This is a genomic window from Salinicoccus sediminis (assembly GCF_000986795.1).
In the GTDB taxonomy this organism is placed as follows: domain Bacteria; phylum Bacillota; class Bacilli; order Staphylococcales; family Salinicoccaceae; genus Salinicoccus; species Salinicoccus sediminis.
In genome coordinates, this window is sequence record NZ_LAYZ01000002.1 from 344,271 (window position 1) to 401,941 (window position 57,671).

The following is a 57,671-nucleotide window of genomic DNA, read 5'->3' on the forward strand; positions in this document are numbered from 1 at the left end:
ATGATATGATTCTCATATGGTTTGAAATGCTATTATATTAGTTTAAGGAATGGTTGAATGGCAAAGGAAAGGCTTTGGACAAAAGATTTCATCATCATATTCATATTTAATTTCTTCATCATGCTGGCGATGTTCCTGCTGATGGTGACGATCAGCGGTTATGCCGTGGATGAATTCGGCATATCCACGAGCACCGCCGGTCTGGTGGCCGGAATCTTCATCGTGGGATCATTGATCGGCAGGATACTGACCGGCCATCAGCTCAGTCTGATCGGAGCGAGAAAGATCATGTACATCGGAACGGTCATGTTCGTCATTACATACGGCCTCTATTTTATCGCCGACAACCTGACGCTCCTGCTCATAGTGAGATTCTTCAACGGACTATCAAACGGTGTGGCGACGACGGCTGTCGGGACACTTGCGGCACTCGCCCTGCCTCAGAGCAGAAGAGGGGAGGGCATCAGCTATTTCAGTCTGAGCTTCGTCATTGCCACAGCGCTCGGGCCGTTCATGGCCTTCTACCTGCTGCAGTTCATCGAATATCAGATGCTGTTTCTGATCGTTTTCGTCCTTGTACTGACCGCCAGTGTATTTACACTCTTCGTGCGTACGGATAATACGACAGTCAATCTTGAAAAAGAACCGAAGCCGAAGTTCGAATGGATTGATAAAAAGGCGATGCCGGTTGGGATTGTCGTGCTGCTCATCTGCATGGCCTATTCAACGGTCCTGTCATTCATTGCATTGTTTGCAGAAGAACAGAGTCTTGTCGCCGCTTCCTCCTACTTCTTCCTGGTATACGCAATCGTCATCCTGATCACACGCCCGATCACCGGAAGGATCATGGACCAGAGAGGTGCCAATGTAGTGATGTATCCATCGCTGATTGTACTCGCCATCGGCTACCTCGTACTCGGACAGACAGGATCCGGCTTCATGCTGCTTTTGGCAGGTGTACTGATCGGTTTCGGCTACGGAAACTTCCAGTCAATTTCCCAGGCACTCTGCATAAAAATTGCAGATGCCAAAAACGTGGGGCTCGCCACATCCACTTATTTCATCGCCCTCGACTTCGGTCTCGGTGTCGGTTCCTATATACTCGGCGTACTCGTACCGACACTCGGCTACAGCGGCCTCTACAGTTCAATGGTCGTGCTTGTCGCACTCGGGATTCTGGTCTACTACATTGTCTACGGCAGGTACGAATCCAGAAAACAGAGAATATGAAAAAGCTCCCAGAAACTGGGAGCTTTTTTGTTACCAGCCGATTTCCTCAAGTGGGAGGAAGGCCGGGATGAGGGAGCCATCGTGCTCTTCTTCTATGAATTGTTTCGTATCCTCTTCCTGGAAGAGTTCAGCCACTCTCTGCAGTGTCTCATCATCAGTATCCTCACTTCTTGAAGCTATGATATTGACGTAATCAGTGGCCGTTTCATCTTCATGGTAGATGGAGTCTTCAACCGGATTGTATCCTGCGTCCCTTGCGATACCGTTGTTTATCACTCCGGCGTCCACATCACCGAGTGCCCTCGGAATCTGTGCTGGCGCTGTCTCGACGAGTTCAATGTTTCTAGGATTTTCAACAACAGAGTCGGAAATTGACCCCAGTCCGTCATAGTTGTCAACAAGAGTGATGAGCCCTGCATCCTCAAGCAGCATCAGGGCACGACCCTGGTTGGATACATCATTCGGCAGTGCAATCTTTCCGCCGTCGGGAATTTCTTCAGGAGCTGCAAGCGAATCCGAGTAGAGTCCCATCGGTGCAAGGTATGTAGTCGCAATCGGCGCGAGGTCCAGGTCGCGCTCTTCGATGAATTCATCGAAGTAGGCGACGGTCTGGAAGGAGTTGATATCAAGCTCCCCGTCAGCGAGTGCAGTATTCGGCTGAACGTAATCGTTGAATGAAATGATTTCGATGTTGATGCCTTCCTCCGCCGCTTTTTCAGCAACAAAATCCCATGTCGAAGTGTCCGTTCCGCTGATTCCGACTTTGACCGTCTCCTCGTTGCCGCCTCCACAGGCGGCAAGAACAGCTGACAATACAATAATGAATGTGAGTAGAATTGATTTTTTCATGATATATCTTCTCCTTTTTTATCTTCTTCCGACAGTGCGTGACAGGAAGTTTCCGAGGGACTGCAGTCCCTGCACCATGACGATGAGGATGATGACCGTGATTGCCATGGTGACCGTGTCAAAGCGCTGGTAGCCGTATGTGATGGCGAGGTCACCGACACCACCGCCTCCGACCGTTCCCGCCATGGCAGAGGCGCCGATCAGCCCGATTGTTGCAATGGTGAAATTGACGACAAGGGAGCTTAAAGCTTCCGGCAATAAAAATCTCAGGATTGTCTGGAAAGGGGTTGCACCCATCGCATCGGCGGCTTCAAGGACACCGTCATCGACTTCTAGCAGAGAGCTTTCGACAAGCCTTGCTATGTAGGGGCCTGCATAGACGATCATCGGTACGATTGCTGCTGCTGTACCGATCGAAGTGCCGACGACGAGTCTTGTGAACGGAATGATTGCAACGAGCAGGATGATGAACGGGATGGACCTGAAAACGTTGATGACGATGTTGAGGACACTGAACACCGCCCTGTTTTCAAGAATCTGCCCCGCCCGCGTCACAAAAAGTGCGATACCGAGCGGCAGACCGAGCAGTATGGAAAAAATGAATGACACTGTGACCATCTGTACGGTTTCAATGACTGCGGTTAAAATCTGATCCTGGTTAACCAGCATATGCATTCACCTCACTGTAGACGATTTTGTTATCTCCGAGGTAGGACAGGGCACCTGAAATCTCCTGTCCGGCCCCCTGGAATGTCACAATCAGATTGCCGAAAGGCACACCCTGGAGTTCAGTGATGTTGCCGAACAGGACGTTGACCTCCACATCGAATTTCTTTGAAATCTGCGACAGGAAAGGGCGTGCCGCAGTATGATCGACGAAATTGATACGGTAGACATTGTCATCAGCGGCAATCATATCGGTTACATATTTCGGGATTTCAGTGTGCATTACCGTATTGACGAAATTCCGTCCCGTTTCAGTCTGCGGAGTGGAGAAAATTTCAAAGACAGTGCCTTCCTCGATCACATTGCCATCCTCCATTACGGCAACCCTGTTGCATATCTCCCGGACGACTGACATTTCATGGGTGATCAGCAGGATGGTAATATTGTACTCCTCGTTGATTTTTTGGAGCAGTTTTAAAATTGAGTCGGTCGTCTGTGGATCGAGAGCAGAAGTCGCCTCATCACACAGCAGTATGGAAGGGCGGGTCGCCAGCGCACGGGCGATGCCGATTCTCTGTTTCTGCCCGCCCGAAAGCTGGTCAGGATACATTTTTTCCTTGTCGGCCAGACCGACAAAATCGAGAAGCTCCGTCACCCTTTCCCGGATTTTCGCTTTTGGGGCATTTTCCAGTATCAGAGGCATCGCAACATTGGCATATACAGTCTTTGAATTCAGCAGATTGAAGTGCTGGAAAACCATGCCGATCTTCTTTTTGATATTCCTGATTTCTTTTGTGGAAATCCGGGTGAGATCCGAGCCGTCGACAATCACGTTGCCGTCCGTGGGCTGTTCCAGATAGTTGACACATCGGATCAGGGTACTTTTGCCTGCACCGCTGAAGCCGACCACCCCGTAGATTTCACCCTTATCCACCTTCAGGTTTATATCCTTCAAAGCATGGACTGTGCCATGCTTCCCTTCGAAAGTCTTTTCCAGTCCCTTGAATTCGATCATATAAAACGCTCCTTAAACCATTCCGTTTTTCAGCCGCATAAAAAAAGTCCCTCTCTTTATAAGAAGAGAAGGACTTATATTTATATATTTATAAAAAGTTTCTTCTCATCTTCCAGGCACAATGCCTGCTGGATTTGGCACATCACTCACGCGAGTTGTTGCCGAAGCATCACAGGGCCAGTCCCTCCGCTTCTCTTGATAAGAAATAATATGCAGTTGTCTGTTTAATGATTTAGAGAAAGTTTAACATGGAACCAATTATAAAGCAATAAGATTTTTCAAAAAAATGATAAATTAGAATATTTTCTACAAATAAAAACCCGCCCCTGAAAGGGAGCAGGTCATGAATAAGCTATTCTATTACGCTTCCTGAAGACTATTATCAGGTTCGCACCATTCTTCAGCCCATTTCTGGAGTTCTTTCATGAACGGTTCGATGGCTTTCCCTTTTTCAGTCAGTTTGTACTCTATTCTCACCGGTGTTTCCGGATAAACTTCGCGCTCTACAATACCTTCCGCTTCCAGCGACTTCAGACGCTCGGACAGGACGCGGCCACTCACACCCATGGAGGATTCGAGGTTGCAGAAACGTTTAGGCCCGTCAATCAATTGAAAGATAATCAGACCCGTCCATCTCTGACCGATGACACCCATGGCATTTTCAAATTTTGGACAGATTGAAGTATCCATTTAATCACTCCTTGCAGAACATTATAACCCTACATATAGTATTTTTACAAATGAATATGGTTCGGAAAGAAAAAACTTTCGCTCTTAAATATATTGAAATTTCTGTTTTTATGTTGTAATGTGGTCTTGTTGTCATACAAGTGAAAGCGCATTCATATAGTGGGAGGGAAGAGTAATGAGGAAAAATATCATCATGTTCCTGTCGTTGATGCTGGTGTCTTTGTCATTGGCCGGATGTAACTTCGAGAAAAAGGAGATATACAATATTGCAACGGCATCAACAGGCGGCACCTATTATCCTATCGGTGTAGGGATGGGGCAGCTATGGACCGAGCACTACAGAGATCAGAATATCAAGTTCAATGGCCAGTCTTCAGCAGGTTCTGTTGAGAATATCAATCTGATGAAAAATGGAGAGGCCGATATGGCCATACTACAGAATCTTATTTCCACACAGGCCTCTGAAGGAAGCGGAATCTATGAAGGGGAAGGTTACGGAGAACTGAGAGCGATTGGAATGATCTGGCCAAATGTTGAACATTTTGTAATGATGGATTCGGAAATAGAATCAGGAGACATTTCCGATATTGAAGGGAATTCATTTTCAGTCGGGCCGCAGGCGAGTGGGACAGAGCAATCTACCCTCACGATGATGGAAGGCATGGGGATGGATAAGAGTAATATCAGTCCTGAATACCTCGGTTATGATGATACAATTTCATCGATGAGGGACGGGCGTCTGGATGGCGGTTCACTGCCGGCAGGCACACCTGTTTCAGCCATAACAGATATGTATGCAAGCGGGCTTTCGGCAGATATCCTTGAAGTTACTGATGAACAGCTGGAAGAAATTAATGGAGTTGTCGATGCCTGGTACAGGTATACGATTGAAGCCGGAACATACCCGAAACAGGAGGAAGATATCGAAACCATCGCCCAGCCGAACGTCCTTGTAGCAACGACGGAGATGGATGAAGAGATGGTGTACAACCTGACAAAAATATTATTTGAGAACAGGGACTTCATGATCGGTGTACATAATTCCGCGAGGGAGATGCAGGTCGAAACTGCACTTGATGGGTTGAACACCCCACTTCATGCAGGCGCATATCGATATTTCAAGGAACAGGGGATAGAAATCGACGAACGGCTGGTTCCTGAAGAAGTGCAGGAAGGGGATGGAGAAAATGAGTGAAAACAACCAACAGTATGCCGCTGCTGAAGAGGCTGAGATGGATATGACTCAAAGAAGGCTTGAAGGATGGCCGGCCAAAGCGGCGGCTGTAATAGGAATCATTTTATCCATTTTTGTATTATTGACATCCAGTTATCTGAACATGCAGGGTTTCTACCGTAATACCATTTTCATAGGGCTGATAATGGTACTTGGATTTTTCATCTATCCGTTCAATAAAAAGAAACCGGGGCAGAAATTTTCATATTTGGATATCGGGATGGTTGTCCTGTCAGTCATCTCAGTCGGTTATATTACATTGAATTATACCAACCTGCACGTTGACCGTATGTCGCAGGCAAACACTATCGATTATATTTTCGCAGTGCTATGCATACTTGTGTTATTCGAAATAACAAGACGGGCGATTGGATGGTTCATACCGATACTGAGTGTTCTTGCTATGGTCTATGCGATTTATGGTGCATATTTCCCGATTGATTTTGCGCACTCTGGGTTCAGTCTGGAACGCTTGCTGTACAGGGTGTACATGACTTCGAACGGGATTTTTGGGAGCACACTCTCCATTGCATCCACTTACATTGTGCTCTTCATACTTTTTGGTGCTTTCCTGAGCGCAAGTGGAGCAAGCAGGCTCTTCAATGATCTCGCACTTGCAATTGCGGGACAAAGGCGCGGCGGCCCTGCACAGGTTGCAGTAATCACGAGTGCTCTGACAGGTACGCTGAACGGGAGTGCAGTGGCAAACGTGGCAACCACTGGCGCATTCACCATTCCTTTGATGAAAAGCATCGGCCTTAAAAGAAGATTTGCAGCAGGTGTGGAAGCGGCGGCATCAACCGGGGGAATGATCATGCCGCCGATAATGGGGGCTGCAGCCTTCATCATGGCGGGCTTCCTGGGTGTGCCTTATACGACCATTGTGATCGCAGGTATTGTACCGGCTCTCCTATACTATATTGCGCTCATTTTTGCAGTGGATACAGAAGCAAAAAAACAGGGGCTTAAAGGTCTGAGCAGGGACAACATACCTGAAGTTAAGAAAGTGCTTATGGAAAGAGGCGCTTTGCTGCTGCCTATATTAGTGGTGTTTGCAGTGCTTCTTGCAGGGAAAACGGCAATATTTGCAGGTTTTGCCGGTATCATTACTTCCATCATTACCTCCTATCTTACCAAGGACAGGAGTAACCGCATCACCATATCAAGATTCTTCGGGGCATTATCAGACGGGGCGAGGGGTTCCATACAGGTGGCTATTGCCTGTGCTGTAGTCGGCATCATCATTGCAGTCGTCTCCATGAGCGGTGTCGGTTCCATGCTCGCCTATAATGTCATCGATATTGCAGGCGGCAACATCTTCCTGGTACTTGTCATGGTTATGGCGACCTGTATCATCCTGAGCTTTGGCCTTCCATCTACGGCCCTGTATATTGTAGTTGCTGTCACAGCAGCACCGGCACTCGTGGAAGCGGGAATCTCGCCGCTTGCGGCGCATTTCTTTGTATTCTACTTCGGTGCCATGTCCAACGTAACACCACCGGTCGCCCTTGCTGCTTATACCGGAGCGGGGATAGCAAACTCCAATCCGATGCAGACTTCATGGACGGCCTTGAGGCTCGCGCTGCCGGGGTTCATCATCCCGTTCATTATCGCCTACGATCCCATCCTGCTGTTGGATACAACTGAGGGGCCGGTCAATTACTGGAGATTCGCAATAGTAGTCGCTACAGCACTCGTCGGTGTATATGCCCTTGCTGTAGGCATGGGCAACTTTGTAAGGACGAGGATGAATATGGTTGAAAGAATACTGTTTGTTGCAGTGGCGTTCCTGTTGATTACGACAGATCCGATGCTTGACCTGGTGGGCATCGTATTGTTCATTGGTGTGATGACCGTTCATTATGTAAAAAGTAAGAGAGTAGTGGAGGCGCAAAATTAAATGAAGCCGATAAGAAAAGAGAAATTATCCGAACTCATCTATGAAAATATAGTCGAGTTGATCAAGGGCGGTGAATACGAAATAGACAGCAAACTGCCTTCAGAAAATGAATTGGCAGCATATTACAAAGTCAGCCGGGCTCCTGTAAGAGAGGCAATCAGCAAACTCATTTCCATGGGATACGTGGAATCCAGCCAGGGTAGAGGGACGTATGTCAAAAATATATCGATAGCCGATGAGATGAAGGAATATACCTATGGTGACTTTGATAAAAAGGAGTTATTCGATCTTTTGGAAATGCGTACCACATTGGAGGTGCAGTCAGCAAGACTGGCAGCAAAAAGGCGCACCGAAGGAGATTTGAGGAAAATAGAAGCCGCTCTGGATGAATTTAAAAAAATCACTCAGAACCAGCGGATCATAGGAATGAAAGCAGATTATGATTTTCATGAGGCAATCGTCATATCAACCAAAAATGATTTTATGATCCAGACATTCAGCAATCTGCAGAGTGTTCACCGTGATGCATTGGAATTCTCATTAAAACTGAACATAGGTAAACCGAGAAAGCGGGAAATGGTCTACGGTGAGCATGCCGGGGTGTTTGAAGCGATCAAGGATGGTGATGCTGAAATGGCATCTCGAAGGATGGAGGAACACCTTTTCAATATGAGAAGGAAACTTGGTGATGACAGAATATAGCGGGAGGCAATTATGGAACATGTTGTTTTGAAGGAATTTGAAAATATGATTGGAAGTCGTCTTTTGACTGAAATTGACGACAGGACGTCCTATGGATACGACGGTTCTTTCGGCCAGTACATCCCTGACTGTGTGGCCCAGGTCATGTCCACTGAGGAAGTGCAGAGAATAATGGAAATTGCGGACCAACATGAAATTCCTGTCTGTGCCCGGGGGGCAAGTACGAGTCTGTCGGGCGGACCGTTGCCGGTCCACGGCGGTATTGTACTCGATTTCTCACAATGGGATACGAAACTTGAAATATACCCGGATGATCTGATCATGAAAGTCAGTCCGGGTGTCAGGACGGGGGACATACACGAACTGGCCGAAGCACATAACCTGATGTATCCGCCCGATCCCTCATCCTCTTCGATCTGCACCATAGGCGGGAATCTTGCAGAAAACGCCGGCGGTCCACGGGGCGTCAAATATGGGGTCACCAAAGATTTTGTGATCGGCCTGGAAATTGTTACGGCGGATGGGAAAGTTCTGAGGACCGGCGGCAGCACGGTCAAGAATGTGACAGGTTATGACCTGACGAAGCTGATTGTCGGATCTGAAGGTACACTGGCTGTCATTACGGAAGCAACTTTACGTCTGATACCGAAACCGTCCGACACCAGGACGGCAATGATCATTTTTGAAGATCTGTATACAGCCGGGAAATCCATATCAAAAATACTGACTTCGGGTGTCAGGCCATCTAAAATGGAAATACTGGACCATAACGCGATCAATAAGGTGGAAGACTACGCCGGGCTCGATCTGCCAAGGGAAGCAGCTGCCATCATACTCGTTGAAGTGGATGGTGATCCGGACGTACTTGTGAAAGAGCTTCGTATCGTCGAGAAGGCATTGAGCGAAATCGGGGTGGAAAATGTGCAGGTGGCCTCGGATAAAGAGGAGGAAGCCAGGCTCTGGCAGGTGCGTAAACTGGTGTCCCCTGCAGTCGTTTCCAGCGGCTATACGAAAATCTCAGAGGATGCGACCGTACCGCTCAGCAGAATTCCGGATATGTTCAGGAAAATCGATGAGATTAAAAAGAAGTATGATCTGAATATCGTCGTTTTCGGCCATGCAGGGGACGGTAACCTGCATCCGACAATCAATACGAATATGCGCGACCCGGAAGAAGTGGAGCGGGTGGAACAGGCTGTTGAAGAGATATTCAACTATGCAATTGAACTCGGTGGAACACTTTCGGGCGAACACGGCATAGGAACGATGAAAAAAGCCTTTCTTGTCAGGGAGATGGGTGAAGAGGGAGTGGAATTCCAAAAGGCGATAAAGCGTGCCCTGGATCCAAAAAACATTTTGAATCCGGGAAAAATATTTCCTGAAAAAGGAGAAAAAAGGTTAGTGTTGCGCAATGACTGAATCATTGGTTGAAAAGCTGGATTATGAAGCGACTTTTGACTGCGTACAATGCGGCTATTGTCTGCCGGTCTGTCCGACATATATTGCTTTTAAAAAAGAGAAACATTCTCCGAGAGGAAGAATCAATCTCGTCAAACTTGCAGCGGAAGAGAAGATATCGATTGAGGACATGCAGGAAGGCATCGATCTGTGTCTGGGATGCCGGGCTTGTGAGACGGTCTGTCCTACAAATGTAAGGTACGGTGACATCCTCATGTCAGCGGTGGAAGTATTGAAAGAGAACAAACAGATGGGCGTCGTGGAAAAGGCGGCCAGGACATCGTCATTCAAGTTTGCGCTGAAGAATAAGAGAGTCCTCGGGCTGGTCAACAGAGGCATCTATGCCTATCAGTTATCCGGCATGAAAAAGGCTGTGAAAAGGACAGGTATCTTGGGGAAATCGAAAAAGATGGATCAGATGAACAGAGCGATGCCTGACATCATCTTGAGCAGACGCATTACCAGAAACATCAATCCTTTCAGAAGAAAAAGTCTGTCGGTCGGTTTTTTCGAAGGATGCATCATGGACACATTCTTCGCTCAGGTGAACAGGCTGGCTGTGAATATAATGCAGAAAAATAATATCCAGGTTACGAATATACCGAACCAGACATGCTGCGGCGCCCTGCAGCACCATTCAGGGGAATCGGAAGAGACACTGAAGCTTGCGATGGAAAACATAGAGGCATATGAAAAATATGATTTCGATTATATTGTCAACACGATCGGCGGCTGCGGAGCGACACTGAAAGAATACGACAAATTATTCGATCCGAGCACAGATTGGCATGAGCGGGCGAAGAGATTCACCGGAAAAGTGAGGGATATTTCCCAGATCATGGCGATGATCGATTTTGATTTCAAGCATGATATTAAAAGGAATGCTGTATACCAGCCTTCCTGCCACCTTGAAAATGTCCAGCAGGTGTTTGAAGAGCCACTGGATGTGATTCGTCAGGTGCCGGGATTGAATTATATGGAAATGAATGAGAAATCACTGTGCTGCGGATCGGCGGGTATCTATAATATTCTCCATTTCGATGAATCCATGCAGATCCTTGATCTCAAGATGGAGAATGTAAAAAAATCAAAGCCGGATCTTATCATTACATCGAACCCGGGGTGCCACATACAGATGAAACTGGGTGTGGAGCGTGAAGGTCTGACTGATGAAATTGAAGTGAAACATATTGTGGAAGTAATAGCAGAAGCTTGCGGGGTGGGTGGAAATTGAAAACGGATATACTAATAATAGGTGCAGGGATCATTGGTCTCAGCACAGCATATCACCTTTCAGAAAAATTCAAGGACAGAAAAATCATTGTTCTGGATAAGGAAGGTGAGGCGGCGAAGCATCAGACTGGACACAACAGTGGTGTAATCCACTCAGGAATCTACTATAAACCAGGTTCATACAAGGCAAGGTTCGCACGCAATGGTTCCAAATCCATGATGGCATTCTGTGACAAACATAATATTGATTATGCACAATGCGGAAAGGTCATAGTCGCAACAGATGAAGAAGAGATACCGAGGATGAAGAAACTGTATGAGCGCGGGCTGGAGAACCACCTGGATGTCAAACTGCTGAACGGTTATGAAGTCCGGGAGATTGAGCCATTCGTGAATACAGTGGGTGGGATTCTTGTGAAAAATACCGGCATTGTGGATTTCAAAGCTGTGACGGAAAAATTCGGTGGATTATTCGAGCAAAACGACGGAGAGATACATTACAACACATCGGTTCAAAATATCACTGAAGAGAACGGAAAAATCACTGTATGTACGGATGCCGTTCAGTATGAAACAGACTATCTGATAAATTGCGCCGGGCTGTACAGTGATAAACTGGCAAAAATGAGCGGTGTGGATACAGATGTGAAAATCATACCTTTCAGAGGAGAGTATTTCAAACTGAATGAGAGTATTGAACACTATGTAAAAACATTGATCTATCCGGTCCCCAATCCGGAACTTCCATTTCTGGGAGTGCATTTCACCAATATGATAGGCGGGGGCGTCGATGTCGGGCCTAATGCGGTGCTCGGTTTCAGGAAAGAGGCATATAGAAAACTGGGGTTCCATTTTGAAGAAACTAAAGAAATACTCACTTTCCCCGGCCTTTATAAAATGGGTTTGAAGAATATAAAAGAGGCTGTGGGAGAATATTATCGTTCGTTCAACAGGAAAGCCTTCGTCAAAGAAGCGAAGAAACTGATTCCGTTACTGAAGGAAGAAGATATCGAACCAATGGAAGCGGGTGTGCGGGCGCAGGCGATGAAACCAGATGGCAGCATGCTGGATGACTTCCATTTTGAAGAAAATGCATGGAGTCTCCATGTACTGAATGCGCCCTCCCCTGCCGCAACATGTTCAATAGAGATAGGCAGGGAAATAGTGGAACGATTTGCAAAGAAAATACGGTGAATTGCCCCGGAAGATGATGGTTTCATCTTCCGTTTTTTACTTACTTCATCATAATATTGTCTTTTGTCATAAAATGTTCGAAATTTCACTTAAAATAGTTTGATATTTAACCATTTTTCGGGGTATAATGTAAGCGTATACAAAATGATGGTTTGCATTCAGTTAGGAGATATCCTCACTGGATAAAATTTTTTATCTTTTAATGTAAACGCATTCATCATGAAGGGGAGGAGTGTATGAGACAAACTATTTCTGTGGGGTTATTTGAAGATCCTGTTTCAGAGCCGACGTTTTCCGAGATCAATGAACTGGTGATCAGGATTATGGAAGCGGGGAATGTACGGGTGACCAGCATGGAATTCCCTGCGGAATTGAATGCGGAGAGGGACATGACGGGGGAATTTGATCTGACTCTGGAACTGGCCATGGAAAATATCAGGGTCTTTGAGGAGCATGACTTTGATTATATTGTGAATACAATCGGCGGCCCCGGCACCTCTCTGAAGGAATATGATAAATTATTTGTTCCGGGGACTGCCTGGTATGAACGTGCAAAACGGTTTACTGAGCGGGTCCGGGATATATCGGATATCATGAAGATGGCGAAGCTTGAATTCAAGCATGAAGTGGGGAGAAGAGCTGTATATCAGTCTCCTGACCATCTTTCTGATATGGTGAAGGTGTTTGATGAACCCGTCAAGATCCTCAAGCAGATACCGGGTCTGGATTATATTGAAAAGAAGTATGAGGAAGACCGGGCAAAGCCGGATCTGGTGATTACCTCTCACCCTGTGTGGTGTGCCCAGATGCAGACGGACGTGAACCTGGATGGAATGAATGAACCGATTGAAGTGAAGCATATAGTGGAAGTGGTCGCTGAATCCTGCGGCATCGCTTCGAACCAGTAATGTATGCCGGTGGACTGTAAAGAGTCCGCCGGTTTTCTTATGGTCAATGGAACGGAAGGGCTGAAAAAGTTTAACATGGTCATTAACGGATATGAGTATTATATGCATATTTAATATAATTCAAAAAGGTGGTCTGATTATGACTGTCAAAGATGACGTGGTGGATAATCACATTGAGCATATTATAAATTTCAGAAGGAGACTGCACCGGGAGCCCGAACTGAGTTTCGAGGAATTCCAGACGACTAATCTTATAGAAAACGGGCTTGAGGATACAAAAATAGAGTTCCACGAACTCAGTGAAAAAACGGGTCTCATAGGTGTGATGGAAAAGGACCCTTCCTTTGATTACATCGGTGTGAGGGCGGATATGGATGCTCTTCCCGTGACGGAAATGACGGATCTTGACTTCAAATCGGAAAAGGACGGGGTGATGCATGCATGCGGCCATGACATACACACAAGCATCGTCTACGGTTTTGCTAAAGTGATAAATGAAATGTACGACGATCTGAAGTACAATCTCGTTTTCATCTTCCAGCCGGCTGAAGAGATACTCGGCGGGGCGAAGTATATCAAGGATGAGCTTAAAAGGTTTGAAATTCCCGTCGATAAAATCGTCATGTTCCATACATGGCCGACCCTCGAGGAAGGTCTGATCGGGTACAGGGAGGAGGACATGATGGCCGGTTCGAACAGCTTTGATCTGAAACTGACGGCCAAAGGGGGCCATGCGGCCCATCCTGATACCACGGCTGATCCGATCTACCTGGCTTCGAATATCATCCAGTTCATCCAGGGGATTGCGTCGAGATTCAACGATCCGGCAACACCGGTGGTCATTACAGTGGGGCGGATCAAGGCCGGAGAAAAGAATAATGTCATTCCCGATGAATGTTCATTCGGCGGATCGATACGCAGCTTTTCAGAAAAATCGATAAACCTTGCCAAGGAAATGATCGAGGAATATACGAAAGAGCTGACTGAGATGTCGGGTGCCGATTATGAAATCGAGTACAGCAGCTACTGCCCGCCGGTGATCAATAATCAGGAGCTCGTGGAGGATTTCATAAGCTGCGGGGATACTTCAGTGTTCCATGAGCTCGCAGAGCCTTCCATGGGTTCAGAGGACTTTGCTTTCTACATGCAGGATTATGTGGGCGCGGCCTTCCGTGTCGGTACAAAGATGAAGAATGTGGAGGCAAGCGGATATTCGCTGCACAGCCCTGAAGTCGTCTTCTCGGAAACAAGCATAAAGACCGCCATCAATGCACTCGTCAATTTTGTGACAGAGGAACCGAAAGCCTGAAGCCGGAGAAATCCGGCTTTTTCCATCCTGTGTTCTTGTAAGTTGGCAGCACCTCCTATATATTGAAACTAGCAGAAAATGAAAGTGGGATATATGGTGGTCACTGTAGAAAAGGCTTTAAACAACAATGTTGTCATAGGCACAGATGAATTTGAGGAAGTCGTCCTTATCGGCCGCGGCATCGGCTTCAATAAGAAAGCCGGGGACACCCTTGAGATAGATCAGGCTGAAAAAGTGTATAAACTCGAAGGACAGCAGGATACGAGCAGATATCAGACACTCCTTACAATGGCGGATGAAACGCTGTTCCAGTCGACACTCGAAGCTATCGAGCTCATCGACGATATGACGAGCGAGAAGATAAACAACCGCATCCTCCTTTCACTGACGGATCACCTGCTGTTTGCGATGAAGCGGATGGAGGAAGGGATGGAAATCTCCAATCCGTTCGTCAATGAAACGAAGGCGCTCTATCCGAAGGAATACAAAATAGCTGAAGCGGTCGTGGATATGTTCAACCGGAAATACGGCATCCATCTGCCCGAGGCTGAAGTTGGCTTCATCGCACTGCATGTGCATTCGTCCATCTACAACCGTTCCGTCAGGGACATGAATATGCTGTCGGAAGTCGTGCACCAGGCCATTACCATGATCGAGTACGGACTTGATACGAAGGTGGACCAGAGCTCCATCCAGTATGACCGTTTCGTCCGCCACATCAGCTTTTGTGTGCAGCGTGTAATGAATGGTGAGAGTGTGCCTACACAGGAACATTTTGATTCCCTGTTGAAAGCGCAATATCCGGTGTGCTATAATATAGCAGTGAAAATAGTAAAGATGATACAGAACAAACTTCAGAGGAAAGTCTATGAATCTGAAGTTGTTTATTTGACAATGCATATACAACATTTCGAGCATTATTCTAAATAGACGTGTTACCGCAAGGGCATGAGTTTATAGGAATGGTTTATTTAACTGTACCTGTATACTCATGCCTTTTTCTGTTGATTCTTTATAAATTGAAATTTTAGGGGGAAATATTATGTTCAAGAAGCTTTTTGGCCAGCTTCAGCGCATCGGTAAGGCGCTCATGCTGCCGGTCGCGATATTGCCTGCTGCCGGTCTGATGCTCGGTATCGGTGCGGCAATGCAGACAGAAGCGATGATAGACTGGCTGCCTTTCCTTGAAGCGGGATGGCTTGTTGCCCTGTCCGATATGCTTCAGGCAGCGGGCGGCGTCGTCTTCGACAACCTGGCCCTGCTGTTTGCACTTGGTGTGGCCGTTGGCCTTGCCAAAGGTGACGGTGTTGCAGCGATTGCGGCATTCGTCGGTTATATGATCATGAACGTGACGATGGGTCAGATCGCAGGTGTAACACCTGAAATGGCTGCAGATGACCCGGCATTCGCCACAGTACTCGGCGTGCCGACAATCCAGACGGGGGTGTTCGGCGGTATCATCATCGGTGTCATATCCGCCTGGGCGTATAACAAATACTACAACATCAATCTGCCGGCATTTTTGGGATTCTTTGCCGGGAAGCGTTTCGTGCCGATCGTTACGGCAGTATTCTCATTCCTGATCGGTCTCGGCATGTACATTGTTTGGCCGCCGATCCAGACTGGCCTTAACGAAGTTTCATTGTGGCTGATGGAAGAAAACACGGCTATCGGCGTATTCGCATTCGGTATGATCAAACGGCTGCTCATTCCGTTCGGCCTGCACCACATATTCCATGCACCGTTCTGGTTCGAGTTCGGTACATATACCGACGCTGCCGGCAATATAGTCCGCGGTGATTTGAACATCTTCTTTGCGCAGATACGTGACGGTGTAGAACTGACGGCAGGTAACTTCATGCAGGGTGAATTCCCGGTAATGATGTTCGGTCTGCCTGCAGCAGCTCTTGCGATGTACCATGCAGCCAAACCGCAGCATAAGAAATATGTTGCAGGTATCATGGCTTCCGGTGCACTGACAAGTTTCCTGACAGGTATTACAGAACCACTCGAGTTCTCATTCCTGTTCGTAGCACCGGTACTTTATGTCGTGCACGCATTGCTCGACGGACTCAGCTTCCTGATTCTGTACCTTCTGGACCTTAACCTTGGCTATACATTCTCAGGCGGCTTCATCGACTTCTTCCTCTTCGGTATTCTGCAGAACAGAACCGAATGGTGGTGGGTCATCATAGTCGGTGCGGTCTATGCGGTTGTCTACTATGTACTCTTCCGCGTACTGATCAAAGTGATGAATCTGAAAACACCTGGACGCGAAGATGAGGAAAGAACAGCAGCTTCATCCAATGTACAGGAGCTTCCTTTCAATGTCCTTACAGCGATGGGCGGTAAGGAAAATATTAAACATCTTGACGCATGTATCACACGCCTCCGTGTTGAAGTGGCGGATACGGGTTCTGTAAACGAAGCGGAACTGAAAGCACTCGGAGCCTCCGGTGTGATGAAAGTCGGCAACAACATGCAGGCGATCTTCGGTCCTAAATCCGACCAGATCAAGCATGATATGCAGCAGATCATGGACGGCGTGATCACTTCGCCTGAAGAAACGACGGTAACAGAAGATGATGAGAGTGTAAGTGAAGCGACATCACAGATCATGACGGATGAAAATAAAGACATCTTTTCTCCAATCGAAGGAGAAGCTGTCGATCTTGCAGAAGTACCGGATCAGGTCTTCAGTGAGAAAATGATGGGGGACGGCATCGCAATCAAACCGATTGACGGTACGGTAAGAGCTCCGTTCGACGGTGAAGTGGTTACTGACTTCCCGACCAAGCACGCCCTCGGGCTTGTCAATGAAGGCGGATTGGAACTCCTCATCCACTTCGGACTCGATACAGTGAACCTTAAGGGCGAAGGTTTCGATCTGAAGGTTGCAGCAGGAGACAAGATTAAAAAAGGTGACGTTCTGATGGAAGTGGACCTTGAATATATCAGGGAAAATGCCAAGAGCGACATCACACCAATCATCATCACGGGACCGGCAGGCACGGAAATCGCAGCAAGAGAAAACGGCGCCGTTTCAAATGATGATGTAGTAATCAATATTAAATAAGTTTCATGGAAGCACATCCGGATCAATATTGTATCCGGGTGTGTTTTGTTATTTGTTGTAACTCTGTGAGCGCTCAACTAAAATTGAAGGTGTAAATATTCTTTTTTATGAAAAGGGGATGCAGCGATGATCGAATTTCCGAAACCGGCCGTTGAGCAATACTTTACGTCATATAACATCAGCAATTTCAGCGTAAGTCCGTATGGTGAGAAGATTTTTTTCAGTACAAACATGAATGGCAAAGTAAATATATGGGCGATGGATACAGTGGGCAGATACCCTTATTTATTTGCTGAAAAGAATGAAGATACAAATTTTGTAAAGTATGATCCCGAAGGCAGGTTTGTCCTTGCGGGATATGACAATGATGGAGACGAGAATTATCAGATCTATGCGATTGCTCCGGATGGCGGGGTTCCGCAGCCGCTGATAACGGGTGAAGAGGGGGAGAAGTATTATTTCGCGAAACTCTCCGGAGACGGCAACAGAATATACTACAACACTTCAAAAGGGAATGAGAGTTATCTGAATTCCAAAGTTTACGACCTGGAAACAAAAAGTCATACCCTGCTTTTTGAGGGGGATGATGCGGCGACGTATATCGAGGATATTTCGCCGGATGACAGGCACATTGTCTATTTGAAGATGTACGCAAACACATATATGCTCGGCATGATCCAGTCGGGGGAAGAGTATGAATATATCACTCCTGACAGGAATGCAGTCCATACGGTGTGGGATATCAGCTTCATCAATGATGATGAAGTCTGGTTCGCAACGAATTATGACAGTGAGTATTCCTATCTGGCAAAGTATAGTCTGACGGAAAAGCAATTCCGCAAAGTGATGGATTTTGGTGATGAATCTGTCACTTCTGTGACGTTCAGCAAAGAGCAGAACAGGCTGTATCTCGTCACTGAAAAAGGGGTGACGGACAAGCTTTATTATTATGATCTGAATGCACAGACGAGCGAGGCGATTTCAATACCGTTTGAATCCATCGATCAGCTTGAGACAGCACAGACGGGGGATGTTTTCGTACTGGCCAGAAGTGCCGTTTCCCCGTTCAACATTTGGAAATACGACGGGGATTCATGGGAACAGCTGACGGAGAATAAAGTTCTGGGTGTCACAGAAGAGGATATGGTGGACCCTGAAATCGTGAATTATGAATCATATGACGGTCTCGCGATTGAGGCGCTGCTGTTCAGGGCGAAGGAGGAGAACAGCAACGGCTGTACGATCTTCTGGCCGCATGGCGGGCCTCAGGCCGCAGAGCGGAAGTTCTACCGCGCAATGTTCCAGATGCTGCTCAACAGAGGATACAATATCTTCTGTCCGAACTTCAGGGGCAGCACCGGCTACGGGGCAAGTTTCGTGAAGATGGTGGAACAGGACTGGGGCGAAGGTCCGAGGCTGGACAACGTCGAAGGCATAAAATGGCTTTTTGATGAGGGGATTTCCTCGCCGGAAAAACTGTTTCTTGTCGGCGGCAGCTATGGCGGCTATATGGCATTGCTGCTGCACGGCAGGCATCCTGAATATTTCAAAGCCGTAGTGGACATATTCGGTGTGTCGGATCTGTTCACTTTCTATAATTCAGTGCCTGAGCACTGGAAACCGATCATGGAGAGATGGGTCGGTGATCCCGAGCGCGATATAAAGAAATTCACGGAAGATTCGCCGGTGACCTACCTTGACTCCATGACAAAACCCATGCTCGTCATCCAGGGCGCGAAGGATCCGAGGGTGGTCAAAGAAGAATCGGATCAGATTGTCAAAAAGCTGCAGAACGCCGGCAGGGAAGTGGAATACCTGGTGCTTGACGATGAAGGGCACGGATTCTCCAAAAAAGAGAATGAGATAAAGGTCTATGAGACCATGCTCGAATTTCTTGATAAACATCAATGAAATGAAACTAATTCAAGAAAATCAGGGTATAGAGGACTGAGATAGAATATTCTTACAGGAGGCGATGCCATGCAACGGGATTCTGAATGGAATATTACGCGGCGCGAACTGGACAGGGAAGCGGAAAAATCGCCGGAGGAGCAGGAGGCATGGAAGAAAGATGCCTGGTACTCGGTCATGTTTGAAGCATTCCTGGGGACGGTCGGTCTGGTATTCAGGGCTATACGCAGCATATTCAGTGCAATATGATCATCCGGCATCGCCGGGTTCATTTGTGGAAAAAGCAAATGTAAGAAATGATTTAAAAAGACATCTTCTGTAAAAGGGAGGTGTCTTTTTCATGTTTGCAAACATACATCATAAAAAATTTTCTGATTCCGGGAAAGCCCGCCAAATCAAGTTACAAGGAAATAATATTTATTTTCTGTAGACGGATTTTTCAGAAAATCTTTGACTTTCAAAAATGACTTACGTAACATACGCTACGAGATTGATAATCATTCTCAATTAAAGATTAGGAGTGGATAAAATGAAATCAGTTCTGACACCAGATTTGAATAATAGAGCACTGTTGGAATCTCAGGAAAAATGGGAATCGAATGCCCGTTCCTATCCGAGAAGACTTCCGCTGGCCATGGATAAAGCCGGGGGTATATATGTTTCGGATATGGACGGAAAAGATTATATAGATTGTCTCGCGGGTGCGGGGACACTTGCCCTTGGCCATAATCATGAAGTGATAAAGGATGCGGTGCAGAATGTGCTTGATTCGGGGCTTCCGCTGCATACGCTCGATTTTACAACCCCGGTGAAAGAGAAGTTCGTGGATGAACTGTTTGATGCGCTGCCGGATTCCTTTGCGGAAAAAGCGAAAATACAGTTTTGTGGTCCGACAGGCGGAGACGGCATAGAAGCGGCGCTGAAATTGGTTAAGACGGCAACGGGCAACCGTTCGATACTATCTTTCCAGGGCGGTTATCATGGTTCGACGCACGGGACATTGAGCGTGAGTGGAACTCTCGGTCCGAAAGAGGATATTCACGCGCTGGTGCCGGATACTCACTTCCTCCCGTACCCATATGAATACCGCTGTCCTTTTGGCATCGGAGAAGAGGGTCATAAGGTGTGCAGCACATACATCGAAAACCTGCTCGACAATCCGGAAAGCGGCATAGTCAGTCCGGCCGGAATCATTGTCGAGGTGGTGCAGGGCGAAGGCGGATCGGTGCCTGCACCGATCGAGTGGCTGAAAGAATTAAGGCGCATCACCCGGGAACGGGACCTCCCGCTCATCATTGATGAAGTGCAGACGGGGCTTGGCCGTACGGGCAGGATGTTTGCGTTTGAACACGCCGGTATCGAGCCGGATATCCTTGTTCTGTCCAAAGCCATCGGAGGCAGCCTGCCGCTGTCGGTCATGCTATACGACGGGCGTCTGGACCAGTGGGAAGCCGGTGCTCATATCGGTACATTCCGAGGAAACCAGATGGGGATGGCAGCAGGACAGGCCAGCCTGAAATACATCAGGGAAAATGCGCTTCCGGACCAGGCGGCCACAAACGGTGCATACTTCATGAAAAAACTGAATGAGATTCAGACTGATATGTCATCAATGGGAGATGTCCGGGGCCGCGGGCTGATGATGGGCATTGAGATCATCAACCCGAAAGCCCGTCCGGACCAGATCGGCAGCTATCCTGCAGCGCCTGAACTGGCTTCAAAAATCCAGCAGGAATGCTTTAAGAGAGGGCTGATACTTGAAGTCGGCGGCCGCAACGGATCGGTCATCCGTCTCCTCCCCCCTCTTATCATTACGAAAGAACAGATTGATGAAGTACTGATGCGTTTCCATGAATCGATAAAAACTGCAGAAGCCCATTTCGGACTGCAATAGAGGTGTGTGGATATGAAGGCCGAATATGAAAAATGGTTTCTGAACACAGGTGAAAAAAGCGCGAAAGCATTTTCTGAACTGATGGATAGTACGATCAATCTGATTTCGGAGGAATTGATGGCATCCGGGCAGCCATTTTCCGGTTGTTCACGGCATGAAATCCGGAACCTGGTGAGTGAGGTGAGCAAAATACCGGCTGAGGGAGAGGATATGGATGATGTGATGGAGGATATCGGCGACAGCATCATCCGGAACTCAATGAATGTATCGAATCCTTCCGCCATGGCCCACCTGCATTGTCCGCCGCTCATCCCGTCGGTCGCAGCAGAGACACTTATCGGTGCCATAAACCAATCGATGGACTCCTGGGACCAGAGTCCGGCGGCGACATATGTGGAGGAGGAGATGATCCGGTTCTTCAGAGAAAGAATCGGTTATGGAGAGGCCGCTGACGGCGTATTCACAGGCGGAGGAACCCAGTCCAATTATATGGGGATGCTGCTTGCAAGGAACAGGGCCTGCAGTACGCACTTCAATGTGGATGTCCACAGGGAAGGGCTGCCGCCTGATGCGCGTAAATTAAGGATACTTTGTTCCGAGCATGCCCATTTCACAGTGCAGAAATCATCGGCCCGGCTCGGACTGGGAACAGACGCGGTTGTAACAGTGAAGGCGGACAGCCGGGGACGGCTTTCTATGGAGGATGCAGAAGAAAGATTGAAAGAGATGTATCTGGAAGGATTGATTCCTTTCATGGTTGTAGCCACTGCGGGCACAACCGATTTTGGAAGTATAGATGACATGGAAAGCATTTCAGTTCTTGCGGATGCCCACCGGTTATGGATGCATGTCGATGCGGCGTATGGAGGGGCGTTGCTGTTTTCCCATGACTACGCCAATTATCTCGAGCACATATGCAATGCGGATTCAGTTGCTGTAGATTTCCATAAACTTTTCTATCAGACCATCAGCTGCGGGGCATTCTTTGTAAAGGACAGGGATTCTTTCACGCTGATTGAGCACCATGCGGATTATTTGAATCCTGAGGAGGATGATACCGGGGGGATTCCCAACCTTGTAGGAAAGAGTGTGCAGACCAGCAGGCGTTTCGACGCTTTGAAAATACTCATGACTTTTAAAATGATGGGGACGGATGCATTCGGGGACATAATCGATCACACCATCCACCTGGCGGAAAAGACAGCGGAACGTCTTTACGACTTTGGGTTTGAAGTGCCGCGCAGGCCGGTCATCAACGCTGTTTTGTTCCGCTATATCCCTGAAAACGACATGAGTCCGGTTCAGATTGATGAAATCAACTTGGAGATGCAGAATCATTTCTACCGGAGCGGTGAACTCATAATGGCAAAGACGAAACACGATGGCTCGGTCTTTTTGAAATTCACGATGCTTAACCCGCTGAATTCGGCAGACCGGATGGAAGGCCACATCAGGGAGATGAAGCGGGTTGCCGCGCATATTGAGCAAAGGGAAAAGGAGGAAGCATATGGATACTCACTTCATAGCTGAACATCTGACGATGCAGAACCTGTTGAATTGTTATATCAAAGAAACCGGCAGAGGAGAATGGCAGGAACAAACCATGCCGGGACTCCCAGATGAACATGAATCAATACTCACAGTCCCTTTCGACAGACAGAGTATCATCTTATATATACCCGTACGCTACAGATCGGAGACAGGAAGGCATATATTTTCGGAAGATATGTATTACCGGTTGTTGGAAGGTGAACTGCAGCGCCTTGATTTTCTCACACTCATCCATGTCATGCAGAAAGATCTGGGTGAAATGACCACGGAGAATGTACATACGGAGGAAATGGTGCTGAGGACAATCCTGAGCTATCAGACGATGGAAGGCAACCTTTCCTGCCGCAGCCGGGATTACGATGAATGTTATCAGACAGATAAGACATTCCTGCAGTCGGAACAGTCTCTTCTTGCCGGCCATCAGCTGCATCCGACACCGAAAAGCCTGCAGGGAATCGATGAAGAGGAACTGGGGATCTACCTGCCGGAGAGGAAAGGGGCTTTCCAGCTTCATTATTTCCTGGCAGAAGAAGAACTGGTTGAAGAAGATTCGGCAGCCAGGCACCGGGCCTCCACCATCATCAAGGAGGAGTTGAAGCGAGATCCACTGGCCACTGATGACTTCAAAAGAAGGTACTGCCGGGAGGATGCGGCACCGCTGATTCCGGTGCATCCTCTCCAGGCACGGAAACTTTTAGGAAGGGACGATGTAAAGCATCATATCGAAGCGGGAAGACTCATCTACCTGGGGCCAAAGGGCAGGAAATATCACCCCACATCATCTGTGCGTACAGTCTATAACCGGAATGCGGATTATATGTATAAATTTTCGATTCCGGTGAAAATCACGAATTCATTGAGAATGAATAAACGCAAGGAGCTTGACCGCGGAGTTGAAGTGAGTCATCTGCTAAGGGAAGTTATGAAGAGTGATATGGGGGCGCTGCACCCAAAATTCCAGATCATTGAAGATCCGGCCTATATCACATTGGATCTTGGAGGCAATGAATCGGGTTTTGAAGTCGTCATCCGTGACAATCCGTTTCAAAATGACAGAGAAGAGAGGACGACACTCCTTGCAGGGCTCTGCCAGGACCATATCGCCGGCGGGAAATCACACCTTGCGAATATCATTGAAAAAATTGCAGGGAATGAACAGATTTCCACTGGCCGGGCAAGTGAAAACTGGTTTCGGCGCTATTTGGAAATCAGTCTGAGGCCGCTTTACCGGATGTATACGACATACGGCATCGCCCTTGAACCGCATCAGCAGAACGCAGTCGTGAAAATGAATGTATCCGGCTATCCCGAAAGGTTTTATTCGAGGGATAATCAGGGGTATTATTTCATGGAATCCAAGGCGCAGAATCTCAGAGAGATAGTGCCGGGGCTTAACGAAAAAAGTGACACCATATGTGCAGACGGAATTGCCGAGGAGCGTTTCCGCTATTATTTCTTCTTCAATAATCTGTTCGGTCTGATCAATGCATTCGGTGTCAACCGGCTGGCCGATGAGCAGCAGCTGCTGAGTATTTTAAGGGACGAACTGTTGGAGCTTTTCAGGAAATACGGGGATTCAACAGACCTGATAAATTCACTGCTGAATGAAGAAACGCTCCCGTGCAAGGCGAATCTGCTGACAAGATTTTACGGTATGGACGAACTTGAGGGAACGCTTGAGACACAATCGGTCTATGCTCCTGCGGGCAACCCGCTTTATGAAACGGCAGGTGGACTTTATGAAGTTTGAACAGGATATTGAACAGCCGGTGCTGTTTTGGCAATATGATCCGGTGCGGGAATTTAAAACGGCATTCCGGGTATCATTCCGCGGTGTGACAATGGCGGATGCATCGATGCTCCATGGGTGGATGAACGAAGCACATGTCATTCCATACTGGCGACTGGATATCCCTTTTCTGGAGTATAAGCTGCACTTGGAAAAATCCCTTTCTGATGATCATCAGAAGCTTCTGATCGGCAAAATAAACGGCCGTCCCGTCAGCTATTGGGAAATATACCGGGTCAGGGAAGATATCATCGGCGGCTATTATGATTTCGATGATTACGACCAGGGTGTGCATCTGCTGATAGGTGACAGGGCGCATCTTGGCAAAGGATTCATCTATCCTCTGCTGATGAGGACACTCCACCTCCAGTTCCAAAAAACAGAGACGAAAAAGGTGGTGGCCGAACCTGACGTAAGAAACGAAAAGATGATCCATGTATTCAAAAAGTGCGGTTTCATTCCAAAAAAAGAAGTGGTGCTTCCTGATAAGACGGCGCTGTTGATGATGTGCACCCGGGAAGCTTTTGAAAGGAGATGGATGGATTGGCAGGGAAACAGATTTTAGATGTGATTGGGATCGGTATCGGCCCGTTCAACCTGAGTATTGCGGCATTGCTTGAAAAAACAGGGCTCAATTCCATGTTTTTCGATAAAAAGTCCGGTTTCCAGTGGCATCCCGGAATGCTTATGGAAGGGACGAGTCTTCAAGTGCCGTTCATGGCGGATGCGGTGACGATGGTGGATCCGACGAGCAGTTTCAGTTTTCTGAACTATCTGCACGAAAACAACCGGTTATATCAGTTCTACTTTTATGAAAATTTCCATATTCCGAGGATTGAATATAACGATTATTGCCAGTGGGTGGCCGGGGAGCTGCCCAGTCTTCAGTTCGGCGCCGAAGTTGTGGATGTCAGTGTGACGGAGGAAGACAATTACCGTGTGACGGTAGCAGATGAGAGTGGGAAATTTGAAACGTATGAAACGAAACATATAGTAATGGGAATCGGAACAGAACCATATGTTCCGGAAAAATTCTGTATAGAAGACAGGGATGGTGTATTCCATTCATCAGCGTATATGGAAAGGAGACAGGAGGCACTTGAAACGAAATCGGTGGCGGTCATCGGGTCCGGCCAGAGTGCGGCGGAGATTTTCTATGACCTGTTGTCCAGACAGCCTGAACATGCTTACCGGCTATCGTGGTATACGCGGTCTCCGGGATTCTATCCGATGGAATATTCAAAGCTCGGGCTGGAGCACTTTACTCCGGATTATACGAAATATTTCTATCAGCTGCCGAAATGGAAGAAATCGGATGTCCTGGAAAAACAGTCATTGCTGTATAAGGGCATCAGCTTTGAAACAATATCCGATATATACGATTTGCTGTATGAGCGTTCAATTGGAGGCTGTCCCGACGTGCATCTTCAGCCCCTTACGGAACTGGACTCAGTCGAAGAGTGGAGTGATGGGTACAGACTTTTGCTCCATCAGCATGAACAGGAAAAAAAGATGGAGCAGACAGTGGATATTGTCATATTAGCCACCGGCTACCGGCAGTATGTCCCGGATTTCCTGAAAGGCGTCGAGCATCTGCTGGAATGGGACGGGGCAGGACGATTGGTTATACAGGAGAACTATGAAGCGAAGGCAAAGACCGGCCGCAGTCGCCTGTTCATCCAGAACGGGGAACTGCATACTCACGGGGTGGGGGCACCCGATCTCGGACTCGGAGCATTCAGGAGCGCGTGCATTATCAACCAGATTGCGGACGAAGAGATCTATCAGATTCATGAACAGAATGCATTCCAGAAGTTCGGAGCGAGTAAAAATACTGTGACAGTGGAATCATGAAAAGGAGTTGTAAATGTGGGGATATCAGAAACACCTTTATCAATGCTGAACGAAGAGAACTGGCGGAAGGCCGACCGGAATCTATTATCCAAAATGCTTCAGGAATTCATTTATGAAGAGATATTCATTCCGGAAATGATAAGTGAAGAAAATGGTGTGCTTACTTATGAGTGGATGGACAGAAAAGGTTCAGTCTACCGATTCAGGGCGCGTAAACGCATGTTTGACAGTGTTTCCGTCCTGTCTGAAACCGTTGAAGTGCTGAGTGATGAGAACAGGTCCATGCCGTCATCAATGAGATTCCTGTTCAGTATCAGGGAAGAGGCAGATATGACAGGGTCCACTGCCGGACATCTGGTACGGGAATACCTGCATACGCTGCTTGCAGATACGGTCATCTCAGACAAGTCGAAAACGGCAGAGGAGCTTGTTGAACTGGATTATGCTGAGCTTGAAGGAGAGATGACCGGTCATCCCTGGATCACGTACAATAAAGGGCGCATCGGTTTCGGGTATGAGGATTATCTCAGGTTTGCACCGGAAAAGCAGGAAAAGGTTCAAATCTCATGGATTGCCGTCCACCGTAATATCGGAACATTCCATTCTGTTGAAGATGTCTGTTATGACGAGGTCATCGGACAGGAACTCGGTGGGCCGGCGGTTGACGATTTCATCAAGACGCTTGAGAACAAAAGCCTCAAGCCGGAAGAGTATTATTTCATGCCGGTCCACATATGGCAATGGAACCATTCCATCGTGCCGATGTTTGCAGGAGAGATTGCGGAAAATAGTATTGTTCCGCTTGGCGAAGGCGCTGATGTATATCTCCCCCAGCAGTCGATCCGCACATTCGTCAATATGAGTGACAAAGAAAAATTCCATGTGAAATTGCCCATGAGCATACTGAATACACTGGTCTACAGAGGGTTGCCCGGAGAACGCACGGTCATCGCCCCGGAAGTTACAGCCTTCATGAAAGATATACTTGAGGGTGATGCGTACCTGAAAGATGAATGCAGGGTAGGGCTGTTGGGGGAAGTGGCGACGATGAATGTAGACCATCCGGTCTTCAGTGAAGTTGACGGTGTGCCTTACCAGTATCAGGAACTGCTCGGTGTCGTGTGGCGGGAGAGCATATACAAGGCGCTCGAAACATGTGAACATGCGATTACGCTGGCAGCATTGCTGCACGTGGATCATGAAGATACACCGTTTGTTTCAAAATTGATTGAGAAATCAGGGCTGACGGCAGAAGAGTGGGTGAAAAGACTGATGCATGCCCTGTTGCCGCCACTGGTGCACTTCATGTATCAGTATGGTACCGTGTTCTCGCCACACGGACAGAATACGGTGCTCGTACTGAAAGATTTCATTCCGGAACGTATAATCATGAAAGATTTTGTGGACGACGTCAACATTAGTGACCGGCCGCTGCCGGAACTGGGCACACTCTCGGACAATCTGAAAGCAGTCCTGCGTACAGAAGAACCGGAAGGGCTGACCCAGTTCATACTTACAGGGCTTTTCATCTGTCATTTCCGTTACCTGGCGGATATACTCGAAGATTACGAAGGGCTTCCAGAGAGTGGCTTCTGGCAGATGGCAAGGGAGGAAATACTTACCTATCAGGGGAGATTTCCACACTTGAACGACAGATTCGAACTGTTCGACCTGCTGAGGCCGACATTCACAAAACTGGCACTGAACCGCAATCGCATGCTTGACTACGGATATGAAGACGGTGATGACCGACCCCATGCAAGCGAGCATGGAGAGGTGACCAATGCGCTCCACAGACAGGAAGCGGCAAAAATGAATTGATGGATGAAATCGGAGACAGTATCCATTGGATGCTGTCTTCGCTGATATTCGGATGAGTGTCTTCAAATACTGTAATATTCTTTGACGAACTGCATCAGACTGCTGACTATTCTCAGATCCAATGTCTCTTCTTTATACAGGAACCAGGAGTTGCGGACGATGTTTCTGCCGTCTGTTTTCATATCCAGAGTATAAAGATCATCTTCATCATGGATACTGATGTTCGGCATCAAAGAGTACCCGAGGCCCCTTTTTACCATCTCTTTGCATGTTTCTATACGGTCCACCTCCATCGATGTATGAGCGGGCCCGTCGAAGTTTTTCAGCCACCATTCATCGAATGTGTTTTTCAGAAGCGGGTCGGTCCGGTATTTTATATAGTTCAGGCGGGGCAGTTCTTCAAGCGTTATCTCCTCTTTTGAAACGACGCTCATGTGTTCCCTTGCGATCAGGATCTTTTTGCCTTTCCATCTGATATCACCGCGGAGGAACGCTGCGTGGATGGATTCATCCTGCAGATGACTGATGATATCTGAACTCCAACCGGTTTTGAGCTGAAGATCGACGTCCGGATATCGGCTGATGAAACCTTCAAGTATGTCTGGCAGCTCATAATGTGCGAAGTTGCTGGAAGAACCGAGCCTCAGCGTTCCGCTCACTTCCCTGTTCATGTTTGAAAGTGCATCTTCAGTGTTCTTCAGTTCCCTGAGCATTTTCTCAGCGTACCTTACCAGATATTCTCCTTCACTGGTGAAGGTTATCCCTCTGTTTCCGCGGTGCATCAGAGAAATGCCGAATTCTTTTTCAAGCTGTTTGAGCCTGTAGGTGAGCGAAGGCTGGGAGATGTAGAGTTTCTTTGCGGTTTTTGTGATATTTCTTTCCTCGTATAGGATTGTGAGCAGCTGCCAGTCCTTTTCATTCATGATCATCATCCTGACATTGAATTATTCTATCTATAACCATTGAAAATATATATTTTACTTATGTCAAGCATTCTTCTAATCTTAAATTAAGAATATTTATAAAAGAGGGATGAAGGATGACAGATACAGCAAAGCAGTTTGATACGGTTGTAGTCGGCACGGGGAACGCGGCATTGAGTGCTGCAGTCGCAGCAAGTGAAAATGGGGCAAGCGTCCTGATGGTAGAGAAGGGACCTGAGCATAAACGCGGCGGCAACTCGTTCTTCACCGACGGCGCAATCCGTTTTGCATACAGGGATCTCGATGGTATAAAACGGATCGTTGACGGTCTGTCTGAAGACGATGATATTGAAATGCCTGAATATGGAACAGATGATTTCCATGCCGATCTGATGAAAGTGACGCAGGGGAAAAGCAAACCGGAACTTGCGGATCACCTTGTTTCCAAATCATATGAGACGATAGAGTGGATGAAAGATCAAGGCGTCAAGTTCATCATGAATGAAAACCAGTTTTTTGAAAAAGACGGCAAAAAGACTTTCTGGGGCGGCCTGCCTGTAAAGACAGACAACAAAGGTATCGGTCTCGTTGAAGCGATGTTCAAAAAAGCGCAGGAAAACGGTGTGGAAATCTGGTATGAATCCCCGGCGGTAAAACTTGAGAAGACAGACGGGAAAATTTCCACCATACATGTCGACCGTAAACATGAAGGGGAGACTGTTGTAAAGACAGATTCCGTCATCCTTGCCTGCGGAGGATTTGAAGCAAGTAAGAAAAAACGCATGGAGCACCTCGGTGATGAGTGGAAGGATGCTGTCGTCAGAGGCAGTGAATACAATACGGGCGACGGCATTGAAATGGCGCTTGAAGCCGGAGCAGTGCGGGCCGGACAGTACGACGGGTGTCATGCACATACGACGGATTATAATGCCCCAAGATTCGGCGATTACGGTAAGCCGGGGGATATTTACAAGAAATCATCCTATCCGCTTGGCCTGATCGTGAATACGGAAGGTAAGCGTTTTGTGGATGAAGGTGCCGATTTCCGTAACTATACCTATGCCAAATATGGTAAAGAGACGCTGAAGCAGCCGGGTCATAAGGCGTTCCAGCTGTATGACAGCCAGGTGCGTCCGATGCTCAGAGTCGAGTATGATCTTGAGGAAGCGACAGTATTCAAAGCGGATACGCCCGAAGAACTTGCAGTGAAGATGGGGGTGGATAAAGAATCATTCCTACAAACTGTCACGGAATATAATAGGGCAGTGCAGGAGGGAGATTACAACCCGAGCGTCAAGGACGGCAAGTCGACCCGGGGCCTGTCACCGGAGAAGACGAACTGGGCATTGACTTTCGATCAGGCACCTTACTATGCTTATCCGGTAACATGCGGAATCACATTCACTTTCGGAGCGGTAAAGGTGAATAGTAAAGCGGAAGTCTTGGATGACAAAGAAGAGCCGGTCAAAGGGCTGTATGCCGCCGGGGAAATGGTGGGCGAACTGTTCTACCACAACTATCCGGGCGGTTCAGGGCTGATGTCAGGCTCGGTCTTCGGAAGGACTGCGGGAATGTCTGCTGCGGAACTGATCAAGGGTAAGACTCTTAACAAATAGCAGTCAGGATTTATCGGGGCTGGTGACATCCATGCAAATTACCAGGATACGTTTCACGAAAACATTCAACATCTTAATACTGGCGGCTGTTGCAGCCCTCGCAATCATAGCTCCATCGACCTTTCTTTCGGACTTCAGTCCGGAACAGCAAAGGACGGTGGGGCTGCTTGTGCTTGCGATATATCTCTGGACAATTTCGCCGCTGCCATCCGGTGCTGCAAGCATATTGCTTCTGGCCATGATGATGATACTCGGCCTGGTGGATTCGGTGGAGGGGGCGATGACAGGTTTCCTGTCCCAAGCCCTGTATTTCATCCTCATTCTGACGATACTCGCGAGAGTACTCGTAAAGGCCGGGGTGGACAAGGTCGTCGCTTCACAATTGCTCCGGCTGAATAGAAAAGGTCCCAAAGTTATAGCTGTCGCATTACCGCTCATGATTGCGATACTGCCTGTGCTCATGCCGTCTGCGTTTGCCAGGTTGAAAATGCTGCTTCCGTTCATTGACCGGCTGAACGATACGTTCGGGTTTTCACATCGGAGCATCTTCAGGAAGTATGCAATGTACGTGGTCGGTCTGATGAACCAGAATGGCACGATCATCGTCTATACAGGCGGCGGTTTCCCGGTTCTCGCAGCCCAGCTGCTGAAAGATTACAATGTTGCGGATCTGGGATGGCTGGAATGGTTTCTGATCGTTGCTCCTCCGCTCTGGACAGCATTGTTGCTGGTGAATGTATTTGCATGGAAATATTTGAAACGCACCTATCCGTCGGAAATTCCTGCAGATGGCAAGTATCAACAATCCCGGCCGGAATCGGAATTCGGAACAACTTCTGAAAAGAAGAAGTTCTGGTTCGTAATCATCACCTTCGCCCTGATGATACTCACATGGGCTGTCATAAATAATGATGCTGTACCGACATTGCTGCCACCCATGATTCTACTGGTCATCTATTCACTTCCTAAAGTGGGATTGCTCGGCAATGAGGACATCCGGGCCTTCGACTGGGAGAATTTCCTGCTTCTGGGTGCATCATTTTCAATAGGGATACTGCTGGATCAGAATGGGACGGCCTCCGTAATAGCGGAACAGATGCTGCAGTTCGTGCCTGATGGTTCCGGAATGATTTTCAAAATCATGATCCTCGCACTCATCACTTTCCTGTTCAGAATGATATTCATCGTTCCGTCCTCTGCAATCATCGTGATTTTCCCTGTCATCATCTCCTATGCGGATATGACGGACATACCTGTCATGAGCATCGCATTTCTCGTAATCATGGTTGTTGGCGGGACCAACATATTTCCAATCCACTCACCGACGTCATATTTCGCATTCCAGACAGGTGTACTCAGTAAAAAGGACCATTACATCATCGCTTCGTTCTCCACCTGCATATTCATCATGGCCGCGATTATTGCTGCGGCATCATATTGGATGCTGTGGCAGTAGTGCAGGCGGGATAATTGTTTGAATATTGCTTCAAAATGGACGGGGCATCTTCAATGAACCATGTATTACTGGTATAATGGTTCTTAATTCATCCGGGGAAGTATGATTATTATGAAAAGATTGTTAGATGTAAGTCTTGAAACGAAGATAAACGGCATACTGATCGGGGTGATGAGTCTGATCATCATTTCGCTGTCAGTGTTCTACCTTTACCACTCCGGAAGTGAATACTATGACAATGCCAGAAGGCTTACGCTCCAATCTGCAAAAACCATCTCTTTCATGCCCTCACTGGTCGACGGGGATGATCTGAGCGACAATGAAAAGATCCAGACGCTCACCAACCAGTATATTTTTGAAAATGACATAGATTTTGTCATCGTCAAAAATAAGGAAGGCATCATCATGTCACACCCTGATCCTGAAATGATCGGAACTCATGAACCATTCAGCAATGATGCCCGGGCAAACATATTCGGGGCATATTACACCGAAGAGACGGACAAATATATAGAACCTGCCATTCTGGCTATCGCCCCCATCTACGCTGGTGATGAGGCGAGACAATTGAGCGGTGTAGTGAAAGTCGGCTATTTTGAGAGTAAGATCATCGAAAAAATAATGGCAAAGCTTTCCCAGCTGTCCTTCATTGTCGTGGTATTCATCATTCTCAGTTTCTTCATAAGCAGATGGTTCGGGAAATACATAAAGTCGGAGACCCTCGGCTATGAGCCCAAAGAGATCACAATGATCCTGAAGAACAGGGAGAATATATTCTCTGCTCTGGACGAAGGTATCGTCGGGGCCGATCTATCCGGCAGGATCATCTATCTGAACGGAGCTGCCCGTAAATATCTTGATATCCCGGAATCAGCCGATTGGCATGCACGTAATATACGCAGCTATTTCGGACATGACATGGATTCGGTGCTTCAGGATAGCGCTCCTGGAATCCGCTATTTTGAGACACAGTTGAGCGACAAGGAAATCATAGTCATCATCAATGACCTGTATATAAAAGGGGAGCTTTCAGGCCATGTGATCATATTGAGGGATATGACGGAAATGTCGGAGCTCTCCAATAAGCTCACCATCGTAGAGTCCCTCTTTGACGACCTCCGGGCACAGAGCCATGAGTATAAGAACCGGCTGCATCTGATTTCCGGGTTGCTGGAGATGGAAAAGTATACAGGCATAAGAGAGGTGCTCAACGATGAGATCAACAACCTGGATTCCTACCAGAACAATCTCCATGGCATACAGGAAGACCGGGTCAAAGCGCTTCTGATCGCCAAAATGAATACGGCCGCCGAGAAGCGGGTGAAGTTCAGGGTGGATGAGGAAAGCCGGATGGAGGATATATCCGACAAGGTCACCATCAATGCACTGATTACGATCATCAGCAACCTCATCGATAATGCCTTTGACGCAGTGGCGGGCAGGAAATCATCTGAAATAGAATTTTACACCGGCTGGTTCGACGGCTGGCTGGAAATCGCAGTAAAGGATAACGGCAGTGGGATAAGCGATACGGACAAAGTGTTCAGGAAGGGATATTCGACCAAGAATGGCGGCCCCGGCCGGGGGTACGGTCTCTACAATGTGCGTAATAATGTCGAACTGCTGGGAGGATATATAGATATCAATTCCCGGGAAGGGAAAACCATATTTACTGCCGAAATACCTATGACACAGGAAAGGGGAGAGGATGATGAAGATCCTTATAGTTGAAGATGACTTCAGGATAGGGGAGATGTACAGGGAGTATCTGCTGAAAAATACATGTGCGGAAGAAATATACACTGCTCTTAATGCAACAGAAAGCCTCGGTCTGCTGGAAGAGAAGGACATCGATCTTATGCTGGTCGATGTCTATCTGCCGGATATGCACGGGGACAGATTGATAGAGGAGGTTCTGAAATCACACCCTTATGTGAATTTCATAGCCATCACTGCCAGCCAGGAAAGTGAAAAAGTGAAGAACATGATGCAGCTCGGTGTCCTTTATTATTTAGTGAAGCCTGTGAAGCTGGACAAACTGGGCGAGACGGTAAACGAGTATGCCGCGAGGAACAGGGGGCTGTCAGAATCCGCTGAGATGGATCAGGAGAAGATAGACCGTTATTTTGGCAGAGGGAAGCACATCGAAGAAGATGAACTGCCAAAAGGTATCGACCCGGTGACACTGAAAAAGATAGAAAATGTTTTCTCAGAAGAAGAGGAATGGACCTCCTCGCATCTCGGAGACTATCTTGGAACATCGCGGACGACTGTCAGACGGTATCTTGAGTATTTGAGGAAGTCTGGAAAACTGACTGTCTCACAGGATTTTGGGGATAAGGGCCGGCCTGAAAAAAAGTATAAGAGAATCATGCTGTGAACTTTATGTTCTTTAATGACATAAAGTTCTTTATATTTTTAATTTTGGTAGCGTTTACATAAGCGCTGGCCCTGTTTAATATGGACTCAGGCAATAAAAAGAATATTAGGAATATTTTTAGGGGGATGTAACTATGAAAAGTCGTATGAAGTTTCTTTCCGTAATCATGCTTGCTGTGGTGCTCGTGCTCAGCGCCTGCGGCAATGGTTCTGCTGAATCTGACTATCCGAGTAAAAACGTTGAAATTGTGGCGCCTGCTACACCTGGCGGCGGCTGGGATGCCACAGCTCGTGCTCTGCAGAATGTTCTGGATAAGGAAGGGCTTGTCGAGCAGAACATGAACGTTGTAAACAAACCGGGCGGCGGCGGTGAAGTCGGCTGGCAGTACCTTAAAGGAAAGGACAGCCACTCACTTTCAATCAACTCAAGCCTTGTGATTGCAAATAATCTTCTGGGTCAGAGCGACCTTACATATGAAGATTTCACACCGCTTGCTGTACTCGCTACCGAATGGATTTCGGTTGCAGTACCGTCCGATTCTGACATTGAAGACGGCGTGGATATGCTTGAGAGACTAAAGGAAGATCCGAAGTCACTGAAAATCGCAGTCGGGCCGGCACTCGGCAACAATGATCATCTGTCATTCGTCCGTGTTGCTGATGAATATGGTGTGGATGTATCCCAGCTTGAATTCATGATCTATGAAAGTGGCGGCGATGTATTGACGGCACTTCTCGGCGGTCATGTCGACGTAGCGACACTTTCCATTTCAGAATCACTGGAACAGCATCTGAGCGGCAACCTTGACATTATTGCAACCACTGCTGATGAACCGATTCCGGAAGATGAAAGCATTGAGTCATGGCAGGATCAGGGAATTGACTTCACTTTCCCACATTGGAGAGGCATCATGGGACCGCCTGATATGACCGAGGAAGAAATTGCATACTGGGATGAAACTTTCAGCGAAATGGTTGAAAGCGAGGAGTGGCAGAAAGTCCTCGATAACAACGGCTGGCAGGACTACTACATGAACAGCGAGGAGACGAAAGCGTTCCTGGATGAGCAGAACGAAATGTATGAAGACCTTATGAAAACTGCAGGTCTGACTGAATAACATATCAAAATACGGAAAAAGTGGGTGGAGATCATCAGATTCATAGTACCTTCAATCATACTGTTAATTTCCGTAATCTATCTGATACTCACATTCAATCTGCCTGAATCGAAAGTAGGAAACCCTACAGCAGCGATGAATTATCCGCTGCTGATAGGATTTTCCCTTTTAGGATTGTCCATTCTCTACATCCTGTCAGAGATCAAGGACAGGAAGAAAATCTTTGATGCATATAAGATTTTTTCGGACAGGGAACTGACAATCAAGGTAATCATTGTGCTGGTATTATGTTTAGGTTACACATTCATATTTGAACGCATCGGCTTTTTAATTTCTACAATATTATTTTTAGGCGCATTACTATTCTTGATAAACGGAAGACGCAAATGGTTGATGAATATTATCGTGACAATCCTGTTTTCATTCATTTCATGGTATACATTCGCGGAACTGTTAAGCGTCAGTCTGCCATAGGGAGGTATATCGATGGGAGTAGATTGGAATAGTTTCTTAGAAGGATTCACCACAGCCATGAGCTTTCAGAACCTGATATTCATCATCATCGGGGGTCTTCTCGGGACAGTTGTCGGCATGCTTCCGGGATTGGGCCCGGCCACAGCCGTCGCTGTCCTCATTCCGATAACCTTCGGCATGGACTCGACGAGTGCTCTTATTCTGCTGGGAGCCATCTATTACGGTGCGATGTACGGTGGGTCCAGAAGTTCGATCCTGATCAATACCCCGGGTGACGGCTCGGCAATTGCAGCGACGTTCGACGGCTATCCGATGACAAGGAAAGGCCAGGCGGGACAGGCGCTGACGCTGGCGACCCTGGCTTCACTGATCGGTGGTTTTGTTGCCATCATAGGCTTTGTATTCCTTGCCAAGCCACTTGCAGGCTTCGCACTGCAGTTCGGTCCGGCGGAATATTTCTTCCTGCTTGTCTTCACGCTTTCAGCAGTCGTGTCGCTGTCCAAAGGGAATATGATCAAGGGGTTCGTCTCAATGGTTCTCGGTCTGCTGATCACTACTATTGGCGTGGATTCACAGTCAGGCGTCTACCGTTACACATTTGACATTCCGCATCTGAGTGAAGGAATCGATTTTCTCGTTGTCATTATCGGTATCTATGCTGTCGGTGAAGTACTTTATAATATACTTCTCATCAAGGATGAAGATCAGCGTATTAAGGATGATGTAGGGAAGACATGGATTACGAAAGAACAGTGGACGCGCTCGTTCTGGCCGATGATCCGTCAGGCGCCGGTTGGTTTCCTGGTGGGAATACTCCCGGGAGCGGGCGGTTCAATCGCATCTATGATCAGCTACTCCACTGAACAGCAGCTTTCTAAAAAGAGTGATGAATTCGGAAAAGGAGCGCCGGAAGGGGTCGCAGCACCGGAATCATCCAATAACGCAGCGGCTGTTGGTGCATTCATACCGTTGCTCACGATGGGTATCCCGGGTTCCGGGACTACCGCAGTAATACTCGGTGCACTGATCATGCTCGGGCTGCAGCCGGGTCCGATGCTGTTCCAGAATCAGCCTGATGTTGCATGGACATTCATCAACAGCCTGTTCATCGGTAACATAGTGCTTGTCATCATGAACATTCTTCTCATCGGATTCCTGATCAAAATACTGAAGACACCGCCGCATATATTGTATCCGATCATACTCGTGCTCGCATTCATTGGGACATATACTCTAGGATACAGCATCATCGATTTCTTCATACTGGTCATCTTCGGTATCATTGGGCTGTTCATGAAGATACTGAACATTCCGACTGCGCCGTTGATTCTGGCAGTGATCATCGGTCACCAGATGGAGCAGAACTACAGGATGGCGAGTGTGAGCTACGACGGTCTGTGGGCAATGATAACGGCGTCACCTATAGCGATACTCTTTGCTGTATTGACAGTGGCATCCGTTTTCCTGCCGGCATTCTTCAGCCGATTGTCCAGGGTGAAATTCGATAATAAAGGATGATGAAAAATGACATGGATAGTGGCACAGCCGAAAAGCCAGCAGCAGCTGGCTTCCGGCTTCATGGAAAAAGTAAAGGAAAATAGCGCATTACCCATAGTAGGAGCTCATGATGGCATGAGCTCCCTTTTGGCAGAAAGGACAGGTTTTGAAGTAATCTATCTCTCAGGCGGTGCACTGTCTGCAAGCAAAGGTATCCCGGATATCGGACTTTTGACACTTGAAGATGTTGCGGGACGGGCGCGTGAAATCGTCCGTGCATCGAACATGCCGTTGCTGGTCGATGTTGATAATGGATTCGGGGAACCTCTGAACGTGGCGCTGATGGCCCGTGAAATGGTCGAGGCCCGCGTGGCTGCTGTGCAGATCGAAGATCAGCAGATTCCGAAGAAATGCGGGCATCTGAACGGTAAAAGGCTGATACCGGAGGCCGATATGGTCAAAAAGATCCAGATGATCAAGGAGACGGCGCCGACCTTGAAAATCGTTGCACGGTCGGACGCCTATGCCATAGAAGGGATGGAAGGCATGGTCCGGAGACTGCAATCATATATAGATGCAGGCGCGGATATTGTGTTTCCCGAGGCAATGCAGTCAATTGAAGATTTCCGTCATGTGAGGACAGAGATAGATATACCTGTACTTGCAAATATGACTGAATTCGGCAAGACGGATTATATTGATATGGCGACATTTTCTGAGATAGGAATCAATCTGGTGATTTTCCCTGTAACTTCACTCAGGGCGGCTGCATATAATGTGGAAGAGGTATATAAAGTGATCCATGAAGCGGGTACCCAGAAATCTATGCTGGATAAGCTGCAGACCCGCAAAAAATTGTATGAAATTCTGAGGCTGCATGAGTACGAAGAAATGGACTCCAAAATCGATCGTACAGTACTGCCGGATGATCAGGAGGAGAACAGATGAAGTATGATGATGTGATTGAGGAGATCTCCGGTTATGTCACCGAAGATAGGACTTTCAGTGCGGATACTTTGGATATTGCACTGCTGATCTTGAAAGACAGTATGGGATGCATGATCAAATCATTGGATAACCCGCAGTGTCAAAAGATGCTCGGTCCCGTGGAAGCGGGCGGTTTCCGTGAGGACGGCATGCCGATCCCCGGTATCAGCGGGCCGCTCGGGCTTTTGGATGCCAGCTGGAACATCGGGATGCTCATACGGTGGCTGGATTATAATGACTGCTTTTTAGCGGAGGAGTGGGGGCATCCGTCCGATAATCTCGGCGGCATCCTTGCCGCATCATATCACGTCTCCTCCAGAGGTACGAAAGTGACGGTGATGGACGTGCTTCAATCGATGGTCAAGGCGCATGAAATACAGGGTGTCCTTTCGCTTTCCAACAGCCTTAACCGAGCCGGATACGATCATGTGTTTTTCGTCAAAATTGCCACATCGGCCGTCGTGTCAGAAATTTTCGGCGGAGATGCGGAAAAAGTGAAAAGTACAGTAAGTAATGCATTCACTGACGGAGCGCCCCTCCGCATATACAGGCATGCGCCGAACGTAACCACCCGGAAATCCTGGGCGGCGGGTGATGCGACGATGAGGGGTGTGCGACTGGCTTTGCTGACTGATAAATTGAGCGAAGGCTATCCGAATGTGCTGAGTGAACCGGACTGGGGATTCAATGAAAATATGATGGGCGGCAATGCCATCACCCTGCCACGAAAATTGGATGATTATGTAGTGAACAACATTTTGTTCAAGGCGGACTTCCCAGCGGAATTCCACGGCCAGACAGCAGCAGAGGCGGCGATGGCACTGCACAGGGAATACCGGGATAAACTCGGGCTCATCCGGGAAATACGGGTTGCCACACATGAATCGGCAGTGCGAATCATCGCCGGTAAGGTGGAACTGAAGAATCCTTCGGACAGAGATCATTCCCTGGAATATATCATTGCTGTGAGCCTTTTGAACGGGGGCCTGAAGACAGAGTATTATGCAGACAGCTATCATGACAGCCATCCGGAGATCGATCATCTCATGAGCAGGATGATTGTCAAAGAGGATGAACAGTATTCAAAAGATTACCTGGACCCGGCGAAAAGAGCCGTTTCGAATGCGGTCCGGCTGATTTTTGAAGATGGACAGGAATCTGAAAAAGTGGAAGTGGAATATCCCATCGGACACAGGTTCAGACGGAATGAGGTCATCCCGATCATTGACAGGAAATTTGAAAACAATCTCGGCAGCCACTTCGGCGAAGATAAGATAAGACAGATTAAAAACATTTTTGAGGATACTGATTCCCTGATGAAAATGGATATATGTGATTTCATGCATGAGTTTCAGTAATCAGGGAAAAGTGTTACTGACACAAAATGACCGCCAACGGCATTAGCCGTCGGCGGTCATTCATTTTGCAAGATGAGCAATGTTGTTATAAAATGTTAAAATAGGTACATGTCGCTAAATTTCCAGTCCGTGTCATGGACTGGCTGTTTTTATACAGGAAGATTTATGAGGAGGAGACAAATTGATCATAGCGATCATAATACTATTTTTCACTTCTTTCTTCTTTTCAGGAAGTGAAACGGCCCTGACGGCCGTCAATACGATGAAACTCCGCACAAAAGCGGAAAATGGAGATACCGGGGCGCAAAAACTGCTTGCCCTTACTTCAAAACCGAGTGAATTCATAACGACAATACTGATCGGCAATAATATAGCGAACATACTGCTTCCGACTCTCGTGACTGCAATGGCAATCGATTACGGTATCAGTGTTGCGGTCGCTTCGGCTTCACTGACGATTTCCATCATCGTTCTGGCGGAAGTGATACCGAAATCGGTGGCAGCAACATTCCCGGAGCGGGTAGCCCTCACGGTGCGTCCGGTAATTTCGTTTTTCGTAGTCATATTCAAGCCAATAACAATCGTGCTGAACTGGCTGACGGATACGATTACCAGGGTACTTTCAAAAGGGGAGATTGAGAAATCGTCGGTTTCAAAGGATGAACTCAGGACAATTGTGGATATCGCCGATTCCGAAGGTGTATTTGCGAAGCATGAATCATACAGGATACGCGGCGTGCTGGATTTCCGTGAACTGAATGTCAAGGATGTCCTCACTACCCCGCGGACAGAGATAGAAGCTCTTTCAAAAAATGCGGAATATGAGGAAGTTCGTGATTTCGTCATTGATCAGATGTATACCCGTTATCCGGTTTACAATAAGGATATGGATGACATCATCGGTGTGTTCCATTCGAAGTATCTGCTGCAATGGTCCACCGATCCAAAAAGACCGCTGATGGAATATTGTGATGATGATCCGATCATCATCCACGAGTTCCAGTCCGTGGAGTATGTTCTGAGGAAAATGACGAAAGAACGCCGTCACATGGCCATCGTCATAGATGAATTCGGCGGCACAGAAGGAATTCTGACCCATGAAGATATCATCGAGGCGATGCTCGGATTCGAGATAGAAGACGAAACGGATCTTAGGAATGACCCGCTCGTCGAATCCATGTCAGAAGTGGAGATCGTCTGCGACGGCAAGATTACACTGCACAGGCTGAATTCGATTTTCCGTACCGGTATTCCGGAGGAAGAAGACACACTGTCAGGCTACCTTTTCAAGGAATTCAACGATTTTCCTGAAGCGGGGGATACTCTGACAGAGGAGGGTCTTGTGTTCAAGGTGGTTGAAATGGAAGACCAGATGATACGTAAAGTCCATATCATGAAGACAGACGAAGAAGAATAGTGTGCAACATAAGAGCACAGGGCCAGCTTCCATGAGGATGGCCCTGTGCTTTTTTATCGATCATTCTTTTACTCTGAGCAGTCTCATACCGTTCAATGCCACTATGAGTGTTGCTCCGATATCCGACAGTATCGCAATCCATAAAGTCAGCCAGCCCGGAATGACGAGCAGCAGCGCAATCAGCTTTATGACCAGTGAGAACGTGATGTTGGCTTTGATGATACGGAGTGTCCGTCTGCTCAAGTCCACTGTAAACGGCAGCAGCCTGATGTCATTCCCCATCAGTGCGGCATCAGCGGTTTCAAGGGCTGTATCGGTGCCTTTCCCCATGGCGATGCCTACGTCTGCCGTGGCCAGTGCAGGCGCATCATTTATGCCGTCGCCGACCATTGCCACCCTATCTTCCACTTTCATTGTTTTGACTGCATCAAGTTTATCTTCGGGCATGAGTTCAGCAAACACTTCATCAATGCCGATTGATTTTGCAATGGCTCCCGCCGACCTTTGATTGTCACCCGTGAGCATAGCAGTACTCACACCCATACCGTGCAGTTTTTCAACAGCTTCTCTGCTGGAATCCCTCAGCTGATCCATCACTGCAAACAGGCAGACTACATGCCCGTCTTCTTTCATTATCATGACGGTCTTGCCATCCGCCTGATAACGTGCGGCATCTTCAAACTTTTCCGGCTTTCCTATCGTATATGTTCTGCCATCTATGCATCCGGTGACGCCTGTACCTGTCTCAGACATGAAATCCTCAATGTTGAGTGTGGTATGATCAATGTTTTCTGATTCCGCATATTCCAGTATCGAAGAGGCGAGAGGATGCCCGGACCTTGATTCCAGGGCGGCGGCGATGGCAAGGGTGGTCTCCTTTTCTACATTTTCATATGTCACGAAATCTGTGACATGCGGATGTCCTTCTGTCAGGGTGCCCGTCTTATCAAATGCGATTGTCCTGCTCTGGCCGATTTTCTCAAGGTAGACACCGCCTTTGATGAGGACGCCTTTGTTCGCAGCATTTCCGATGGCCGATACAATGGCGATCGGGGTCGATATGACCAGGGCGCAGGGACAGCCCACGACCAGGACCGCAAGGCCCTGGTAGACCCAGACGGCCCACTGGGCATCGAAGAACAGCGGCGGTGCGACTGCCACGAGCAGGGCGGCGGCCATGATGGCAGGTGTATAATATTTTGCGAACTGATCAACGAAATGCTGTGCAGGTGCCCGTTTTCCTTGTGCTTCTTCGACAAGGCGGATGATTTTTGAGAGCGTGGTATCCTCATTGTGTTTCGTGACTTCTACTTCAAGGTAGCCGGAACCGTTCAGTGTGCCTGCAAAGACTTCATCCCCTGCGAGTTTCATAACAGGCAGTGATTCCCCCGTAATGGCGGCCTGGTTGATGTCGGTGGAACCGTATCTGATGATGCCGTCCATGGAAAGTTTGTCACCGGGTTTGATGATAACAATGTCTCCGATCTCCACTTCTTCTACAGGAACACTTTTTGTCCCCGAAGCTGTTTTGATGACTGCCGTGTCTGGTGCAAGATCCATCAATGAGCGGATGGATGCCCGGGCCTTTTCCATTGAATACCTTTCGAGTGATTCACTCACTGCAAACAAAACGACGACGACCGCAGCCTCCGGCCACTCCCCGATCAGTGCAGCCCCGATGACAGCAATGGTCATGAGTGTCTTCATATCAAAACGGAGCTTTGCAAGGTTGCCAAACCCCGTCAGGAACATACGGTGTCCGCCGGTGAGGATCGACACGAGGAAGAGTCCTGTCGTGGTCCAAGTCTGTCCGCTGCCTGCAATAACCAGGGCGAAGCCTGCCAGCATGAAGAGTGACGAAATCAATACTTTGCGGTGTTTTTGAAGAAACGGCGGCTTTTTTGGTTCCGGCTGGTTTCTATCCACCACTTTAAGATTTTCAAAAGCTCCTGCTTTTTCTATCTGCTGCACACTGGCATCCCCGGTGATTGTTATTTGTGAAGCACCGAAGTTGACCGATGCATCTTCGACACTGCTGATATCTCTCACATTTTGTTCGAATGTTTTGGCGCAGTTGGCACAGGAAAAACCGTCAATCCGGTATGTCTTCTGTTCATTTTGCATTACCGTTCAACTCCTCCTGGTGTATGAATGCCATATCAACGATCTGTCTGATATGATCGTCATCCAGGGAGTAGTAGACCATCTTACCCATTTTCCTGGATTTTGTGATTCCCTGCCTGCTGAGGCTCCTGAGATGGTGGGAGGCGGATGCCGTGCTCACTTCCATTATGTTGGCGAGGTCACAGACGCAAAGCTCATCTTCTATACTTAAAGCCCGGACAATCCGGGACCGGTTGATATCGCCGAGCGCCTTGAATATGGCTGCAACGTTGGATACGGCATCTGCATCTATGAATTCTTTCGCATGATTCACTTTTTCTGTATCGACACTTTCCACTTCACACATGTGTTTTGTCTCTGTCATGAGATACACCTCATTCAAATGTAAGTTTGAATATGATTGTATAATAAAACGCTCCAACAATCAAATGAACGTTTGAATGTATTTTGTGATAGGATTGATTATGAAAATCCGCAGAAGAGGGGATATGGAATATGAAGATAGCAACGATCGGTACGGGGTTCATAGTAGAGCGCTTTCTGGATGCAGTGGGGCAGGTCGAAGGTGTGGAGTGCTACGGTGTTTATTCGAGAACTGGGGAAAAGGCCCGTAAGCTTGCTGATGAATTCGGGATAGTTATGACTTTTACGGATATGGATAGGATGATGGAGGACACGAACTACGATACGGTCTATGTGGCTTCGCCGAACAGCCTGCATTACGATTATGTAAAGCGGGCGCTTGAGAATGGCAAGCATGTCATCTGCGAGAAGCCATTCACATCGACACTCAGGGAACTGGAGGAACTGATCGCCCTGAGCAAAAAAAGGGGGCTGTTTCTGTTTGAGGCGATTACGACCATCCATCTTCCCCATTTCAAAAAGATAAGGGAGAACCTCGGGAAAATCGGCGAGCTCAAAGTCGCCCAGTCGAACTACTCACAATACTCCAGCCGCTATGATAAGCTGAAGGCGGGGGAGAGTCCGAACGTTTTCAATCTTGAATTTTCAGGCGGTGCACTTTCCGATCTCAATATTTACAACCTCCATTTCATGATCGGTCTGTTCGGAGGGCCGAAAGAAATATCCTATGTGCCGAACAGACATGCAAATGGCGTTGATACATCGGGGGTCAGCGTCCTGGATTATGAGGGGTTTTTCGCCACATGCGTCGGTTCCAAGGACACTGCATCTGAAAACTTCGTGCTGCTTCAGGGCGACGAGGGGTATATCCATGTCAAGGGGGCGGCCAACACGATAGACTCTATCGAAATCCATGCCGGCGAGGAAAACGAGACTATTGATCTCGGGCAGAACCCGAACAATATGGTTGCGGAGCTTGAAGCATTCGTGAAGATTTTTGAAGCCGGGGACGGCAATGAAGCATTGAAGCTGCTTGATCATTCAGCGACAGTGATGAAATTCCTGGAAGCCGCCCGAAAAAGTGCAGGCATATTGTATCCTGCAGATGAAAAATAAGGAATTGCAAACACCCCGGCTCGATTGAGTCGGGGTGTTGCTTTACGGAATCACATGTCCCGCCGCTTTATAGATGCTGTACCATTCTTCTTTTGAAAGGTTTACATCGTCCGCTTTCGCAATTTCCGTAAGACGTTCGGTGTTTGTCGTACCGATGATGGTCTGCATGCCGGCCGGATGCCGCAGTATCCACGCCACCGCCGCTGCACTTTTAGATATGCCGTGGGCTTCGCCGATTGTTTCGAGCTTTTCATTGAGGACCTTATACTTCGGGTCTTCGGGGAAGATGCCGTCAAAATAGCCGTAATGGAACGGGGACCATGCCTGCAGCGTCACATCATTGAGACGCACATAATCCAGGAGACCGCCGTCCCTGTCGGCTGCTCCTGCGAAAGGGGTGTTGGCCTGCAGCCCGCTGCTGATGATTTTCGGCTCTGCCGGCCCGAACTGCATCTGGTTCGTGATCAGTTTCTGATCGGTGTATTTCTGTACATAATCGAACTGGGGGGCATTGAAATTGCTCAGGCCAAAATGCCTCACTTTTCCCGATTGTTCCAGCCGGCCGAACGCTTCCGCAATCTCTTCGGGTTCCATCAGAGTGTCCGGTCTGTGGAGCATGAGCAGGTCGAGGTAATCGGTGCCGAGGCGTTGGAGGATCCCGTCGACGGAATCGATGATATGTTCTCGGGATAAGTCATAGTATTCAATATCCTCTCCCGCCGTATGGCCGTACCTTATGCCGCATTTGCTCTGCAGAATAATATCCTCCCGCTGCAGCTCTTCTTTCAGGATTTTACCGAACTTCGTCTCGCATTCTCCTTTTCCGTAGATGTCCGCATGGTCGAAGTTGTTGATGCCAAGATCCAAAGCTGTACGCAGGTGCTCAGACAGCGACCGGTCATCCATCTGGTTGATGCGCATGCATCCCAGAACGATGCGGGAGGCCGAAAGTTCCGAACCATCTAAATTTATCTGTTCCATCTATATCACCTCAAATATGATAATACCATAGTACACGGCAGCTGCAGTATCGATAAACGAATGGATGCAGGTAGGCGATTGATAATTGTTTCATGATTCACCACTTTGCCTTATAATGAATATAAAAACCTGAGGTAGCAATATGAAATATTCACACATCATACTGGGATTTCTCATCGCTTTGTCGCGCTTTCTGTATAAAGAGGACAAGGACATCGTCACGACACGCTATGTGTACAAATCGGACAGGGTGCCCTATGCATTTGACGGCTACAGGATCATCCAGGTTTCCGATTTCCATAATGCGAGGTTCGGCAGGCGTTCAAGAGACCTTCTGGAGAAAATAAAAGAAGCGGATGGTGACGTGATATTCGTCACCGGTGATATCATCGACCGCCGTACCCCTTATTTGAAGCGGTCGATCCGCTTCATCGATCAGCTGACTGAAATACTGCCGACATATTATGTGACGGGAAACCACGAAGCCCATTACAAACATTTTGAAAAGCTCGAACGTGCGATTGGAGAATCGGATATGAAGAACATCAGCCGGACGGATGACCGGCTGTATATCGGTAATGAGTACATCCATCTGCTGGGTCTCGAAGACCTCTGGTTCTATGGTGATGAAGAGGACCCGATGATCATGGACCGGTTTGAAATGTCACTCAGGGAGAGGCTGCAGGACAAAGATGACAGACTGACCCTGCTGATGTCCCACAGACCGGATCAGATCGATCTGTACAGCAGGTTTCCGATCGATCTTGTGTTCACCGGCCATGCACACGGCGGACAGATCAGACTGCCCTTTGTCAAAGGGCTCTACGCACCGCACCAGGGAATATTGCCGAAATATACTGAAGGGGTCCATACGAAAAATGGTACGAGTGTCGTAATCAGCAGGGGGCTCGGCAACAGCAGGTTCCCGTTCAGGGTGTTCAACCATCCTGAAATCGTCATAGTGGATCTCGAACGTGAAGCGAATCTATAGAAATAAAACAGTACATCGGGACGATGCCATCGTCCCGATGTACTGTTTTTTTAATCGTAGAATATCATGTCAGGTGTGTCTTCTTTTGTGATGGTTTCCGTTTTCTGCAAATACTGTTCCATCTTACCGAAGTCGACTTCCGCACCGATTCCCGGCTCGTGGCTGACTTCGACAACACCGTTCTCTGCGGTCACTTCCGGCGTAATGATGTCCTCATGCCAGTATCTGCTGGATGATGCAGTATCCCCCGGCAGTGTGAAGTTGCCGAGGGTAGTGATGGCGATGTTGTGAAGGCGTCCGACGCCTGCTTCCAGCATGCCGCCGCACCACAGAGGAATGTGATGCTTCTGGGCGAGGTCATGGATCTTCTTCGACTGTGTGAGTCCGCCGACGCGTCCGACTTTGACATTGATGATCCGGCAGCTGCCGAGCTCTATCGCCCCTCTTGCCGCTTCATAGGAATCGATGCTCTCATCCAGGCATACAGGTGTTTTCAGCTGTCGCTGCAATTTTGCATGATCGATGAGGTCGCCTGCTGCCAGTGGCTGTTCTATCATCATGAGCTTGAACTGATCCAGTGCCTTGAGTGTGTCGATATCATCAAGCGTATAGGCAGAATTCGCATCCACCATCAGAGGGATGTCCTTGAATTTCCCGCGGATCGTGCGGATCATTTCAACGTCGCGGCCGGGTTTGATTTTGACCTTGATGCGCTTGTATCCTTCATCGACTTTTTCAGCAATCCTTTCAAGCAGCAGCTCGTCGGTTTCCTCGAGGCCGAGGGAGACACCGACATCAACATTCTCCTTGACCCCGCCGAGCAGTTTTGACAGGGGAATATCATGCTGTTTCGCGTAGAGATCCCACACCGCGCCTTCAATGCCGGCCTTTGCCATATTGTTGCGTTTGAACGGTTTGAACAGTTCCCACACATCGTCGGGATGCTTTATCTCATTCTGAAGCAGCAGCGGTGCGAAGTATTTTTTCATCGCAATGAGGGAGGCATCCATGAATTCCTCGGAATAGAGTGGATCTTCTCCGGAAACACATTCACCGAATCCTGAAAGGCCATTTTCATCAACAGCTTCAATGATCGTGATGAAACGGTCCTGCTGAGTCCCGAAGCTCGTTGTGAACGGATGCTTCATATTCATCATGAGCTGATGGAGTTTTATCTCTTTAATGTTCATAATTTACGTCCTCCTTATACTGGTCCCCAATTTATAGCTACAAGTATGATTATATAGATAATTCCAAGAATATACCATATTCCTACAAGCGGCAGGGCGAATTTAATCCATTTAGTGTAGGGGACCCCTGCAATCGCAAGGTTCGCCATCAGGACACCGGAGAGCGGCGTAATTATGTTGGTGAAGCCGTCGCCCATCGTATAGGCCTGTACGGCAATCTGTCTCGGGAATCCCATGATATCCGCAAGGGGTGACATGATCGGCATGACGATGGCTGCCTGGCCGCTCCCTGAAGTGACTATGAGGTTGAACAGTCCGTTTCCGATGAACAGCATGATTGCGCCCATGGTGCTGGTGAACGGCTCTGTTACGACCGCCATGAAGTTGACCACCGTATCAAGGATCATGCCGTTTTCCAGTATGACCACGATGGAGCGGGCCATACCGATGATGAGCGCGCCATACAGGACGGAGTTTGCCCCCTGCATGAATGTCGTCACCATGTCGTTGACATGGATCCGTCCGATAATGGCAGTTGCCACCATGACCACAAGGAAGACAGCAGCCATTTCCTCAAGGTTCCATTCGGCAGTGAAAACCCCGGTTACATAGGCCCCGATGCCAATAAGGAGTGCCAGCAGCACCAGTATGTGTTTCGGTTTCATTTCCTGTCTGCCGAGTTCCGAGCCGTCATTCGAATCCTTCGGGAATGGGTTGTCTTTCAGAATACCGCGGGAAGGGTCTTTCTTGATGCGGTTCGCATACCATATGACATATGCCATCGTTGCGATCAATGTGATTGTGTACATAACAACACGTACACCCGCCCCTGAGAATAGAGGGACTTCCGCAATCTGCTGGGCAAAACCGATTGTGAGCGGGTCGAGTATCGCCACGGCAAATCCGGTATAGGCGCCCAGATATATTATGGACACACCGATGATGGCATCCATCTTCATTGATCTGGCCAGAATGATGCCGAGCGGGATGAATGCGATGACGGCATTGACGATGATACCAAGTGTGCCGAAAATCGAGAAGATGATCATGACAAGCATGATGAGCATCCATTCCTTATTCCTGGTGATGCGTATGATCTTGGTCACGAGGGCATCGATGGCACCTGTCTTTTCGATGACCGCAAATACTCCTCCGATGATCAGCACCAGGAATATCAGGTTGGAAGTGCTGATCAGACCATCCACGATGGCGGAGAATATATCAAGGAAACCGGCAGGGTTGGAATCAATGACGCTGTAGGTGTCGGGGACGATGACATCAATCCCTTCGGATGATTCCTCGGTCTCGAATTCACCCGCCGGTATTATGTATGTGGCGGCGGCTGCGAGTACAAGAAAAACAAACAGGATGATGTAGGCATCGGGCAGACGCATTCCTTTTTTCTTCCTGTTCTCAATTCTTTCTTCCTGTCCATTCTTCTCTTCAGTCAATATGTATTCCTCCCTGTTTGAATTTTCATGTAATTAGTAATATATTATAAAGAAGACTGGATTGTTATTCAATAAATCGTATGAGAAGGAGCCCATTGAAATGATAGAAGAAAAAATGAAGCAGGTTTTTGAACATATGCATGCGAACCCCGAACTGAGCAATGAAGAGTACAGGACGACGGACTACATATATGATTTCCTGGAAAGTGAAGGGTTCAAACCTGTCAGATTCAAAAATATCACCGGCCTTTATTGTGATATGGGGAATTTTGATCCCGGCACTACTGTAATCGGCGTCCGGGCGGACATCGATGCGCTCTGGCAGGAGGTGGACGGTGTCCAGCAGGCGAACCATTCGTGCGGACATGATGCACACACGTCCATGGTGATCGGTACGATGCTCAAGTTGAAAGGGCATGAAAAACTGGAATCCGCGGGCGTGCGCTTCATCTTCCAGCCGGCTGAGGAAGTGGGGACCGGGGCGCTCTCCGTCGCGGATGAGGGTGTGATCGAAAGGATGGATTACTTCATCGGCGTACATCTGAGGCCTGAGGAGGAAGCCCTGAGTGGTGTGGCCTCCCCCAGCATCGAACATGGCGCGGCTTCTTCCCTGGAGTTCAGGATCGTCGGAGATGATGCGCATGGCGCGCGTCCGCACCTGAACCATAACGCCATCGAAGTGGGCACGGATATCGTGGGCATGCTGTCCAAAATCCATATCAATCCGACAGTGCCCTCCTCTGTTAAGATGACGCGTTTCCTCTCGGGCGGAAAATCCCTGAATATCATCCCGGGGAGTGCCGAATGCGGCATAGACATGAGGTCCCAGACGAACGAACAGATGGAGAAGCTGAAGGACCGTGTATCCGATATCCTCGAAAACATAGAGAAGCTGTACGACGTCTCCATCGAAGACGTCAATTACTCCGGCATCGTGGCGAGCGAGAGCCATCAGGACGCCATCGGACTGCTCAGAAAATCGATTGTGGATGTGCTCGGGGAGGAAAGATGCATCGATCCGATCATTACGAGCGGCGGGGACGACTTCCATTTCTATACGGTGAAATATCCGGAATTGAAAGGGGCGATGCTTGGTCTCGGATGCGGATTGAAGCCGGGGCTGCACCACCCTTACATGACATTCGACCACGATGCGCTCAAGAACGGCACAGACATCCTGTACCAGGCTGTTTTGAACGTGGAATAAAGAACTTCAAAAAGGAGGCCGGTCAATGTATAAATACTTCCTGGCAATGTTCTTATCCTCCCTGCTCGCCGGCTGCGCCGGTGGAGATACCAAAGAGACAGGAGGAACAGACGGGGGCGGGGGAGCACAGCCTGAGTCAGTGGCTGAAAACCTCTCAGCACCCTGGATGATTGAGAAGATTGAAGACAGCTTCTATATATCCGGCAGAAACGGTGGACTGACCCGTGTCACAGCCGAAGGGAAAGAAGAGCAGACGGTGGACCTTTCGGAGCCGGTCGACGGGGAAAGTGAAGGCGGACAGCTCGGTTTCGTGCTGCATCCTGAGAATCCGGACAAAGGATTCCTGTATTACAGCTACCAGGACGGCGGTGCAAAGAACCGGGTGGTGGGACTCGCGAGGGACGGGGATACATGGAATGAATCAAACGTCATTGTGGAGGACATTCCCGGCGGACGCGTCCATAACGGCGGCAGGCTGGAAATCGGGCCGGATGGATATCTGTATATCACGACCGGTGATGCAGGGGACGAAGAAGCAAGCCAGGACACCGGCAGCCTGGCAGGAAAGATATTGCGAATGAACCTGGACGGTACTGTACCTCGGGATAATCCGTTCGGCAATGAGGTGTACAGTTACGGCCACCGTAATCCGCAGGGGGTCGCCTGGGACGGGGACGGCAATATGTATGCCGCGGAACACGGTGCAAGCGCCCATGATGAAATCAACAGGATAGAGGCCGGGAACAACTACGGCTGGCCGGAGATAGAGGGCGATGAAGAGGCAGATGGCATGGAAACGCCCCTCCATCATACCGGCGAGGAGACGTGGGCGCCTTCCGGCATGGCCTATCACGAAGGCAGCCTGTATATCGCCGCGCTCAGAGGTGAGCGCATCATCTCCTTCGATGTGGAAACGGGCGGGGTGGAGACGTTTTATGACGAAGGGAGCCGTTTCCGTGATGTATATATAGAAGGGGATACACTGTACGCCATCACGAACAACACCGATGGAAGGGGACAGCCGGAAGCGGATGATGACCGCCTCCTGGAATTCGATCTGGAATAATCAAAAAGGCGCCGCCGTGATATCACGGCGGCGCCTTTTGGCATGCTACATTCTGTTGTCATAATCCGTATCTCTGTCTGTCTCTGCTTCGTCATGCCTTTCAGCAGTTGCTTCAAAATCCCTGACCACAGGATCCGACAGTTCTGATGCAAGCCTGCGGCTGTAGAGGAAGAGGATGACGATGGCTGCGATGCCTGCTGTGATGATATTGAGCAATGCAAGCAGCACCGCCACTCCCGTACTTCTGGAGTAGGCTTTGAATATGCCTAAAAATGCGATGGATTCCATGATGATGTACGAAATGGCGATATCACCGATGGATAGTCCCGTGATGTAGACGATGATGCCGGCGATGGCAAATATTAGTCCGATGGTCTTCGGGTTGAACTGACCTTTTTGGATCAGATTGCCGTCGTACATCTGACCGCCGAGATAGAAGGTGCCGAAAGGCAGGAAGCCAAGAATCGGCAGGTCGAGATTTTTTGCATCGGCCACCTGGTACAGGAAGAACCCCTGCAGCAGCCATTTGATGATTCCGAGCAGGAAGAGAAACAGGAGCAGCAGTATACCGATGATGGCAAGTCCTGCGAAAAGACCGAACAGTTCCATTTTCTAACACATCCTTTAGTGGGATTATAGCACAGCCCAACGATGCTTTAAAACAAAAAGCAGGCACCCGTTATGTCGGATGCCTGCCTGCTTATCAGCCGTATCTCCGCTGATTTATCCTGTTATGACGTTCAGCTGCACGATAGGCGTTGATGATGCCGTACAGCCATACAATCGGCAGGAATAGATAACCTATCAGTATTACAGTCAAAGCACCGTTTACAAGCTGTATCAGCATCAGGATGATGCCTTTGAAAATCTCACCGTTATAGATCTGGCCGAGACCTGTGATGAAAAAGCTGAGTACAGCGGCTAAGCCTGAACTTTTCTGTCGCATTGATTCACTCCTCATTTCTGTGTTTATTATACCCTTCAGTCTTCGTCTTTAAACCTGTCTTCACGCTCTTTGCCGCCGGGCATCCTGAACGGCCACCAGTTTCCGCGGCGGAAGGTGATGACGAATGCCGGCACGAGGAGCGGCAGTACGATGAATGCATAGAACAAGAGGGCGAATATGATGATGCTTGCGACCTGGATCAGTATGATCATTCCGGAAGGCAGAAGTGCTGCAAATGTTCCGGACAGTATGATGACAGCTGTGATGACGGTGACACCCATGCGCCTGATCGAATGCTCTATTGCATCCCTGATGCTTTTATCTGCCAGCTCCTCCCTGAAGCGGTCGATGATGAATATCGAGTAGTCTATGCCGAGGGCGGCGAATATGATCAGGCTGAAGAACGGCACGGCCCAGTTGAGATCTCCGATGCCGAGCAGTCCGAGCAGCCATTGTGTGATGGTGAGGGACGCAAAATACGTGACGAATATGGATCCGATCATCGTAACCGGCAGGATCAGCGATCTGAATATGACAGCGAGTATGACGAACAGTGTCGCAATGAATATCGTGACTACGCGCGTGTAGTCGTCCGTTGAAATTTCATCAAGGTCACGGTTCATGCTGGTGACGCCTGAGAAGTAGGCGGTCGTATCTTCACGTCCGAGCCTCTGAAGTTCATTGTTGACGGTGCTTTCGATATCATCGAGCACGTTCATGGACTCGTGTGAGTAAGGGTCCACATCTAGGACAACGTTCATTCTGAGCGCTTTATCATCGCCGAATGAGTACTGGTCGACTGCATCGTCGACACCGTCTGTTTCAAGGAATTCCTCCGGTACGTGGATGCCTGTCTGATCGACGGCTTCGTTATCATTGATATTGCCGAGCAGTGTCTGCACTTCCTCGAGGCCACCCTGAATTTCATCGATGCCCGCTGTGGCATCTTCGAGGCCGGTGCTGAGTTCCTCCATCTGTGCGGAGGCGGCTTCCTGCTGCTGTGTCATCTGCTCATTGGCTGCGGCAACCTGTTCTGACATGGTGCTGAGTCCCTGCTGGACCTGTCCGAGCTGCTGGGAGGCGCCCTGGACATCACCGGTTTGGGCCATATAGGTGCTGATCTGGTTGATGCTTGTGTTGATATCGTCTATGCCCTGATTGAGTTCGCTCAGGTCCCCTCCGGGCATCTCACTGCCGGCTATGCCTTCAGACGCCTCGGTGAGGCCGTCCGAAATCTCGGCAAGGCCCTCAGTCATATCATCCATGCCGCTGTTGGCCTGTTCAAGCTGGTTGCGGACGAGGAAATCATCGATGACCTCGCCCGAAGGCCGCGTCAGCGTCTGTACTTCTTTGACACCGTCGATGTTGCTTACCGTTGAAGCAACAGCTTCCAGCCTGGACATGCTTTGTGATGTCAGAAGGTCACCGCCGTTTGAAATGATGACTTCCACGGGGAAGAGCTGTCCTTCATCGAAGTTTTCACTTACGACATTGGTCGCATGGACTGCGGAATATGAATCATCCAGTTCCTCGAGGGAATCATAGTTCACTTCATCATTGTAGAAGAACGCAACGGCAATCAGTATGGCAATGACTGTGAATATAATGCGGGTCGGATACTTCAGTGAGAAGATGCCGAGCGGCGTCCACAGCTTACTTTCATTGAATTCTGATTTTTTGATGTTCGGCCAGAAAATATAACGGCCTAGAAGCTGCATGAGTATCGGCAGCACTGTAAACAGTGACAGCAGCAGGAATACTATGCCGATCGCCACACCGACTGCCGAACGGTATATTTCAAAATTGGCGAAGTAGAGGACACCGAATACGATTGCCCCGGAAAGTCCGCTGATGAATACGGTCTTGCCGCCTGTTTTGAATGTGCGGAGCACGGATTCATATTTATCATGGAACTGCAGCTCTTCCTTGAAGCGGTTGAGCAGCAGTATACAGTAGTCGGTTCCGATGCCGAACAGTATGACGATCAGGAAACTCTGTGTCTGCGGCGAGACCGGAAAGCCGAACCACTCGACGAACCATCCGACGAATGACTGGCCGATCAGGTAGGACAGGCCGACAACAGCTACAGGTACAAGCGGCGTTACCACTGAACGGAACATGACCAGGAGCACTGCTATGACAATGATGACTGTGAAGATTTCAGTGGACTGGATGCCTTCCATCGCGTCCTGTTCCACGGTGTTCTGTATCAGTTCGTTTGAGGTCATCGATGTTTTGGCGTCAGTTGAATTCAGATTTTCGACTTCGGCAGACACGTCGCTGATTTCATTGACAGGCCCGGTGTATTCCATCGGGATCAGTATGACGCCGTTTTCATCATTGATGAAATTTGTCTGCATTTCTTCAGCAAAATCGAACGGATTGACGATATTGTCAACACCGTCGATACTGCCGATTTCTTCTATATAGTCATTGATGTCGGATTCGTTCTCGCTTACATTGCCCTCGAACTCAAGGACAAGCGACATCATTTCATTATCTTCCCCGTATTCCTCGAGGAATACACGGGCCTGTTCGCTTGGCTGCTCATCAGACAGCTGGACATCGCCTTTTTCAGTGGCAAGCTGGGTCAGGTTGGGGGAGATGAGGAAAGTGACGGCAGCAAACAGTATCATCAGCACTGTCACCGGCCATTTGAATTTAAGAATGTACTTCATTTTGATTGCCTCCAGGTATGTATTTCAGGATTGTCAGTGTTGCGGTATACAGTCTGTCCGTCTCGTCTTTTGACAGACTGCCGAGATCCGACCGGATCCTCTCCAGAATGTTATCCAGAAATTCTTCGAGAAGGGTTTTTGCATCCTCCGTCATGAATACGAGCTTCGAACGCTTGTCATTGATGAGCGTATTCTCTTTGACGGTGACGAGTTTTTTATGCTCCAGCTTTTTGACAGTATGGGTGACTGCACTTTTTTGTACATTCAGCGCTTCTGCCAGTTCCGACGGCGTCGCAGATCCGCTCAGATAGATGTGCTGGATGATATTCATCTGGGTTCTGGAAATGTGGCGGATGGTGATTGAGTCGGTGACTTCGGTAAAGACTTCCGTGTATCCATAGCCGTAAATATCGCGCAGGTTCTCTATGATCTTCAGTTTTTTATCCATTTTGGACAGGACCTCCAGTATTAGTTTAGGGTGCTAAACTAAAAAGAAACAAAGCTAAGTTTAGCATTTAACCTGCAGGCGGGTCAAAATTTATGGTGTGACAGTAATGTTAAGTTTTTAAGATAAAAAAAAGAGCTTCCCGTGAGGGAAGCCCTGAACTTTCGGGTTTATCTGTCCCAGATTCTGTGATGCTTGACATCGTCCAGGTAGCCATCGAAATCTTTTTCTATATCCGTGACACCTTTCGCATCTTCTGAGAATGAAAGGGAATCGAATATGCTGGCGGAATCTGTACCGAAACCGATTGCTTTTTTGTGCTTGTAGGCAATTTCGAGGTTTTCTATTGCCGGCGCAGGGAGCGGTTGTCTGCCGCTGATCACAATCATTGAATCAAACAGGACGGAATGGACGGTATCGAATGTCGCGTCGAGTGTCATACTTCCGATTTGGTATATGTTATCGGAGATGAAGGTTGGCTGGAGTCCTTTGTCCTCCAGTTTGGATTTTGCCTCTGTCAATGTTTCCTCTGCCACATCCGGCATGACGATGACACCGACAGTGCGCGTGTCGAGGGAATAGTTGGTATTCATCATGCTCAGAGCAGGGGAACTCTTTTCATAAGTGGACTCTTCCACTTCAGGAGGTGCTTCGACACCGACCCTGCCAGCGACGTATTCCGTCATATCACGGTCGATCTTGTTCAGGAGTTCGGATATGGCCAGCTTCCTTATCTCCACATCACATTTGCCGAGCTCGAAGCTCAATGCATCATACAGGTGCTGTCTTTCAGGCTTGGACAGTGAATTCAGGAAAAGCTTCGCCTGGCTGAAATGGTCTTTGAAGCTGTCGCTCCTGGCCTGGATTTTCCTTCCTTCGACTTTTTCGTGATAATGCTCATAACCGCCTTCCTCTGTACTGAGAGGTTCCGGCTGGTTGTCATTCATATAGTTCTTATGATGGGCGGTCTGCCCCTTGTGGATGGACATCTGGTTATAGCCGTCACGCTGGTTGTTGGTGAACGGGCAGATTGGGCGGTTGATCGGCAGCTGATGGAAATTTGGCCCGCCGAGACGGATCAGCTGTGTATCGGTGTATGAGAACAGTCTTCCCTGGAGAAGCGGATCGTTCGTGAAATCGATTCCCGGAACTACACTGCCCGGATGGAAAGCGACCTGTTCAGTCTCTGCGAAGAAATTGTCCACATTCTGGTTCAGTGTCATCTTGCCGACAATCTGTACCGGCACGTCTTCCTCCGGCCATAGTTTGGTCGGATCCAGAATGTCGAAGTCCATGTTGAACTCATCCTCTTCATCTATGACCTGGATACCCAGCTCAAACACTGCAGGGTTGCCTTTCTCAATATTCTCCCACAGGGTCTGACGGTTGAAGTCGATATTCTTGCCGTTGATCATCTGCGCCTCGTCCCACATCACCTGATGCATGCCGTCTTTTGGTTTCCAGTGAAATTTGACGAAGTGGCTCTTTCCTTCAGCGTTGACCAGCCTGAATGTATGGACGCCGAACCCCTCCATCATGCTGAAGCTTCTGGGGAGGGCGCGGTCGCTCATGAGCCACATGACCATATGCGCACTTTCCGTATT

48 protein-coding genes and 1 riboswitch (1 of these 49 only partly in view) are annotated in these 57,671 nt (G+C 48.3%); of the genes, 33 read left to right on the plus strand and 15 right to left on the minus strand.

The window, feature by feature from the left end:
• The first annotated feature begins 57 nt into the window (after positions 1-57).
• Positions 58-1,230 carry an MFS transporter gene (locus WN59_RS05430; protein WP_046513815.1) on the plus strand — a complete coding sequence of 391 codons (1,173 nt, stop codon included), beginning with the start codon at positions 58-60 and terminating at the stop codon, positions 1,228-1,230.
• Between the two features lie 30 nt (positions 1,231-1,260).
• Here WN59_RS05430 and WN59_RS05435 read toward each other — a convergent pair whose 3' ends face one another.
• The 4 genes from WN59_RS05435 to WN59_RS05450 form a co-directional block, all read right to left on the minus strand.
• Positions 1,261-2,079, minus strand: a complete 819-nt coding sequence (locus tag WN59_RS05435) for a MetQ/NlpA family ABC transporter substrate-binding protein (RefSeq protein ID WP_046513818.1) — start codon at positions 2,077-2,079, stop codon at positions 1,261-1,263.
• Positions 2,080-2,097: 18 nt separating this feature from the next.
• Positions 2,098-2,748, minus strand: coding sequence for a methionine ABC transporter permease (locus WN59_RS05440; RefSeq protein WP_046513823.1), 651 nt, complete (start codon positions 2,746-2,748; stop codon positions 2,098-2,100).
• Positions 2,738-3,760: a methionine ABC transporter ATP-binding protein gene (locus WN59_RS05445; protein ID WP_046513826.1), complete on the minus strand. Its 1,023-nt coding sequence runs from the start codon at positions 3,758-3,760 to the stop codon at positions 2,738-2,740. Before WN59_RS05445 ends, WN59_RS05440 begins: the two co-directional genes overlap by 11 nt.
• A gap of 102 nt (positions 3,761-3,862) precedes the next feature.
• A riboswitch (SAM riboswitch) is annotated at positions 3,863-3,965 on the minus strand.
• A gap of 155 nt (positions 3,966-4,120) precedes the next feature.
• Positions 4,121-4,450 (minus strand): winged helix-turn-helix transcriptional regulator, encoded by a 330-nt coding sequence (locus tag WN59_RS05450; protein WP_046513829.1) that lies wholly within the window; start codon positions 4,448-4,450, stop codon positions 4,121-4,123.
• Between the two features lie 175 nt (positions 4,451-4,625).
• Between WN59_RS05450 and WN59_RS05455 the strand changes: the two genes are divergently transcribed.
• The 18 genes from WN59_RS05455 to WN59_RS05540 all read left to right on the plus strand — a co-directional run bounded on the left by WN59_RS05455 (position 4,626) and on the right by WN59_RS05540 (position 28,284).
• Entirely contained in the window at positions 4,626-5,645 is a 1,020-nt protein-coding gene (locus tag WN59_RS05455; RefSeq protein ID WP_046513832.1) for a TAXI family TRAP transporter solute-binding subunit, read from the plus strand.
• On the plus strand, positions 5,638-7,584 hold the full coding sequence (locus WN59_RS05460; RefSeq protein WP_052747285.1) for a TRAP transporter permease: 1,947 nt from the start codon (positions 5,638-5,640) through the stop codon (positions 7,582-7,584). Before WN59_RS05455 ends, WN59_RS05460 begins: the two co-directional genes overlap by 8 nt.
• Entirely contained in the window at positions 7,585-8,286 is a 702-nt protein-coding gene (locus WN59_RS05465) for a FadR/GntR family transcriptional regulator (RefSeq protein WP_046513835.1), read from the plus strand. It begins immediately after the preceding gene.
• 45 nt (positions 8,287-8,331) lie between these two features.
• The gene (locus WN59_RS05470) at positions 8,332-9,705 is read left to right on the plus strand and encodes an FAD-binding oxidoreductase (protein WP_408005396.1); all 1,374 of its coding nucleotides are present in this window, start codon (positions 8,332-8,334) and stop codon (positions 9,703-9,705) included.
• Positions 9,698-10,978 (plus strand): (Fe-S)-binding protein, encoded by a 1,281-nt coding sequence (locus WN59_RS05475; RefSeq protein WP_046513842.1) that lies wholly within the window; start codon positions 9,698-9,700, stop codon positions 10,976-10,978. Before WN59_RS05470 ends, WN59_RS05475 begins: the two co-directional genes overlap by 8 nt.
• Positions 10,975-12,171, plus strand: coding sequence for an L-2-hydroxyglutarate oxidase (gene lhgO / locus WN59_RS05480; protein WP_046513845.1), 1,197 nt, complete (start codon positions 10,975-10,977; stop codon positions 12,169-12,171). The genes WN59_RS05475 and lhgO overlap by 4 nt, the downstream gene beginning before the upstream one ends.
• A gap of 236 nt (positions 12,172-12,407) precedes the next feature.
• The gene (locus WN59_RS05485) at positions 12,408-13,079 is read left to right on the plus strand and encodes a (Fe-S)-binding protein (RefSeq protein WP_052747287.1); all 672 of its coding nucleotides are present in this window, start codon (positions 12,408-12,410) and stop codon (positions 13,077-13,079) included.
• A 139-nt stretch (positions 13,080-13,218) separates the two neighbouring features.
• Entirely contained in the window at positions 13,219-14,388 is a 1,170-nt protein-coding gene (locus WN59_RS05490; RefSeq protein ID WP_046513848.1) for a M20 metallopeptidase family protein, read from the plus strand.
• Between the two features lie 93 nt (positions 14,389-14,481).
• A complete protein-coding gene (glcT, locus tag WN59_RS05495; protein WP_231577126.1) occupies positions 14,482-15,318 on the plus strand; it encodes a glucose PTS transporter transcription antiterminator GlcT in 837 nt (278 codons plus the stop codon).
• A 112-nt stretch (positions 15,319-15,430) separates the two neighbouring features.
• On the plus strand, positions 15,431-17,464 hold the full coding sequence (gene ptsG, locus WN59_RS05500; protein WP_046513856.1) for a glucose-specific PTS transporter subunit IIBC: 2,034 nt from the start codon (positions 15,431-15,433) through the stop codon (positions 17,462-17,464).
• Between the two features lie 126 nt (positions 17,465-17,590).
• Positions 17,591-19,375 carry an alpha/beta hydrolase family protein gene (locus WN59_RS05505; protein WP_046513859.1) on the plus strand — a complete coding sequence of 595 codons (1,785 nt, stop codon included), beginning with the start codon at positions 17,591-17,593 and terminating at the stop codon, positions 19,373-19,375.
• Positions 19,376-19,444: 69 nt separating this feature from the next.
• A complete protein-coding gene (locus WN59_RS05510) occupies positions 19,445-19,624 on the plus strand; it encodes a hypothetical protein (protein WP_046513862.1) in 180 nt (59 codons plus the stop codon).
• Between the two features lie 280 nt (positions 19,625-19,904).
• Positions 19,905-21,269, plus strand: a complete 1,365-nt coding sequence (locus tag WN59_RS05515; protein ID WP_046513866.1) for a diaminobutyrate--2-oxoglutarate transaminase — start codon at positions 19,905-19,907, stop codon at positions 21,267-21,269.
• A gap of 12 nt (positions 21,270-21,281) precedes the next feature.
• The gene (locus WN59_RS05520) at positions 21,282-22,799 is read left to right on the plus strand and encodes a pyridoxal phosphate-dependent decarboxylase family protein (RefSeq protein ID WP_046513870.1); all 1,518 of its coding nucleotides are present in this window, start codon (positions 21,282-21,284) and stop codon (positions 22,797-22,799) included.
• Positions 22,777-24,570, plus strand: coding sequence for an IucA/IucC family protein (locus tag WN59_RS05525; RefSeq protein WP_046513874.1), 1,794 nt, complete (start codon positions 22,777-22,779; stop codon positions 24,568-24,570). The genes WN59_RS05520 and WN59_RS05525 overlap by 23 nt, the downstream gene beginning before the upstream one ends.
• Positions 24,560-25,174 (plus strand): GNAT family N-acetyltransferase, encoded by a 615-nt coding sequence (locus WN59_RS05530; RefSeq protein ID WP_082099176.1) that lies wholly within the window; start codon positions 24,560-24,562, stop codon positions 25,172-25,174. Before WN59_RS05525 ends, WN59_RS05530 begins: the two co-directional genes overlap by 11 nt.
• On the plus strand, positions 25,144-26,463 hold the full coding sequence (locus WN59_RS05535; protein ID WP_046513887.1) for a lysine N(6)-hydroxylase/L-ornithine N(5)-oxygenase family protein: 1,320 nt from the start codon (positions 25,144-25,146) through the stop codon (positions 26,461-26,463). Before WN59_RS05530 ends, WN59_RS05535 begins: the two co-directional genes overlap by 31 nt.
• Positions 26,464-26,505: 42 nt before the next feature.
• Entirely contained in the window at positions 26,506-28,284 is a 1,779-nt protein-coding gene (locus WN59_RS05540) for an IucA/IucC family protein (RefSeq protein WP_046514379.1), read from the plus strand.
• 62 nt (positions 28,285-28,346) lie between these two features.
• Here the strand turns inward: WN59_RS05540 and WN59_RS05545 are convergent, their stop codons facing one another.
• A complete protein-coding gene (locus tag WN59_RS05545) occupies positions 28,347-29,207 on the minus strand; it encodes a LysR family transcriptional regulator (RefSeq protein WP_046513890.1) in 861 nt (286 codons plus the stop codon).
• A gap of 116 nt (positions 29,208-29,323) precedes the next feature.
• Between WN59_RS05545 and tcuA the strand changes: the two genes are divergently transcribed.
• The 10 genes from tcuA to WN59_RS05595 all read left to right on the plus strand — a co-directional run bounded on the left by tcuA (position 29,324) and on the right by WN59_RS05595 (position 41,509).
• Positions 29,324-30,823: an FAD-dependent tricarballylate dehydrogenase TcuA gene (gene tcuA, locus WN59_RS05550; protein ID WP_046513893.1), complete on the plus strand. Its 1,500-nt coding sequence runs from the start codon at positions 29,324-29,326 to the stop codon at positions 30,821-30,823.
• A gap of 31 nt (positions 30,824-30,854) precedes the next feature.
• On the plus strand, positions 30,855-32,279 hold the full coding sequence (locus tag WN59_RS05555; RefSeq protein ID WP_046513895.1) for an SLC13 family permease: 1,425 nt from the start codon (positions 30,855-30,857) through the stop codon (positions 32,277-32,279).
• A gap of 111 nt (positions 32,280-32,390) precedes the next feature.
• Positions 32,391-34,010: an ATP-binding protein gene (locus WN59_RS05560; protein WP_046513898.1), complete on the plus strand. Its 1,620-nt coding sequence runs from the start codon at positions 32,391-32,393 to the stop codon at positions 34,008-34,010.
• Positions 33,991-34,659: a response regulator gene (locus WN59_RS05565; RefSeq protein WP_052747289.1), complete on the plus strand. Its 669-nt coding sequence runs from the start codon at positions 33,991-33,993 to the stop codon at positions 34,657-34,659. Before WN59_RS05560 ends, WN59_RS05565 begins: the two co-directional genes overlap by 20 nt.
• Before the next feature lie 133 nt (positions 34,660-34,792).
• On the plus strand, positions 34,793-35,776 hold the full coding sequence (locus WN59_RS05570) for a Bug family tripartite tricarboxylate transporter substrate binding protein (RefSeq protein WP_197073392.1): 984 nt from the start codon (positions 34,793-34,795) through the stop codon (positions 35,774-35,776).
• A 24-nt stretch (positions 35,777-35,800) separates the two neighbouring features.
• Entirely contained in the window at positions 35,801-36,250 is a 450-nt protein-coding gene (locus tag WN59_RS05575; RefSeq protein ID WP_052747292.1) for a tripartite tricarboxylate transporter TctB family protein, read from the plus strand.
• Between the two features lie 12 nt (positions 36,251-36,262).
• Entirely contained in the window at positions 36,263-37,768 is a 1,506-nt protein-coding gene (locus WN59_RS05580) for a tripartite tricarboxylate transporter permease (RefSeq protein ID WP_046513907.1), read from the plus strand.
• A gap of 6 nt (positions 37,769-37,774) precedes the next feature.
• Positions 37,775-38,695, plus strand: a complete 921-nt coding sequence (prpB, locus tag WN59_RS05585) for a methylisocitrate lyase (RefSeq protein WP_046513910.1) — start codon at positions 37,775-37,777, stop codon at positions 38,693-38,695.
• A complete protein-coding gene (locus tag WN59_RS05590; RefSeq protein ID WP_046513913.1) occupies positions 38,692-40,092 on the plus strand; it encodes a bifunctional 2-methylcitrate dehydratase/aconitate hydratase in 1,401 nt (466 codons plus the stop codon). Before prpB ends, WN59_RS05590 begins: the two co-directional genes overlap by 4 nt.
• A 181-nt stretch (positions 40,093-40,273) precedes the next feature.
• Complete coding sequence (locus WN59_RS05595) at positions 40,274-41,509, plus strand: hemolysin family protein (protein WP_046513917.1); 1,236 nt, start codon at positions 40,274-40,276, stop codon at positions 41,507-41,509.
• Between the two features lie 60 nt (positions 41,510-41,569).
• On the opposite strand, the gene WN59_RS05600 is transcribed toward WN59_RS05595, so the two are convergent.
• Both WN59_RS05600 and WN59_RS05605 read right to left on the minus strand, forming a co-directional pair.
• Positions 41,570-43,633: a heavy metal translocating P-type ATPase gene (locus WN59_RS05600; protein WP_046513920.1), complete on the minus strand. Its 2,064-nt coding sequence runs from the start codon at positions 43,631-43,633 to the stop codon at positions 41,570-41,572.
• On the minus strand, positions 43,623-43,997 hold the full coding sequence (locus WN59_RS05605) for an ArsR/SmtB family transcription factor (protein WP_046513923.1): 375 nt from the start codon (positions 43,995-43,997) through the stop codon (positions 43,623-43,625). Before WN59_RS05605 ends, WN59_RS05600 begins: the two co-directional genes overlap by 11 nt.
• Before the next feature lie 131 nt (positions 43,998-44,128).
• Here WN59_RS05605 and WN59_RS05610 point away from each other — a divergent pair, with 131 nt between their 5' ends.
• The gene (locus WN59_RS05610; protein ID WP_046513927.1) at positions 44,129-45,112 is read left to right on the plus strand and encodes a Gfo/Idh/MocA family protein; all 984 of its coding nucleotides are present in this window, start codon (positions 44,129-44,131) and stop codon (positions 45,110-45,112) included.
• Between the two features lie 42 nt (positions 45,113-45,154).
• Here WN59_RS05610 and WN59_RS05615 read toward each other — a convergent pair whose 3' ends face one another.
• On the minus strand, positions 45,155-46,093 hold the full coding sequence (locus tag WN59_RS05615; protein ID WP_046513931.1) for an aldo/keto reductase: 939 nt from the start codon (positions 46,091-46,093) through the stop codon (positions 45,155-45,157).
• Between the two features lie 142 nt (positions 46,094-46,235).
• Here WN59_RS05615 and WN59_RS05620 point away from each other — a divergent pair, with 142 nt between their 5' ends.
• Complete coding sequence (locus tag WN59_RS05620) at positions 46,236-47,084, plus strand: metallophosphoesterase (protein ID WP_046513936.1); 849 nt, start codon at positions 46,236-46,238, stop codon at positions 47,082-47,084.
• A 50-nt stretch (positions 47,085-47,134) separates the two neighbouring features.
• Here the strand turns inward: WN59_RS05620 and menC are convergent, their stop codons facing one another.
• Complete coding sequence (gene menC, locus WN59_RS05625; RefSeq protein WP_046513939.1) at positions 47,135-48,274, minus strand: o-succinylbenzoate synthase; 1,140 nt, start codon at positions 48,272-48,274, stop codon at positions 47,135-47,137.
• A gap of 14 nt (positions 48,275-48,288) precedes the next feature.
• Positions 48,289-49,725: a YfcC family protein gene (locus tag WN59_RS05630; RefSeq protein WP_052747294.1), complete on the minus strand. Its 1,437-nt coding sequence runs from the start codon at positions 49,723-49,725 to the stop codon at positions 48,289-48,291.
• A 100-nt stretch (positions 49,726-49,825) separates the two neighbouring features.
• Here WN59_RS05630 and WN59_RS05635 point away from each other — a divergent pair, with 100 nt between their 5' ends.
• On the plus strand, positions 49,826-50,932 hold the full coding sequence (locus tag WN59_RS05635) for an amidohydrolase (RefSeq protein ID WP_046513943.1): 1,107 nt from the start codon (positions 49,826-49,828) through the stop codon (positions 50,930-50,932).
• A 25-nt stretch (positions 50,933-50,957) separates the two neighbouring features.
• A complete protein-coding gene (locus tag WN59_RS05640; RefSeq protein ID WP_046513947.1) occupies positions 50,958-51,998 on the plus strand; it encodes a PQQ-dependent sugar dehydrogenase in 1,041 nt (346 codons plus the stop codon).
• Between the two features lie 45 nt (positions 51,999-52,043).
• On the opposite strand, the gene WN59_RS05645 is transcribed toward WN59_RS05640, so the two are convergent.
• From WN59_RS05645 to WN59_RS05665, 5 genes are all read right to left on the minus strand, one after another.
• Positions 52,044-52,607 carry a hypothetical protein gene (locus tag WN59_RS05645; RefSeq protein WP_046513950.1) on the minus strand — a complete coding sequence of 188 codons (564 nt, stop codon included), beginning with the start codon at positions 52,605-52,607 and terminating at the stop codon, positions 52,044-52,046.
• A gap of 94 nt (positions 52,608-52,701) precedes the next feature.
• On the minus strand, positions 52,702-52,944 hold the full coding sequence (locus tag WN59_RS05650; protein WP_046513953.1) for a hypothetical protein: 243 nt from the start codon (positions 52,942-52,944) through the stop codon (positions 52,702-52,704).
• A 35-nt stretch (positions 52,945-52,979) separates the two neighbouring features.
• Positions 52,980-55,622, minus strand: coding sequence for an MMPL family transporter (locus WN59_RS05655; RefSeq protein ID WP_046513957.1), 2,643 nt, complete (start codon positions 55,620-55,622; stop codon positions 52,980-52,982).
• The gene (locus tag WN59_RS05660; RefSeq protein WP_046513960.1) at positions 55,606-56,070 is read right to left on the minus strand and encodes a MarR family winged helix-turn-helix transcriptional regulator; all 465 of its coding nucleotides are present in this window, start codon (positions 56,068-56,070) and stop codon (positions 55,606-55,608) included. Before WN59_RS05660 ends, WN59_RS05655 begins: the two co-directional genes overlap by 17 nt.
• Before the next feature lie 167 nt (positions 56,071-56,237).
• Positions 56,238-57,671: the 3' portion of a catalase gene (locus tag WN59_RS05665; RefSeq protein WP_046513965.1), read on the minus strand. It continues 558 nt past the right edge of the window; 1,434 of the gene's 1,992 nt are visible here — the last part of the coding sequence; its start codon lies off the right edge, out of view; its stop codon occupies positions 56,238-56,240.

What these genes read in the sequence shown, in the direction of transcription:
- WN59_RS05475 (WP_046513842.1), top strand. Translation starts at nt 9,698, where the DNA reads ATGACTGAATCATTGGTTGAAAAGCTGGATTATGAAGCGACTTTTGAC.
- WN59_RS05655 (WP_046513957.1), bottom strand. Translation starts at nt 55,622, where the DNA reads ATGAAGTACATTCTTAAATTCAAATGGCCGGTGACAGTGCTGATGATA.
- WN59_RS05610 (WP_046513927.1), top strand. Translation starts at nt 44,129, where the DNA reads ATGAAGATAGCAACGATCGGTACGGGGTTCATAGTAGAGCGCTTTCTG.
- WN59_RS05635 (WP_046513943.1), top strand. Translation starts at nt 49,826, where the DNA reads ATGATAGAAGAAAAAATGAAGCAGGTTTTTGAACATATGCATGCGAAC.
- WN59_RS05645 (WP_046513950.1), bottom strand. Translation starts at nt 52,607, where the DNA reads ATGGAACTGTTCGGTCTTTTCGCAGGACTTGCCATCATCGGTATACTG.
- menC (WP_046513939.1), bottom strand. Translation starts at nt 48,274, where the DNA reads ATGAACATTAAAGAGATAAAACTCCATCAGCTCATGATGAATATGAAG.
- WN59_RS05520 (WP_046513870.1), top strand. Translation starts at nt 21,282, where the DNA reads ATGAAGGCCGAATATGAAAAATGGTTTCTGAACACAGGTGAAAAAAGC.
- WN59_RS05525 (WP_046513874.1), top strand. Translation starts at nt 22,777, where the DNA reads ATGGATACTCACTTCATAGCTGAACATCTGACGATGCAGAACCTGTTG.
- WN59_RS05490 (WP_046513848.1), top strand. Translation starts at nt 13,219, where the DNA reads ATGACTGTCAAAGATGACGTGGTGGATAATCACATTGAGCATATTATA.
- WN59_RS05570 (WP_197073392.1), top strand. Translation starts at nt 34,793, where the DNA reads ATGAAAAGTCGTATGAAGTTTCTTTCCGTAATCATGCTTGCTGTGGTG.
- WN59_RS05650 (WP_046513953.1), bottom strand. Translation starts at nt 52,944, where the DNA reads ATGCGACAGAAAAGTTCAGGCTTAGCCGCTGTACTCAGCTTTTTCATC.
- WN59_RS05640 (WP_046513947.1), top strand. Translation starts at nt 50,958, where the DNA reads ATGTATAAATACTTCCTGGCAATGTTCTTATCCTCCCTGCTCGCCGGC.
- WN59_RS05470 (WP_408005396.1), top strand. Translation starts at nt 8,332, where the DNA reads ATGATTGGAAGTCGTCTTTTGACTGAAATTGACGACAGGACGTCCTAT.
- tcuA (WP_046513893.1), top strand. Translation starts at nt 29,324, where the DNA reads ATGACAGATACAGCAAAGCAGTTTGATACGGTTGTAGTCGGCACGGGG.
- WN59_RS05510 (WP_046513862.1), top strand. Translation starts at nt 19,445, where the DNA reads ATGCAACGGGATTCTGAATGGAATATTACGCGGCGCGAACTGGACAGG.
- WN59_RS05590 (WP_046513913.1), top strand. Translation starts at nt 38,692, where the DNA reads ATGAAGTATGATGATGTGATTGAGGAGATCTCCGGTTATGTCACCGAA.
- WN59_RS05440 (WP_046513823.1), bottom strand. Translation starts at nt 2,748, where the DNA reads ATGCTGGTTAACCAGGATCAGATTTTAACCGCAGTCATTGAAACCGTA.
- WN59_RS05540 (WP_046514379.1), top strand. Translation starts at nt 26,506, where the DNA reads ATGCTGAACGAAGAGAACTGGCGGAAGGCCGACCGGAATCTATTATCC.
- WN59_RS05530 (WP_082099176.1), top strand. Translation starts at nt 24,560, where the DNA reads ATGAAGTTTGAACAGGATATTGAACAGCCGGTGCTGTTTTGGCAATAT.
- WN59_RS05660 (WP_046513960.1), bottom strand. Translation starts at nt 56,070, where the DNA reads ATGGATAAAAAACTGAAGATCATAGAGAACCTGCGCGATATTTACGGC.
- WN59_RS05485 (WP_052747287.1), top strand. Translation starts at nt 12,408, where the DNA reads ATGAGACAAACTATTTCTGTGGGGTTATTTGAAGATCCTGTTTCAGAG.
- WN59_RS05605 (WP_046513923.1), bottom strand. Translation starts at nt 43,997, where the DNA reads ATGACAGAGACAAAACACATGTGTGAAGTGGAAAGTGTCGATACAGAA.
- ptsG (WP_046513856.1), top strand. Translation starts at nt 15,431, where the DNA reads ATGTTCAAGAAGCTTTTTGGCCAGCTTCAGCGCATCGGTAAGGCGCTC.
- WN59_RS05555 (WP_046513895.1), top strand. Translation starts at nt 30,855, where the DNA reads ATGCAAATTACCAGGATACGTTTCACGAAAACATTCAACATCTTAATA.
- WN59_RS05615 (WP_046513931.1), bottom strand. Translation starts at nt 46,093, where the DNA reads ATGGAACAGATAAATTTAGATGGTTCGGAACTTTCGGCCTCCCGCATC.
- WN59_RS05515 (WP_046513866.1), top strand. Translation starts at nt 19,905, where the DNA reads ATGAAATCAGTTCTGACACCAGATTTGAATAATAGAGCACTGTTGGAA.
- WN59_RS05455 (WP_046513832.1), top strand. Translation starts at nt 4,626, where the DNA reads ATGAGGAAAAATATCATCATGTTCCTGTCGTTGATGCTGGTGTCTTTG.
- WN59_RS05430 (WP_046513815.1), top strand. Translation starts at nt 58, where the DNA reads ATGGCAAAGGAAAGGCTTTGGACAAAAGATTTCATCATCATATTCATA.
- WN59_RS05560 (WP_046513898.1), top strand. Translation starts at nt 32,391, where the DNA reads ATGAAAAGATTGTTAGATGTAAGTCTTGAAACGAAGATAAACGGCATA.
- WN59_RS05565 (WP_052747289.1), top strand. Translation starts at nt 33,991, where the DNA reads ATGAAGATCCTTATAGTTGAAGATGACTTCAGGATAGGGGAGATGTAC.
- WN59_RS05545 (WP_046513890.1), bottom strand. Translation starts at nt 29,207, where the DNA reads ATGAATGAAAAGGACTGGCAGCTGCTCACAATCCTATACGAGGAAAGA.
- WN59_RS05450 (WP_046513829.1), bottom strand. Translation starts at nt 4,450, where the DNA reads ATGGATACTTCAATCTGTCCAAAATTTGAAAATGCCATGGGTGTCATC.
- WN59_RS05460 (WP_052747285.1), top strand. Translation starts at nt 5,638, where the DNA reads ATGAGTGAAAACAACCAACAGTATGCCGCTGCTGAAGAGGCTGAGATG.
- WN59_RS05505 (WP_046513859.1), top strand. Translation starts at nt 17,591, where the DNA reads ATGATCGAATTTCCGAAACCGGCCGTTGAGCAATACTTTACGTCATAT.
- WN59_RS05600 (WP_046513920.1), bottom strand. Translation starts at nt 43,633, where the DNA reads ATGCAAAATGAACAGAAGACATACCGGATTGACGGTTTTTCCTGTGCC.
- WN59_RS05580 (WP_046513907.1), top strand. Translation starts at nt 36,263, where the DNA reads ATGGGAGTAGATTGGAATAGTTTCTTAGAAGGATTCACCACAGCCATG.
- WN59_RS05535 (WP_046513887.1), top strand. Translation starts at nt 25,144, where the DNA reads ATGGATGGATTGGCAGGGAAACAGATTTTAGATGTGATTGGGATCGGT.
- WN59_RS05445 (WP_046513826.1), bottom strand. Translation starts at nt 3,760, where the DNA reads ATGATCGAATTCAAGGGACTGGAAAAGACTTTCGAAGGGAAGCATGGC.
- glcT (WP_231577126.1), top strand. Translation starts at nt 14,482, where the DNA reads ATGGTGGTCACTGTAGAAAAGGCTTTAAACAACAATGTTGTCATAGGC.
- prpB (WP_046513910.1), top strand. Translation starts at nt 37,775, where the DNA reads ATGACATGGATAGTGGCACAGCCGAAAAGCCAGCAGCAGCTGGCTTCC.
- WN59_RS05435 (WP_046513818.1), bottom strand. Translation starts at nt 2,079, where the DNA reads ATGAAAAAATCAATTCTACTCACATTCATTATTGTATTGTCAGCTGTT.
- WN59_RS05620 (WP_046513936.1), top strand. Translation starts at nt 46,236, where the DNA reads ATGAAATATTCACACATCATACTGGGATTTCTCATCGCTTTGTCGCGC.
- WN59_RS05465 (WP_046513835.1), top strand. Translation starts at nt 7,585, where the DNA reads ATGAAGCCGATAAGAAAAGAGAAATTATCCGAACTCATCTATGAAAAT.